The following is a 42,977-nucleotide window of genomic DNA, read 5'->3' as shown; positions in this document are numbered from 1 at the left end:
AACGCGCCTCGCGTGAAAAAAGAAAGGGGCGGTCTGCTTCCAAAATATTTCTTTTATCCAGTTAGCTTTCAGAAAACGCTCTTTGCTCGTTTTGGGGCCTCAAGCGGATGGCCGCTCGGCTCACGAGGTGGACGGCGTCTTGCAAGAGACCGCTTGGTTGCAGGGATGACTGCTCCGTGCGGCAACGGTCAAACCAGCTGGACAGCGCGGCGCGAAGCGGCAACCGGCAGGGATCACGTCCAGGCGCAGCGGGTAGCCTGGGATGGATGAAAGTTTTTCTTGCGGCTTTGTCGGGTCAGGGGAGAAGCCTTGATCAATTCCTGGGTATCGGATGGCGCGGCTGATTGTACAAATGGCGTCCACATCCGCGTATTCGGCTGTTACGCCGCCATACATCACCAGAACCCGGTCGCACATTTCAGCCACGCCCCCGAGGTCGCGTGAGTCACAAGAAAAATAATCAGCGGATCTGAGTTTCATGCGCAGGCCTGTCGGGCGGTTCCAAAATTCTGCGCCTGGATCATGACATCCAAGCGGTGGTCAGCTCATCGGCAATGATGATTTGCGGGTTGCAAGCCAGCGCCATGGCGATCATCGCGCGCTGGCGCATGCCGCCCAGAATATTGATGCGGATAATCATCCCCATGGTCGGCGGCGATGCCCACCAGATCAAGCAATTCCACCACGCGTTCCTGCAGGCGTTGGTCACGCGGGAAACCAGGCATGTGTTTGATGATCGCTTCCGCGATTTGGTCGCCGACAATCCGGACCGGGTTGAGCGCATTCATCGCGCCCTGGAACACGATCGAAATATCCTTCCAACGCACGGCGTTTATTTCCTCTTCGCTTAGTCCGTCAAATCATTGCCGTTGAAAGCTCCTTCCGTTCAAGATCTGCCTGCTGAAGGCGGCAGCATATGGCAAAACCAGCATGAGCGTGGTCTTCCGCATCCGCTTTCGCCGACCAGCCCGATCAACTCGCCCTCCTTCAAAGTGAAGCTGATATTTTCCACGGCGCGCGCAGGCGCTCTGCCATTTGTTATATAATTGATTGAAAGGTTTTGAACTTCAAGCGGTGTGTTCTTTTCGGATGATTTTGCGGGCCCCGCTTCTGTGACCACAGGCCTGCCGGCATTAAGTGATGGGTATCAGCCTCGGGTTTTAATATTTGCTCAAGACCCTGCCCAAGCGAGTCAGCCCAAGAGGCCCACCATACGATCCCGGAAGCCCGGCACAACCAGCGCCCACCACGCTCCTGTGGACATTGCTCCGCGCCTGAACGCATAGTTAACATCTGACCCCACGAAAGCGCGGTCGGGTCTACCAGTCCCAAAAGTGAAAGCGTGCTTTCCGCCAATACCGCTGAAGAGACGACCAAGACCGCCTGGACCACTAAATCCCGACAGCACCAACGGCAGGATGTGATGACGAATAATATGTCCCTTTGCTTGACCCGATGGCGCGGGCGCGTAAAACAAATTTGCGTGATTTTACCGCCAGGGTCTGGGAGCGCACCATGCGGGCGGTGGTGGTCAATACAACAAACCGATCACCAAAATAATATTGAAGATGGAGGGCCTGGTCAATGCGATCACGACCATCACAGGCGGCAGGTCAGGGATAACCAGCATGATGTCGGTGAAGCGCATAAGCAGGGTCTCTGTCCGCGTCCGCCATAAAACGCGGCTACGACCCCGGAACACGCCGCCGATCACCAGGGAAATGAACGCGGCAAAAAGCCGATGGTCAGTGAGACACGCGCCCCGAAGATAAAGTTGGTCAATACATCCTGACCGGCATCGTCAGTCCCCAGCCAGTGTGCGGCGCTGGGCGGATTATAAATATCCGCTGTCGTGACATCTTGCGTTGAGCTTGGATCGTAAGGGGATAGGATCGGCGCGAATACAGCCACAAAAATAACGATCACAAGCATGATGAGACCGACCAGCCCCATGGCGTTGCTGCGAAAAACGCCAGAATTCCTGGAAACGCGGTATGGTGGAATTTTTTATAATTTGCGCTTCCATTAATTACTCCATCTTCACGCGCGGATCGAGATAGGAATACGCCAGGTCTGCGAGCAGGTTGGCGATAATGACAGATACCGCGATCAGGAGGAATGCACCTTGCGGGCGGGAAGTCCCTGCGGTTCAATGCTTCCACGATGGTCATGCCCAGCCCGGGCCAGGAAAGACGGTCTCGATCTGGATCACCCGCCCACTGTAAAACCAAGGTTGATGGCAGATGATCGTCACCAGCGGCAGCATCGCGTTCTTTATGGCGTGATCTTTAATATTTGGAAAACGTTTAACCCTTGGCTTTGCAGTAAGAGTATAATCTTCTGAAGCACATCCAGAAGACTTGAACGCATGATCAACATGTACTCGCCCATATACACCATCGTATAGGTCAAGGTCGGAGGAACATATGTGGCGCGATATCACCCCAGCGGGTCAAGAGCGGTGGAAGGAGGACATGCCCGGGGTCGACATGCCAGCGATCGGCATGCCGTGGTTGCTTCCCGAAATAAAGCAGATCACCCCCCAGCCAAATGTGGATGCTCCACGCGACAAGGCTTAGGTTAAGGATAAATAATCCAGCGAGGTGCGCGCCTTCCAGGCTGAGAACATGCCAAAGAAAATACCGATCATGATCGCAAGGATCTGCCCCCGCGCCGATCAGAGGACCGTATTCCATAGACGCTCGGAAAAGAATATCGCTTACAGGTCGGTTGGTGTGAAAGCTGATCATCAAGTCGCCCTGGATCAGGTTGCCCATGTAGATAAAGAACTGCGTATCAAGCGGATTCACCGCACAACTGCCGACCTTGGCCCGGGAGTTCAGCGATTCGAAGCAATTGACGATCGGGTTTGTCGAGTCCATACCGGACTCGAATTGCCTCAATATTTTCCTGGTTAGCCGCAGGTCTCGGATCCCAGCGCGCGCAGGTCGCCAGGCAGAATGCGAAAAGAAAAATTCAGGATAATGACAAACAGGATCGTGAATAATGCCTAGCTAATTTTGCTTAATAAATAACGCCAGCGTTTCAAAGGACATCTTTTTTCCGCACTCCAATTAGCAGGAGGTGCGGAAAAAAAATGGTATTTATTACTGGTTCGATCACCGCAAGCGATGTCACATCACTTAATTCGATCTTGGCGAAATCTGTCAACCAACCCGTAAAGCGGTCTGTGCGATAGGCTTGAACATTCTGTTCGTAGTAAGGGATGATATAAACCACATCATTGAATGCGACTTCCTGCATTTTCCAGACGAGTTCCTTGCGCTTATCAAGATCAAGTTCAACCGCCTGCTGGGCATAGAGCGCGTCAAACTCCGGGTTGGAATAACCGGTCTCGTTATAGCCTGTCGGGATCTCGCCCAGTGGTTTGCATTCAACAGCAGGTTCGGGTCTGGATCAGAACCCCAGCCCCACAGGATAATGTCATAGTCAAATACGGGGCAGCACTGGGATGTCAAAGCATCGGGATCCGTTGCGGCCAGTTCAGTCTTCACGCCAATTGCAGTCCACATTTCAGAGAGCAGTTCAGCCTGTCGAGGGGCGTCAATGCTATCGCTCGGCCAGTTTATCCGGAAATTAAGCGGTTGAGAACCATCCGGCATTTCGCGGACCCCGTCTCCGTCTGTATCCGCGTAACCGGCATCGTCCAGGATCTGATTCGCCTTGGCGACATCGAACGCATAATCTTTAATGGTGTCGTTATACCAAAAGCCCAATCCGTCAGGGATCAAGGTCAAGCCTGGGGTGCCGTACCCAAGCAGGACCACATCAATTAACTTTTGCTTGTCTGTCGCATGCGCCATGGCAAGGCGGACGTTGCGGTCCTGCAGAGCCGGGTGACCGGTGCAAAGACCGCCCGCATCGGTGGGGCAATTTTCAGGGGTGGCCTGATTGAGGATAATATCTGAAACACCCGGCGCGAATGGAGCGCCGTTGATCACTGTGACGGTGGCTTCCTCTTTTAATGTTTCCACGGCAGTCGCGGGCATTTCAGTGATCATGTCCACCTGTCCGCTTTTAATAGCCTGGACAAGGACATCCTGACTTTCAAACGTTTGGAATATTACTTCATCCACTTTCGGCGGGGTCTGGAAATGTTCCTTATTGGCCGCAAGGTGAACAAATTCATTTTGTTTGTATTCGACCATTTTGAAAGGACCGCTGCCGATCATTTCGAAATTCTCAAATTCGACAGCCGCGGCGCCTTCGGCATGATCCTTCCAAATGTGTTCAGGGAGGATATACATGAAGACCAATTGGCTTTCAATGTTTGGAATTGCCTCGGAGAGGGTCAACACAAGCGTGGAATCATCCGGCGCTTCCACGCTTTCAATATAGGCTGTGTACGAATTCATATAGGGGAAATCGTCATGCGTCTTGTACAGTTCGTAGGAGAACTTAATATCTTTAGAGGTCAAAGGCTGTCCATCATGGAACTTGACCCCTTGATGGATCTTATATGTGTAAACCAGACCATCCTGGGAGTGTTCGACGCTGTCGGCAAGTCCCAATGAAAAGGTGCCATCAAGGTTTAGCTTATACATGGCATCGTACACCAGGGCAAAGATCGTATATGCTTCAGTAAGAACCGCGGAACCGGGGTTGACCGTATCCGGACTGCCCGCCCAACCGATCCTCGCAGCTGTTGGCTGCCCGCCCGAGCCTCCACAGGCGGAAAGGATCAATGCCGCCAGTAAAAATACATACAGCACCTTTTTTTTCATGTTTTCTCCTCCGTTTGATAATTAATCATATTCCCAAAAACAATATGCGCCATGACAGAAATCATCTGCCATGGCGCAGTTGGTCGTTAATAAATAACGAAATCGCTCAGGGGAATATCCACTGGTCGGGAATTTTACTGTAAATTCCAGATTAGTGAAAGTAAATATCAGCCGTTAACCAAATGACATGCCGCCCAATGCTGAGGTGCCGCTTCACGCCATTCAGGGACATGGGTCTTGCATTTTTCAACAGCTACAGGGCAGCGCGGGTGGAAGCGGCAGCCTGACGGGGGATTGATCGGACTGGGCACATCCCCAACTAAAATGGTGCGTTTCCTTGCCCGTTCCTTGCGCGGGTCTGGGACCGGAACAGCAGAAAGCAATGCCTGTGTGTATGGATGGAGCGGTTTTTCATAGAGTTCATTTTTTTCGGCAATTTCAACAATTACGCCGAGATACATCACCGCCACGCGGTCACAAATATGGCGCACCATGCTCAGGTCGTGAGCGACAAAAAGATAGGTAAGCGAAAGTTGATCCTGTAATTTTTCAAGCAGATTAACAACCTGGGCTTGAATGGACACATCCAAGGCGGAGATCGGTTCATCGCAGACGATGAAGAGCGGGTCCGATGCAAGCGCGCGCGCGATGCCAATGCGCTGGCGCTGTCCGCCTGAAAACTCGTGTGGGAAGCGGTTGATATGCCGCGCATTCAAGCCGACCAATTCAAGCAGGTCTTTAACGCGCGCATCGCGTTCCTGTTGACTTTGTATTAGCTTGTGTACGCGTAAGGGCTCGCTGACAATGGCGTTCACAGTCCAGCGCGGATTGAGCGAAGCGTAGGGATCTTGAAAGATCATCTGCGCTTTACGGCGGATGTGCATGAGTTCACTACCTTTGGCATCATGCACGCTATGGGTGTCGATGATCGTTTTGCCGGATGTTGCTGGATATAAACCAAGCAGGGTGCGCCCGGCGGTCGTCTTGCCGCAGCCGCTCTCGCCTACAAGCCCCAGTGTTTCACCCTTTTGAATATCAAAGGAAATCCCATCCACAGCGCGGACTGCACCAACCACGCGCTCGATCACGATCCCTTTTGTTATGGGAAAGTGCTTGGTTAGATTCTCCACATGCACAAGTGTTTCGGTCATCGCAAGCCTCCCGTCTTGACATTCACCCAACAGGCCGCCTTATGCTTATTCTCGATCTCAACCAGTAAAGGATTTTCGTTGATACAGCGCTCCTGAACATATTCACAGCGCGGGGCGAATGGACATCCGCGCGGTTCAGACAATAAATTTGGCGGCACGCCTTGAATGGATTTTAAATTCTTTTCGCGGCGGCGGTCGGCACGCGGCAAGGCTTGAAGCAAAGCCAATGTATAGGGATGAAGCGGGCTGTCATAGAGATCGTCAACCTGAGCTTCTTCAACGATAAAGCCCGCATACATCACGATCACCCTGTCAGCCATCCCCGCAACGACGCCCAGATCGTGAGTGATCCAGATCATCGCCATGCCGACATCTTCCTTCAATCGTTTCACCAATTCGATGATCTGCGCCTGAATGGTTACATCCAGAGCCGTGGTCGGCTCATCGGCGATCAACAGGCTGGGAGTACACGCCAGCGCCATCGCGATCATCACACGCTGACGCATGCCGCCTGAAAACTGGTGGGGGTAATTCCCGAGACGGTTTGCCGCATCTGGAATGCCCACCATCTCCAGTAGTTTGATGGCACGTTGGCGGGATTGCTCCGCATCCATCGGTGTATGCGTTCTTAATGTTTCTGTGATTTGACGCCCAACCGTCAAAACGGGATTAAGACTGGTCATTGGGTCTTGAAAGATCATGGCGATCTCTTTACCGCGGATGTCTTCCATCTCGTTCTCGCTTAACTGCAGCAGGTCTCTGTCTCGATAGTTAACAACTCCGCTGACAATTTCACCGGGCGGCGTCGAAATGAGTTTCAGTATCGACATCATGGTCACAGATTTCCCGCAGCCGCTCTCGCCGACCACAGCCAGGGTTTCACCCTCTTTCAGCGAAAACGAAACCCCATTGACGGCGTAGACAGTTCCCTCGGGCGTGTGGAAGCGGGTCCGCAGGTCTTTTACATCCAGAAAAGTATGTGTCGTATCCATCAGTTACACCGTTCGACTGCGGGGATCAAGCGCATCACGCAGCCCGTCGCCGAGAAAGTTGATGCTCAGGGTGATCAGCACGATCAACATACCAGGGAAGAACCACAGCCAGTATGCCGATTCAATATAGCGATAGGCATTTTCGAGCATATTGCCCCATGTGGCTGTGGGAGCGCGGACGCCCATGCCCAGAAAGCTGACATACGCTTCCAAGGAAATCGCGCCAGCTACACCCAGCGTAGCGGAGACCACGATCGGGGCAATGCTATTCGGCAGGATATGCTTGAAAATAATTTCCCAATTGGGAGTGCCGGTTGCCCGCGCCGCCAGAATAAATTCGCGTTCCTTGATGGATAGGAATTCCGCGCGGACGATGCGCGCCAGATAGGGCCAGCTTGTCAGCCCGATGATAAATATAATGACGATCACACTTCCGCTCAACTCACGTCCAAGAATATTTATATTTGATATTTTCCCTGAAAAAAATTTTGACATGACGATCAGCAATAGCAGTTGCGGCATGTTCAGCATGGCTTCTGTGAAGCGCATGAGCACCGCATCGATCTTTCCGCCGAAATAACCGGCAAGCGCCCCGATCAAAATTCCTATCGCCACTTCAACAATCGCCGCTGTGATCCCGATCAAAATGGAGATCTGCCCGCCGTATACTGTGCGCGCAAAAATATCACGCCCAACGGTATCCGTGCCAAAAAAATGCTGTGCGCTGGGCGGCTGTAAACGTTCTTTTGTGTTTGTAAAATTTGAATATTTTTCAGTAACAAAAAATGCTCCGCCAAAAGAATACAGTGTCAGCAGGATCAAAACGATGCCGCCAAATATCGCCATTTTATGGCGGCGGAATCGGCGCCAGGTGAGATTGCCAAGCGATAAAGGCGGCGCTTCAATTTCTACAACGCTTATTGCTGAAGATTGTTTTGGAAAGTCCACTGGGGTTGTCATGGCGCTCCAGGATTTTTCTAATCAAACCGAATGCGCGGGTCAAGCCACGCATAAACAATATCTGTAAGGATCTGAAAGAACACCACTGACACGGCGATCAACATGAGAATTCCCATTACCACGGGTGTATCTCCGCGATCAATGCCGTCAATAAATAATCTGCCCATCCCGGGCCAGGCGAAGATGCGTTCTGTGACTACCGCGCCACCGAGTAATAACGGCAGGTCAAGCCCTACAATGGTGACGATGGGCAGGGATGCATTCTTGAGTGCGTGAATATAAGTGATTTCCCGTTTCGGCAATCCCTTGGATCGAGCGGTGCGGATGTAATCCTGTCCCAGGACCTCCAACATGGTGCTGCGAATATAGCGGCTGTACGCGGCAAAGCTGATAAAAGCGATGCTAAAGACCGGCAGGATCATGTGGATAAAGATCTGTTCCGGCGTCTTGCCGATCTTCGGGTCGAACATTCCAACGGTTGGGAGATGCGGCAACCCCCAGCGTTGAAAATTGATCGAAAAAATATACATGGTTGTCAGTGCAACAAAAAAGATGGGCATTGAATACCCAAAAAATAAAATGGCTGTAAGAATATTATCGAAAGTTGAATATTGCTGTAAAGCGGAATAGATCCCCACGAGTAAAGCGCCGAGCACAATGACCACCTCGGCTGTAAGCATAAGGATCAATGTATTCGGCAAACGTTCCATGATCACGGTGATGACCGGTCTGCCCGTTTGTACGATCGAAGTCCCAAAGTCGCCGCGCAGAACTCCGAGACGTTTTCCCTGAGTCTCTGCACTGCCATCCCCGTCCAGGTCCACCTTTGTCCAATTGTTTCCAACGAGCCAGTACAGGTATTGGATATAGATCGGTTTGTCCAATCCCAATTGACGCGTAAGCCGCGCGCGATCTTCCGGTTTGGTCGGCATTCGTCCGCCCATGGTGGCGAGCGGATCTGTCGCATTTTGCATCAACACGAACAGGATCAGGCTGATGATAAGCAATAAGGGTATGGCTTGCAGTAGGCGGCGGACAATGTATCTTGTCATGGGAACACCTTCAAATCAAAAGGAAGGGGTTCTGCGTAGTTATTCGATAATCCCGCAGAACCCCTTTGGAATTTTACTTGATCAATCTATTACTTGAGGTCCCATTCCATAATATTATAGAATGCGGTTGCGCCGGAGACTTTAACATTGGTCAAGCGGGAGCTGATGGCCCAAATGTCTGGATCCCAATAGATACCGATCCAGTAGGCTTGATCAAAGATCAACTTTGATATCTCGTGGAAGGTCTGCTCACGGGCGGCGGCATCCACCTGGGCGCTTTCCTTGGTGAAGAGAGCTTCCAAGTCGGCATCGCAGACAGCCTGCCAGTTACTGCCATCGGGGGCGTCGTCGGTGGGAATGTTACTGCACATCCACTCAGAGGTGTGCGGATCTGGGAAGTTGGCAGTGGTGGAATATTCCATCAAGTCAAGTTCACCCTTCGCAGCAGGACCGCCTTCGGCGTAGCCATCGAAGAAGTTTTCAGCATTGATCAATTCCGTGCCGATACCAACCTCAAGAAGCTGCTGTTGGAAGACTGCCTGGATTTCCTTGCGGATCTCGCGGGTGGTGGTTCCGTAGGTCAGGACGAGTTCAACGCCGTCCTTGTCACGGGTTCCATCGCCGTTGCTGTCTGTCCAGCCGGCGGCATCGAGCAATTCGTTCGCCTTGGCAGGATCATACGGATAGGGAGCAATGGCCGGGTCAACAAAGGGCATGTTATCCCAATATGTGGCGGCGACTCCGGTGCGACCGAGCAGCAGATCGGTCACAAGGGACTGGCGGTCAATGGCATAAGCGATCGCCTGGCGCACGCCCTGTTCCTTCAAGGCAGGGTGGCGGTTCTCGTGCAGGCTCACGTAAAGGCCTTCGTTATATCCAGAAAAAGCGGTGAACATTTGAACGCCGGCTTCTTCAAGGGAGGGAATGTCTGAGTACGCGATGAATGTGCCCAAATCGCCTTCGCCAGATTTCAGAGCGGCGATCTGTGAAGCATCATCAGGAACGAAACGGATGAAGATCTCGTCCAGTTTGGGGCGTCCGAGCCAGTAGCTTTCGTTGGCAACGAAGCGGGCGAATGAACCAGCTTCCCATTCAGCAAAATTGAACGGACCGCAGCCAACCATCGGAGCGCGGTTGTATTCGGCCGCGTTCAGGTTGCCGTCTGCTTCAAAGACAGGCTGAAGAACATGCTTGGGGATGATACCCTTCCACAAAGTCGCCGCCCAGGGAGCAAAGACATCCTTGAAGGTAACGACAACGGTCTGCGGGTCGGCGGCGACAACACTTTCCATCTCGTCATACGGGCTCTGGGACGAAACTGTGTTGTTCGGGTCCATATACATTTCGTATGTGAAGACAAAGTCATCAGCGGTGATCGGCTCGCCATCAGACCAGACAAGATCATCCCGCAGTGTGAAGGTTAAGACTTTGCCGTCCGCTGAAATCCCGCCATTCTCTGCAGTAGGCATTTCTTTGACGAGCACGGGCACAGGGTTATTTTGATCGTCATAGTTCCACGCGTAGCAGCTCCAGATCTGATACGTGATCCCTGTGAACCACTGATTGGTGTACAGCGGATTCAGGTTATCAAACTCCTGCGTAAAAATGAACGTTGCGACTTTTTTATCAGCCGCTGCAGCTGGCGCTTCGGTCGCGGCGGCAGGTTCTTGTCCTGCAGGTGCTTCCGTTGCGGCAGTTCCGCCACCACATGCCGAGAGAACCAGCATGAGAGCGGCCACCAGGAACAATACAGACTTCAGGTGTTTCATTGTTTTCTTCTCCTTTTTTGATTTGGCTGGCGTATGGACGTCTTGCCTCATACGTTACTCATTAAGTAATTGCAGTTCTGGAATCTTGGCCTTACGCGTATTTACATCGAATGAACAGCCGCTGGTCAATACATGGATACGAACACCGCTCACCGCGACCGCCCCGCCGTTTTCGATTTCCGCCACATTCGTAGATTCTATCTCGCTCCCATCCACGATCGTGACTGCGCCCGTGCCTGCTACTGTTATGGATGATTCATCTTCCACGATGGCAGCGGTATTCTCATCAATACCAACACCCAACAAGCCCGGATGTGCCGCGATCAAATACAATAATCTGCCAAGCCGGTCACGCTGACGGAAATGCTGATCAAAAACGATCTTCTCTGTCAGCCCCAAGCCTGGAGCGAACTGAGCCATTCCTTCGCGCGGAGTTGCTCCGCCTTTCCCGTATGCGATCATCACTTTCGGCATAACCGCCGCGCCGGCGCTTGTTCCGCTGACGATCACGCCGCGCTGATACGCTTCCAAAATTGCAGTTTCCAGCGGAGTTCCACCGATTGCAGACGGCAAGCGCATCTGAGCTCCACCTGAGATGAAAATGCCGCTCGCAGATTGAACTGCTCTGAGCAGGTTATCATCGAAAGACTCTGCTCGGGAACGAAATTCCAAGCTGTGAGCAGAACGAGCGCCTAATTCTAAAAATATGGCGGCATAGTCCCTGCCAGTATTCCTCAAAACCGAAGGCTGTGGAAAAATAACAATTTCCGCATTCTCTCCGCCGGCGCGCCTGACAAACTCCTGCAGCACGACAGGTTTTTTATGATTTTCATTCCCGCCGATCGGCATCAAGGTAGTCATGACTGGGCTCTCAAAAAAGCGACCAGATGATCGGCTGTAACAAGGATATGATTTTTCATGGCTTGTTCAGAGTCGGCGGCATTATGCGATTCCAGCGCGGCGATAATGGCTCTGTGTTCAGCAACATCTACAGGGTCGCGTTCAGGGAGAGGGTGGACTGCGGTCGCCGCAAAGTTAGCGATCAGCATCGTTGGGAAAGTTGCCCACATTTGGTTTAATGTGCGGATCAAATATTCATGCCTGCTTGCCAGATATATTTGCTGATGCAGTTTTCTGTTTAACTCCCGATATTTTGAAACAAATTCCGGCGCACCATATTTTTCCACTTCCACCTGCAGCTCTTTGATAACAGCCAATTCTTTTGGTGTAATGATCCCGGCCGCGATGGAAGCTGCGCGGCTTTCCAAAAAGGCGCGATGGGAATAAAGGTCAAGAATATCGTCTATCGAAAAAACAACCACCCGCGCCCCGCGGTACGGCACATGTTCAATCAACCCCTCCGCGGCAAGTTCTTTAAGCGCCTCGCGCACAGGCATTTGGCTGACCCCCAGGTCCTGCGCAATGCGCTCCTGACGCAGCCATTCGCCGGGTTTATAATGCCCATTAAGAATCGCTGCGCGCATTTGTTCTGCGACAATATTACGCAATTGCTTGTGCGACGGAGTATCTGTAAGCAAGGGTTCTTCTTTTCCTAATAAATTAGATATAATATCTAATTAGAGAATATCATGTTTTACAAGGCATCGTCAATAGGGTTACAATATTTTAAGGTGAAAAAGGCGGCATCATTATGGATAATCCCATCAAATTGACGGAAAAATACGAGCGGAACGGCTGGCCGTCTCTAAAGAGACCTGACATCAAACCGCCTGTGGGATGGAATCTCTCGCTTCTCACCTCCCTTGAGCGGATTCGGTCTCACACGCTTTCATCTCAGGGTGAGATCGCCTGCATCAAAGACGGAGAGACACTTTCCGATGTTTTCAGTATGTCTGCGGATGGCGGCTGGCTTTCACGGGTCACAACCAATCGGCCGCTGGCGGCGTATTGGGATGACGAGATCCCTGAATGGTCGCCCGACGGCAATTGGCTGACCTTTGGAATCGACGGGCATGTCCACATGGTTCCGCGCACGGGCGGGCTGCCCAAAAAGATAACAGACTTCACAACCTCTGCAAGCGGCGCGCGCTGGATGCCCGACTCGCATGGCTTGATCGTTACTGTTGAACGGAACGATACTGATCAATTACTTCTCACCGACCGAGACGGTTGCTGGCCGCGCGCGCTAACCACAGATACCATCGGCGATCATTGGGACGCGCGTCCTTCACCTGATGGAGAGTTTATTGTTTTCAGCTTGCGCCGCTTCGATGATCTAAATAGACTCGACATTATTTTGCTCGAGATCGCCACTGGAAAACAAACTACTTTATATGGGAAACCTTCCACGCGCGCACTGTCTCCGAAATGGTCGCCGGACGGAAAATGGATAACGTTCATCTCGCAGGAGACGGGAAGAGAAGAGTTGTATCTCATCAAGCCTGATGGCGAAGGGCTGCATCAACTCACAAAAACAGGGCGGGATATTTTTCAATACGAATGGTCGCCCTCCGGGAAACAGATGCTCGTGGTGGTGAACCGAAACGGCTCGTTCGAGTTAATGCTTCTCGAAACAGAAACAGGCGCAATGGTCGAATTAAGAAGCGAGACCGGTATTCACTCGAATCCAAACTGGGCTCGCGATGAATCCTTTATCACGTTTGAATTTGAAGGTCCAGCCCTTCCTCCCGATCTGTATCGCATGGAACTTTCCAGTAAAAAAGTTACACAGTTAACTTTCTCTACTCCGCCGGCGCTTCAAAATAATAAAATGGTTGTTCCAGAAATTGTTTCGTACAAGAGTTTTGACGGCTTGGAGATTCCCGCATTTTTATACCGCCCTGAAAAATCGAACGGCGCGGCGATCTTATATCCGCACGGCGGGCCAAAAGATCAGTATGGATTTGGGTGGGATGAACTTGCGCAATATTACGCAGCGAAGGGTTATACATATCTTGCGCCGAATTATCGCGGCTCAACAGGGTACGGACAGGACTTCGAACGCGCCAATTACAATGATTGGGGTATCGGCGATACGCAGGATTGTCTGCACGGCGCAAAATATTTACGAACATTTAAAGATATCCAGCCTGACAGAATTGCGATCAGCGGCGGAAGCTATGGCGGGTACATGACGATCAACGCGCTCGCGCGTGACCCCGAATATCTTTTTGCGTGCGGCGTTGCCAAATATGGTGATGCAAACCTGGTCAGCTCCTGGGCGCAGTGTGAGAAGCGGCTGCGCCTGTATACTGAAGTTTTCCTGGGTCATCCTTCAGATAATCCTGGTGTTTACAAAATGGGCTCCCCGTTGCATGATGTAAAGAATATTCAGAAACCTGTCTTAGTTTTGCATGGCTTGTTGGATACGGTCGTTCCACCTGAAGCCAGTGAAGAATGGATCGAAGCGCTGCGCCGTGAGGATAAGGTTTTTGAATACAAAATCTACGGAAACGAACCGCATGGTTTTTTACGCCGTGAAAATCTTTATGATGCGTATGAGCGGATGGAAAGATTCCTGGATTGGTATTTACTACCGAGGTAATTGAAATGGATCTGAAAATTCAAAAAGAAGCCCCCGAGCATTATCAGGCGATCCACGATATCCTGATCTCCTGCTTCAAGAGCGACGCCGAAGCAAAACTTGTTTCAGCTCTGCGAGAGAATAACAAAGCTGTCATAGAGTTGGTTGCGCTGCATGAAGGCGAGGTCGTTGGACACGTTATGTTCTCTCCCGTAACCACCTCCCCTCCTGCGAATGCTTTGGGGATTGGACTTGCCCCATTAGCCGTAAAGCCTGCATTTCAAAGGCAGGGTATTGGCAGAAAATTAGTTCAAGAAGGATTACTCCTGTGCAAGGAAATGAATTTTGACTATGTGGTTTTACTGGGGGATCCAAAATATTATCAACGCTTTGGATTTATAAAAGCCAGCGATCTTGGAATAAAAAATGAATATGGGGTGGACGAGCCGTTCATGCTGATCCAATTCAATAAGGTGCCATTGCCTAATAGCTTGGTTCGGTATTGTGATGAGTTTTCTTTGTTTTTAGTATAAGGAGGTAAAAATGAGTAGTAATTTATTGACTACACGAAATATAGATTTCTTTAATTTCGACGCGATGACATGGGATGCTGTCGCGGAACTACCACGGGATGCTCCTCTTGTTCTGCCGCTCGGCTCAGGTTACGACCTAAACCTGCTTGCTGACCAATTGGGAAACCCGCCACGCGTTGGTATTTTGCCAGCCATACCATTTGGCTGGCGCGGGAGTGGAATCGAGGTGCCTGATGCCATCATGATCCAAGTTATCATGAATTTGCTTGACAGCCTAAGAGATGACGGCTTTTCAAGGGTCTATTGTCTTGGGCCGCAAGGAATTGATCCGCAAGCATCAAATATCAACTCCCATTCCGCATCATTTCTACGCTTGCCGAATGTAACGGCATACTCGTCGGCTGTACATCTTCCGCCTGATAGTGAGCGTGAAAAGGTAATCCTTATCCCGATTGGGCACACAGAACAGCATGGATACCACCTCCCCCTTTCAGTAGACACCATTATTATTGACACAATAGCCCAAGATACCACCATCAGAGTGCCTACACGCAGTTTCTCATTACCCGTCACACCTTATGGTGTTAGTACACACCGCGCCTCGTTCGCCGCGACGCTTAATGTCGGCGGACGCGCATTCGAAGATTTTTGGGGCGCAGTGATCGACGTGCTCGCCGCGCGAGGATTCAATCGCTTTTACTTTATGAGCGGACATGGAGGGAATTCCTCCTTTTTAGTAAACGTTGTAAAGTACGCCGGAGAACGCCATCGCCGAATTTTTTGCGCAACCGCTTTCCTGCACACCTCGGGCGCCATCGGGTCGGTCGCGCTGGAGAAATATCGAACTTCGCCGATAGGCGGCATGGGACATGCTTGCGAACTTGAGACATCCTATTTACTTCATTTGCGTCCCGATCTTTGCCGAATGGAGCGAGTAGTGGACGAAATGGATTTTATCTCCACACCAGATTATTATATGGATTGGATCGAAGGCGGTTCTTTAGTTGCCAACCCGCCCTGGGACGACGACACAAAAACGGGAGCATACGGCGCGGGCAGTCATGCAACCGCAGAAAAAGGCCGCCTCTGGCTGGAGGCGGCTATTGAAGAAAAGATAGATCATATTGAACAAATTCACGAGCAGCATGAGCGCCGCGAAAAGAGAAGAAATGAAGGCTACGGGCTGTGGGGTAAGTTCACTTAACTACGAAACTATACTTCACACCGCAAAATGATGTGCGGCCAACACGCAATGTCCAGACTGTGGAATAGGTATCCGGCTTGCTAGGCGCGGTAAGTAAAAACTGAACGGTGATCTCACTTCCTGTTGCAACAGTTTTTGGCAGATCCTGGATCGGTTTGCCGTCATTACGCAAACCGCTCTTGTATCTAAAATCCACGCTATCGCTCAACCAGGCCCGTGTGCCGTTATTGAACAATGTAATTGCCACATAAAAACTTTTACCCTGTTCAACAGCAAATCCCATTGGCGGAGTTCTGCCTCTAATAGCACAAGTCCATTCACGGCCGGTATAAATGCTCCCCCCCGGGACACCCCCATCTCCTTCACTGCCAGGTATTTGAAGGATGACCGCGGGTGTTGTGGTAAAAGTCGGCAGAGGAGTCAGTGTGGGTAAAGCATATAAGAATGTCGGTAATGTGGGCGCAGAAATCAATGTTCCGGTCGGAAACGGGGTCAGGGTTTGGGTTAGAGTCGGCGGAGAAAAAATAGCGGTCTGCGTACCAGCGGCGGCGGCTGTCTGCGCGATGGGCGTTCCCAACGATTCAGGCCCCACAGGCTGCGGCACCTGGGTGGAAGCGCCAAACGCAGGCACCGCGCAGGCAAGCAAAGACAAGCTGGCAAAAAATAAAACTATTTTTCGACTGACTCGCGATCCCAACATATGATCATCCTCATTTTCTCTCATCCATGATTCTATCAGTAAACCGGGGATGATAAATAACTGAAACGATTGTAATATGCATCAAATTCCTTTATGCCTGATAAACTCCTCGCCCATCCCCATCAAATCATCATGATCATCCGGGATTGGCAGACTGGCCAGCAGGTCCTGTGTCTTTTCGCGCAAAACCTGACGGGCGGGCGGTTCGCCGGCTTCCTGCCATTTCTCCATGCTGTAGCGCGGATAGACCTTGCTGACATAATATCCCGTTTTGTAATTCTTCAAGGTGGACGGTTGACTCAAGAAGCTTTTACCTGGCCCCACTTTATTGATCTCGCTCAATGCCGAGTTGACATCGTCAAGCTGAAATCCATTTGCGAATCTCAAAGCCTGGTCAATGATCTCGTGGACGTGAACAATGGTGGTTGGCGAGATGGACTTCGAGCCAAGAGAATCTCCGATGAACGGGGCCAGATGTCCGCTTGAGAGAAGAAGCGCGAGGGTGTTCATCCAATAGGTATCGGCGGCGATCAAGTCCATACCCCAGCCTGTTCCACTTCCTGATGTTGAGCAATGCGGGATGCCGTAATGCTTCATCATTTCGGAGCAGGCCACGCTGATGAGGACGCTTTGCGGGTCGTAGAAATTGAGCATGGTGCGCATGTCAAAATAAACAGGTAACATGCCGAGCAGGATCGGCGCGCCTTTCTTGATGGTCTGGCTGATGACAAGTCCCGCGAGTAGTTCAGCCATGAGCAGCGTGAGGGTTCCCGCCGGCGTGAGTGGAGTGGACGCACCTGCCATGCTGTAATTCGAGAAGATGACTGGCAGGCCGCGCTCAATGGAAATCTTCATTTTATCCACTGTGCCGGCATTCATACAAAGCGGACTGACAGGGTTGAAATATGGAATGATGAACGGCTTTGTACCGAGATCACCATGCAGCTTTTCATACATTTCCATCACATCTGGAAATTTATGTTCATCGGAAACGAGCAGGACTAAAGGCTTGGTTGTATTTGAAATATGCTCAAGCGAACCGACCAGGTCGCTCTGATCTTCAGGGACATCGCGAACAATACCGACAGTGGAGATCACATCATACAACGGCAAAGCCGAACCAAGCCGTACCAGGTCGCGGAAGTTTTCACGCTTGAATAAATGCAGTTTTTCATCTACGGGGTTTTGATAGAACAAGGCGGTCACGCCCACGCCAAAACTCAGGCGATTTTCCCCAACTTCAATTTATGTTCGCCACGGCGATCATAGATGTCAATTGTCTTCGGCGCGGACTTGATCGCATCCTCGACAATTTCGGACGTAAATTTGATGACGCGATCTTGAGATTTTAATCCAAGTTTATGTTCGAGCAATTGAAGGATTTCAGGTGAATCAACCCTAACACCAGTCTCACTTAGCACGCGGAGGGTATTGCGGTGTGCTTCCTGAATTTGTTCCTCGGTCATTAAAGTTAAGTGCGGACGGACGTTGTTCATAAGGTTATGTCTCCAGCCCTAATTTTACAGTAAAAAAGTGACAGTCATTTTAAAAACGACTGTCACTTCGTACAAGTTATTTCTGCTTTTCCCAGATTTGACGATCTTCTGGTTTCTCGGCATCCAGGTAGAGCGGGTCAACCTCCTTGAATATCTTATGCCCATGCGAGGTCCATAACTCGGCTGCAAGTTTACGGCCGTCACAATCAACACCTTGAGAAGAGAAGTACTGGCAGATGCGAGTCACGTCCCGTAAAAAGATGGTCCACGAAGCGGGGTTTGCCTCGGGCAATACCACCTGCGGGAAATCGATCAAGGTAATATCACCCATCCAATATAAGATATTGTAGGCGGACAAATCGCCGTGAATGCGATGATAGGTAAGCATCAGGTCAATGTTTCGCACCACGCGATCATAAAGAGATCTTGCTTCATCCAACTCCAACGCGACGGTGCTAAGCGCGGGAGCAGAGGTGTCTATGTCGCCCACATAACCCATCAGGATGGCGTTCTTCTCCATCGCATACGGCTTGGGGACGTCCACACCAGCCTCGTAAAGAAGCTCAAGAGTCTTGAATTCATAAGCGATCCAAGACTGATGCCGAAGACCTTCCCCATAACCGGAACGCTTGGCGATGGCGTGGACATCGCCGCTTTTGACGAGAGCATTGCCATCCTCACCAAGGTCAACACGGCCAACGCGGTATTGCTGATCGTTCTTTAGATTGCGGAGGGAGCGCGGACGATAAACCTTCGCAGCCACCAACGGCGCATCCACTTCGACCCCGGACCTGCATTGGTACACTGACGCTTCCTTGCCGCCTTTGACTCTGCGCAAGACATCCGAGATCCACTTGTGTTCATAGAAGTCACCGAGCGAGTCGAGCAGCCACCATTCCTCAAACCTCGCGGCTTTATAGGTGAATTTGAAACTGCTCTTCGAATCGTCCTGTGCCTGGACAAACTTCTGGACGGATAAAGGCACTTTCTTCGGGTTGCGCAGCGGATGTTTCTCTTTGCGCACGCCGGGGCGGACATAGTTATTTAATTGTTCGTTATCATCCAATTCATTGAAGAATTCGATTGCATCATTTGTATTCATTGCTGTTATTTACCTTGATAATAAAAAACCACAGGAAACGACCTCCTGCGGCAATGGGATCAAAAACCGCAGGGCGAGACGCACCTGCGGTTGGCTAGTAAACTAAAACGACTTAACTCGTTACTATAACAACCCTTCAGAAGGCGCGCTCAAAACAAGTACGGTGGATAATGTGCTGACTTTCATGTTTACGTGCCTCCTTTCGAAATAAGATGATGTAGTGATGGGATTTTATAGCAAGACCCATGTAACGTCAAGTAATTTTGTTAGCGGGATTGTGCAATAAGTCGGATAATGAAGAGAGGTGCGGATCGCAAGTGAACGGCAAGAAGAAAAATGAGTTGAATGAATTTTAGAAAGTTGACAAACGCAATAAGTCGGGAAGGTGAGCGCAACAAGTCGAAAGATCGTGAGGGAGACTGGGGAGACAATCAAGAGAAAGTGAGGAAGAACGAAATAAATGGAAATGAAAAAATGAACAACAGGCAAGCGGAAGCAAACCTTGCGGGCATCGAAAGGTGCGGAGATCGAACAGCACAACGATCAGGGCTCAGGGCGAGAGAGCAGAACGGGAAGGTTGTTTGAGCGCATGCTGCGTGGCTTCAAAGATGAGACGACAAAGATTGAAAGCCAGGGAAAGCGTGTCGCTGATCGTCATCGATTTTGCAGTGTTGCTCAATCCGAAGCAAGGAGAGCGTTTGAGATGTCTGCGAGCCTGAGTGGCATTGCGGCACTCGGCATACGACTGCCTGCCCATGCGCAGATGCCAGAGATCGGAATCGACCTGAGTATCGCGCGCGAGCCGGATGGAACCATCCGGCAGGGACAGCGAAGTGCTGAGAGAAAAACCAAGGCTTGAAGTCTGTTCGGGATCGGCAAAAGGACAGGCGGTTCGGGATACATGCGGCTCGGCACCCGGGATATCGGGATCGGGCTGATGTGTGCACTTGCGATGACAGACCCATTTGGTGGAGTGACGCTGATAATCATGACCATTGCTGGTCATGCGATAGCCGTGCGGACAGAGGGGAACTCCGTTTTGATCATAGCCGCGCTTGAGGCATGTGAGCGCGAGCTCATCTCCCTCGGCGTGGCGGATGCGGATGGTGCGCAAGGCGTGGAGATCCTCATGAACATATTGAAGGATCTCATCAAACCCCTCCCCCGCATCCCCGAGGAACTCGCCGATCTTGAGAGAGGGAAAACGCTTGCGCAGATCCTGTAGACCAGGGATAGTCAATAGATGGTCATTGCGATTGGCCGGAGTGCAGGGACCTGTCAGCGGCCAGACCAGAAAGAGCCGGTCGTCGATAATGTTGAAGGCTTTGGATTTGTATCCGAAGTGATGTTTCCCGCGCGGGGCAGAGGGTTCCTTTTTTTCTTTGGAAGCATTCGGATTGGTTCTGCCGGGCTGATTTGTGCCGGAGTAATACACGTAAGCCGATTGCGGGTCACGCCAGGTCGCGAAACGACAATGCTCAAAACAGGCGGGTGTGTCACAGGCGCAACCATCCTTGCCCGCCAGTCGCGCAGGACATTCGCGCTTTCCCCCCGACTGTGAACAGGTTGGCACTTGATGGCGGCAGATCATCCTTGAACGGGAGGAGATCAATTGACAATCGGTGGAGACCGAAACTCCCTGGTCCTGCGGGTCGCCCGGAAAGGTGCTCTGAGTGGGGATCAGTTGATAGGCCATCAAGCCTTGCACCAGACTATCCTGAATGTTCGTCAGCCAACCCAGATCCGTTTGGCCAAAGGCCCACGGAAAAGTGGACGCACGGCAGGTCAGACTGCTCAAATCCCAGGCGGCGGCAATACTCCCCACCGCGTGTCACGGAATGCAGTTCCTGGACCAACCTTTCCCAATCCCAACTTTGATAATGCGCCAGGAACATCCCCAATCCCAGACTGAGCGGGTCAAAGGGCGGCGGACCATACTGGCTTTGAAAGCGCTGTGCAAAGTACGACCTCCACGGACTGAAATCGAACAGCCGCAGCAACAGATCAAACTCATCCAGTCCCGACAGATCCTCATCGGCTGCTTCAAGCCATTGATAATATGATCGGCATGCACGACCGGTCCAGTTGGATGCTTCTCCAATCGCTGGCAGTTGCAGTGGCAACATCCTTCGAATGTTGCCCCAGCTAAAGGTCTCCACAAACCCCGCCAGTTCCAATCTCCGTTCCGCCGCGGGCTGTGCGCGTCCTTCATTCAGCTGCGCTCGGCTTTGTCTTTCTAGTTTCCCAAATGGACTGTCTTCGATCTCGATCAACTTCTTCCCGGGTGTACCCGGGATCCAATTGCTCTTCATCACCGCCCCCGTACTTTACGCTGCCATTCCCGATTTTGACGCAGGGCCTGCCGATAGTTCTCTCGCTCCCCTCGTTCACAGATACTTCGCAATTGGATCGACAACGCGGGTAGTCTCAACAGCGCCAGTGCTTCATTATGCAACTGCCGGATCCGTTCCCGCGAGAGTCCCCACTCCCGTCCGATCTTTGCAAAATTTTGCTGCGCTTCCCCGTTCAACCCATAATGCAGTTCGATCACCGCTCGCAGTCGCTCCGACAGTTCCTCCAGTTCTTCCCCAAGTGCCTCCCTGACCTGCTCCTGATACCTCCTCTCGATCAGCGCTTCCAGGCTGTCTCCCGCACGCCTGCTCTCCAGCCAGCCTTCCGCTTTCTGTGACCCCACCACCGCCTGCCACACTGCATTGCGAATCGCCACACACGCGTAGCTTGAGAAGCGCACTCCCCGTCCACTGTCATAATGCAGGATCGCTTTCCACAACCCGATCTTCCCTTCCTGGAACAGATCCATGTATTCCGCTTTCCCCCTTCCCTGACGCACCACTGTACTGTTTTATAACATCGTGACTCTCCCTGTTCGAGAACATCGTGCGCCCTACCCATATCTGGTGGTGTATCCTGATAATAAAGGAAGGCCGCCATGGAAGAAGAATGGATAGTGGATCGCAGCAAATTAAGGGGATATGGTTTGAACACCCAAATTGGAGTCGGGAAAAATTGCAAAAGAGTGGGGCGATCGGAAGCCTGGGTAAGGAAGTGGCTAAAGCGAATTCGCCAAGCACCGTTGGAGGATCGCGAAGTTCTGATTGGACGCTCGCGAGTACCCCATAAACTTCCACCTTCAATACCCGAAGAAGTGGTGAACAAGATTCTCGATATTCGCGATCACCCGCCACAACAATTAGGGCGTATTCCGGGTCCCCTGACGATCATGTATTACTTGAGCAAAGAACAATCGTTGATAGATAAGGGTGCGAAACTGCCGGTCCCAGTACGGTATGGAGAATTCTTGATAAACACCATAAGATCCTCGCCCTTCCGCCCATTGCGAGCCAGAGGAGCGACCCCGTAATGGGAATGGATTTTCATGATGTCAGTACTGTCCCGAGCGAAGGCAAGCAGCAACATGTGGTCGAAATCCTCAATCTGGTCGATCATGGTTCGTCAGCCGTCGTTGCTTCAGAGCCAGCCAGTGACTACAACGCTGAAACAGCGCTCCGCAAAGTTGCCGATATTTTGCAGGACACAGGTTGTCCAGATCGCATTCGCCTTGACCGCGATACGCGCTGGGTGGGGAGTTGGACTGCCAGGATTTTCCCTCGCCGATGCTGCGTTTTCTGCAATGTTTGGGAATGAGCCACGGGTTTGTCCACCTCGACATCCTGAAAAAATCCGTTTGTGGAGCGCTATCATCGCAACTTCAAATACGAATGCCAGCTAGTTCAGAATCCCACGGATCTGCCCAATACCTTAAGTTAACAAGCACTATGTCCAGTTTTACAATTTTGAAAGACCAAACCAAGCCATCACCTGTGGCAATCAGCCACCCATTTAACTATCTAACCCTGTGCAAACCGTTAACCCAGATCGTTGGTTGATGGCGTTGACTGGCAAAACCTACAAACGAAAGTTGATCCGAAAGGATGTTTCCAATGGGCAATCAGGCCTATTACGTTCAGAAAAGTCGTCGCGGGCAAATCGTTGTGATCTGGGTGGATGCACAAAAACGGACATTGAGTGTGTACAAGGATAAAGTGGTTATCAAAACGTTGCCGATCAAAGGACTGCAAAACTGCACAATGAGATTCCAGGAGTATCTTGAACTTATGTGCAGGAAGCCATCTCAGCCTGCGTAAGGCTCAGCATCGGACTGTCAGATATGGGTAGGGCGCACGGTGTTCTCGAACAGGAGAGCGATGTTATAAAACAGTACACACCACCATCAACCAGATCAACCCCTTGTTTTCCCGCAACAGGCTTTCCATGCATTCCGCGCATCCCGCTTGTGCGCATCCGTATCTCGCTGCCCCGCTCGATTGGCAATACGTTACAATCGTCATCACGACATCTCCTTTTGGATATTGGAATTTGGTCATTCTCATTATCCGCTTTGGAGATGTCGTTGTCTATTATTTCCCTTGAGTTGAGTTCCTTCTTTTTTTGAGTTGAGTTCCCCTCGTCCGACTTATTGCACTATCCCTTAGCGGAATGCGGGCTTTGGGCTGCTTTTTGAAAGATGCGGACTGAAGTCCGCATTCCATTTTTTACTTTTTTCTCGCGCGCAACAGGACCGTGAGATACAACACGATGCCGAAATTGAAGAATGACGCACCGCGAATATCTGGCACGGAGCCGATGAAGGCATCTTTGGGCCAGATCAAAGCCAGCCAGTCTGCAAGCTGGGGGATGATGGTTTTGTCGTATAGAATGATCGCCAGCGCCCCGACGAATGCGCCGGTCACATTGCCTGCCCCGCCGAGAATGACCATCGTCAGGATCATGCTTGAGACGTGAAAGGCCATCAGGTCGGGTTCCACAAAGGAAAGCGTAATTGCATATAGCGCGCCGGCAATGCCAGCCAACGCGGAACTTAACATCAACGAGATCGTGCGCGAGCGCGCCACATTCACACCGACAGATAATGCGGCGAGTTCGTCTTCGCTTAACGCGATCCATGCGCGGCCGGTGCGGGATGCGATCAGCCGATGACTCATCCACGCGGCGAGAGTCACAATGCCGAGGACGAGATAATATTTCTGGGTCTGGCTGAGCAGGCTAAGGTTAAAGAAATGAGGCGCGCTGACCCCACCGATCCCGCCCATGCCACCGGTAAAATCCAAATTGATGATCACCTGTCGAACCAGCAATCCAAGCGCAAGAGTTGCAACCGCAAAAAAGTCACTGCGTAGTCGTTGGGACAAGAAGCCTTTTAGCAAGCCGAGAAACGCGCCTGCACTTGTCCCAATAATCAACACCAGAACAATATCAAATTTGGAAGTGAACAACGCGGTGATATATGCGGCGAGACCAAAGCTCGCAGCAAAGCCAAGATCGAGCATGCCTGTAATACCAAGCGCGAGATTCAAACCCAGCGTGAGCAAAATAAAAATCACAGCGAGGCGCAGGATGATCTGTCCGCTTTGCAAAACGAGGGGAGCAACTGCAAGGACGATCAGCAGGAGGATAAACCAACGCTTCACACCTGCGCCTTGAACTGGTGCCGTCAAAATAATAAAATCGCGGACCGTGGTTGACTCTGCCTCCCCTTCCCCGCCGAAGCCAGTTGGTTTCCAGGCAAAGAGAATGACAAGCAAGGCAAGCAGCAAGGCGGGAGTCCATTGCGCGGCGAGGTAGTAATCACTCAACGAAGAGACCACGCCAATTAATAAGCCGCTGACCAATGCGCCGAGTGGATTGCCAATGCCGCCAAGCAGCGCGGCCATGAATGCGAAGAGTCCGCTCTGCGCGCCGTGACTTCCAAATGGACGGGAATAATACAGCGCGAAGATAAATCCCGCCGCGCCGGCGAATGCGCCGCCCAAGGCAAATGCGCGTCGAATGGTTTGGTTGACATTGATGCCGATCACCTCTGCCATTTGGTGACTCTGGGATAAAGCGCGGATGGCTTTGCCTGTGCGCGTCTTTAACATAAACCAGGTCGCGAATGCCACCAAGGCAAATGCCATCAGAATCACAAAGACATCACTAAAGCGGATGATGATATTGAACGGCAAACCCAGCGTTTTTACAAGATTGATCTCAGGCAATAAAGAAGGGATTCCATCGGTGGGAACTTCAGGCAAACCTGGAACACTGCGATGTTCCCCAACAATCCATGAGCCTTGAAACGTACGCCAGACCAGCGCACCTTGGAAGAGAATAAATGAAAGACCGAGCGTGGCGATCAACGGCGCGAGGCGCGAATGCCCACGGAAGGGAGCGAAGGCGAGTCGTTCCACACCAACGCTTAGTAATGCGCCGAGTCCCATTGCGGCGAGGAGTACGAAGGCAAGTCCGCAGGCGATCTGTAGTGGCAGCCAATTTTGTTTGATGCCGATGATGTTAATGATTGAAGTTACGAGCGCGGTACATAGAGCAAAGACATCGCCATGCGCAAGGTTCAACGTGCGGACTGTGCTGTAGATCAAGGTCACGCCGATGGCGTTGAGAGCCAGGACAGCGCCATTTGATAACCCGAAGATCAGGATTTGAACAAAGGTTTCAAATAGATTCGGCGTATTCGGTTTCGGAGCATTTGTTGATTGGGAAGTTTGCGGAGCTTGCTTCGCGGCTGACCAGGTCACTTCGTAATCACCGTTACAGTTCGGTTGACGGTCATGCCAGTGAATTTCAAGCCGACCTGATGAGCTGGACTCTGTTTCAAATAAAGCTGAGATGGTTACATCCTCACCGAGTATTGACTCAACTGCGTTGTCTGCGATCTTTGGCTGATCTGCAATTGGAATTTGTCCATACGCGATGGCAGTACATGGGATGCCATTTGAGCCAGTGAAGTTGTAGATCAAACCAGCAAGGGAAGAATTCTGGATCGTGAGAAATATCTTGAACGACTTACCATCAGCAGTGGAACCTGTCCCCTGCCATTGGCCGTCGAGTGGAGAGGAGGGCACGGAAGTTATGGTTGCAACTACCTCTGTTTTTACAGGAGTGCAGGACGTTAGGAAAAGGAATACCAATAAGATAAAGGGATATTTTTTCATGAGAAATAATTTTTCTCTCTATCGTAAATTTTATCGTCGGATGTCGTTGCGAGCCGCCGATCTTGTTTGTAGGTGGCGAAGCAATCTCCTCCTGCATCAGAGATTGCTCACCGCACTAGCGCACGGCGCAAGTGTCGGGCGAAAACCACACCTGCCCTGGCGGGCGGTGCCAGGGAGAGCGCCCTCGCAAAGACATACCTTCCATCAGCACCCACAGGGCAGTGAACTGGTGGAGTCCAGAGGATCATCTCACGTGTTTATCGAAGAATCTCAAGGACCGCGCCATGAATTCAAACCACGGTTCGCCGATAAAGGAATGACCCTCATCCTCCTGGGAAAATATCTGCGCATCTTTATTCGCTGCGATGAAACCATCATACATTTTTGTGGACCATTCAGGCGGCGTGCCGGCAAATGTCAGACCGTCTTTTGTGCCGTAGTTGATCTGCACTGGCGCGCTGACGTTGTCCAAATGATACAGCGGAGAAACGGCTTTCAGGATCTCAGGATCAGCCACAGAGTTAAAGTAGGAAGCGATCAAATCGGGGGGAAGATCCAGGGGCAGGATGTCTGAAGAGTTACAGCCAAATTCAAGTTCACCCGCGAACACATCGCCAAGACAACCTGGTCCCCAACGGCCAATAATGTCAGAAAAATCCGCACTGACCGAGGAATAAATGACGGCTGCTTTGACGCGCGAGTCGATGGTAAGGACTTTGAGAGTCACGCCGCCGCCCATGCTGTGCCCCCACATGCCAATGCGTTCAGGGTCTGCCTGCGGAATGGAAGGAATGGCGTTCATCAAATTGATGACATCAATTGCAAGCCCTGAATAAAACAAACTCTCTCCAGTTTCAGAATCACCCCAACTGCGGTAATCAGAGGAGAGAGTCAGATAGCCGCGGCGATTTAAAAACTCCGCGGCGCGGTCTGTTCCGTCACCGGAATTGTAAACCGTGCGCGAAAAGAATCCATGATTCATCATAATAACCGGATAAGGGGCATCACCGCTCTTTGGGATCTGCATGATTCCAGTAATGGTCAGCCCGTCGCTTGGATATTCAATTAAATAACGGGTGAAATTTTCGGTCTCAAGCAGTGTTTCGCGAAGTACGATCTTCCCGCTTTGAAATTTATGGCTGCGCAAGCCGTCAATGGTATACGGCTGGATCGCCTTTTCGGTCGTGCGCGTGGCGGTTGGAATTGGCGTGATAGTAGGCGTTAAAGTTGCGGGGGTGATCATCACATTGGGCGCAGGCAGGGTGGCAGTCGGCAGGATGGAAGCAGGCGTGCAAGCCGCAAGAAAAATCAAGAGGAACAGGCAAATGCGCTGATTCACAAGCTCGGCGCTTTCCATTTTTTGATCGCATCCGCAAATGGGGGGAGTATTTTCTTCGCGCGGAATGGATACCAGCCGATCTCGCCGCGCACGGCCTGTTCCTTTAATTCAGTCGAACCCCAGATCAAGGATGCTCCAAGTGCGCCAATCAGAGCGGATGTCCAGTTATTTAGCATGAATAATGAACCGAGAATGCACAATGCGCCGGAGGTCATCACGTACGGCCACCATAAATAACCAAAATATCTTTCCCCGCGAATCACCCAGATAAAACCCAATCCGATAATGAAAAGCGTGGCGATGCCAAGTAGAAATCCAAATGAATTCATTTTGCGCTCTCTTTCATGGATACGAGTTCCGCGGTGGAATATGCGCTGCCACGCGGGTCACGCTTGAGCCAGTCAATCTTTGTGGCATTGGGATATTCAGCCAGGATTTTCGCGTGGCGTGGATTGTTCGGATTCGCGGGAGCATGTCCGTGCTTGATGCGTTTTTGCTGGCGATAAAACTCAAACGAGTCCCAGAGCAAAGTCACACCGAGAATGCCGCACATCGCAGATAAAGGCAGGCTTGAGACAAAGAAAGATGCGACCTCAAACCCGAGTCCCAATGCAAGGGCGATCAAGGCCGGTATCCACAAATTGACCGTTTCACGCTCGATCTTCCTTACAGTGACATGCCCCAGCCAGACGCCGAGGAATGTCGCAAACGCGGAAGCAAATCCTAATAAATTAATTGCCATTTCGACTCCCATGAAAATATTTTTCTATTATAACGGGCGCGCAATACGCTTTCATTTTTAAGTAAACTCTTATTGAAACCTACAAAATCTACCTGTACTAATTTGTGAATAAACATACAATAATCCAACCGAGGAGAGCAACCCAGGAGAAACTGTATGCACATTGCGATCGTCGGTGGGGGGATTACCGGGTTGAGTGCCGCGTGGGAATTACAACAACGCGGAATCAAATTTACCCTGCTGGAAGCCTCAGATCACTGGGGCGGAAAAGTCGTATCAGCGAAAATCAATTTAAATAACAATGCGAAGTTTTTGGTCGAAGGCGGGCCAGACACCCTTATCACACGCAAGCCCGAGGCGTGGAATTTGGCGAACGAGTTGGGAATGCAGGATCAGATGGTCAACCCTGGTTCTGAAACCAGCGGGACTTACGTGCTGGATCACGCTGCTCTTTACCCGATCCCTGTTTCGGCTGCGCGATTCATTTCCACTCCCCTGCTGACCGTGCGCGGAAAACTGCGAATGCTGGCGGAGCCATTTCAACCCGCCCGGCGAGACTATGAAGACGAGTCGCTTGCAGATTTTGTGCGCCGCAGACTGGGGCGGGAAGCACTGGAGAAATTCATAGGTCCAGTGCTGGGCGGAATTTACAATACAGACCCGGAGACTCAAAGCATCATGGTCTCCTCACCGGTCATGCGGGAGATGGAAAGAGAAGGCGGCGGATTGGTTGCGGGCGCAGTCCTGCGGGCATTCCGCGGAAGGAAAAAAAGCGGGCAAAAAATTCCGCGCTTTGTTTCATTCAAAAACGGGTTACAAGCATTGACTGATGAATTGGCCCGTCAACTTAAAGGGGATTTGCGTTTGAATGCGCGGGTTGAAAGAATCGCGCAGAACAACAATGGGTATCAAATATTTGCGGCGGATGGAACCACGGTCCACGCGGACGGCGTCATTCTGGCAGTACTGGCGAATCAAGCATCCGCGCTGGTCAATGATATTTCCCCAGAAGCCAGCCGACAGTTAAGCGCGATCCGCCACCAAAACATTGGCACGCTTTCACTCGTGTATCGCGAGTCAGATATCCCCAGGCAACCCGTCATGAGCGGGGTAATGATCCCGCGCCATGAAAAAAGAATGATCGACGCGATCACCTTCACGTCACGCAAGATGCCGGAACGGTCAACGGAGGGATACGCTGTGCTCAGGATATTCATCGGGGGCGGCATGCCTGAGATGGTGGAATATGGCGATGAAAAGCTGATCGAGGCAGTCAAAAGTGAACTCGCGGAATTGCTCGGTATCCGCGCCGCGCCGCAGACCTGGACAGCGTTCCGCTGGCAAAATGGATTTCCGCAGGCGGATGTAGGGCATTTGAAACGTGTGGATGAAATTGAAAAAAACCTGCCACCAAATCTTGCGCTGGCCGGCAGTTCATACCGCGGCATCGCCGTGCCTGATTGCATTCGTCAGGGACGAGAGGCGGCGGAGAAATTATTTTTTTACACCAAGGAGCATAAAAAATGAAAGTTGTTCGTTACCTAAACAATGCACGTCTGGCATTCTTTTCCATCGCGTATGGATTAAGTGGCGCATTGATCGGGGGGACATTAAATCGAATCATGATCGCAGAACTGGGGTTACCCGCATCGCTGGTGGCCTTCTTCTTTGCCGTTCCGCTTTTGATCTCCCCTGCGCGCGTCTGGCTTGGCTACCGCTCAGATGGCTTTCCTGTTTTCGGCAAACGCCGCGAACCGTATATCATCTTCGGCGCTTTGGTCATCGGGCTGGGAATCTTCGCAGCTTCGAACGTGGCGGCGCATCCCTCAAAGAACATGGCGCTTCTAGTATTAAGCGGCACACTTTCGTTCATGCTGTACGGGCTTGGACGCAACCTGGCGCATAATACATATCAGGCATTGGTCTCAGACCGCTACACAGGCACAATCCGCACACGCGCCATCACTTTCTACGAAGTGGCAACCCTGCTTGGCTCTGTCATGGGAGCGGGCTTCATCGGCAAGGCGCTGGAAAGCTATGAACCCGCAAAATTGATCAGCGTGTCCACAGGCGTTGCGGTTGTCATTTTTATTCTCGCCGCCTTCGCAGCGATCGGACAGGAATCCCGCGATCAGGCGCTTCAAATTGCGACTGAAAGCGCCCGAAAAGTTCCATTCCAAACAGTGCTGAAGGAAGTTGTCTTTGCGGACCCGCAAGTACGCATCCTCTTTACACTGGTCATCTTTACCTTTATCGGAACCCTTGCGCAGGATGCCCTGCTTGAGCCTTATGGCGCGCTTGTACTTGGGATGAGCGTCGGCGATACCACCCGCCTGACCATGTACTGGGGATTGGGAGTGCTCGCTTCGATGCTGACCTGCGGCTTGTTCCTGATCAAGTGGCTGGGATATATGAAGTTGATGCGGACGGGCATCGTCGCGAGTATTCTGGTCTTCGTTGGATTAATCGCGACAGGTTTTATGGGGAACGCGGGCATCTTTAAGAGTTTGGTTTTCGTGATGGGGCTTGGCACCGGGCTGGCCGGCGCGGGCATGTTGAGCGCCATCATCTCATTCACCACACCGATCCGCGCGGGATTGTTAATGGGAGTCTGGGGCGTGGCGAATATGGTCGGGCACGCGGCTGGCAATCTGACCGGCGGCATCCTGGTCGATAGCGTCCGCTATGCGACAGGCAATGCCTTCTTTGCGTATTCATCCCTGTTTGCGATGGAGGCGGTCATGCTTGCCGTTGCCTTATATCTCTCGACAAAATTAAACGCGAATGTGTCACACGCATACACCGAAGAAGTGAATATCCTGGCGGCAGCCGCTTCTGCGGATTAAGCAAATCTCCCCGATCAAAAAATCTCCGAGCGGTCAAAACGCACGGAGATTTTTATTTCAACAGACCCAGACCATTAATAGTCGCGGACTTCATCCTGCAGCCCTTGCTCAAAAATATCTTCGGTCTTTTTAAGCAATTCGGCGGCGACATCTTCATCCACAACGGCTTCTCCGCAATTGGGGCAGACCTGCGCGGGAACATTCCGCATGAGCAGGCGAAATTCATCCCGCTCGAAGGGAATGGATGTGGAGCCGTAGATCAATTCAGCTTGTCTGCAAATTAAGCAAATCATAAAGACCTTTTAACCACAACACTTGCGGCGCGCGCCAATGCGGTGAGTGTCACGAAGTTGCACAAAGGAAGATCTGTTTTACCTTCGGCTTCTGCCGTCTTTTTTCCATTTGTTTGGGTCGGGGACGTAGACTGTGACCACAGTGATGGTTTCAGTTTCTGGGTTCTCGGAGGTGACCACATGAAATGGGCGCTTGCCCTGAAAGCCCATGATCAGACGGCTTGGCTCGGGCATTTCGGCAGAATAGTCCTCGATCACATCCGCAGCCTCCAATGCCTTGCGGACCTTGGCTGGGGATATTTCACGCTCGAACATGCGCTGGACTGCGTGGGCACGGTAGAGAATTTTAAGCACGGGTTGATTATACATTGGAGAACATGCCCCGTATTCCGCATCATGTAATCATAAAAAGAATCATTTCAACCAGAACAATACACCACGAACATATCTCCCAGTCCGCGGTTGATAATCTCGCATTAAAGTATATTTTTCTGGCTGCGAAGATCATCAAAAGGTCACGATATGGGATGATGAAGTTCTCGCCGGATAAAAACTGCTTATCCTGAGAAGATCGTGTTGAATATTCCGGTGTTGGATCCAGCAGGTTTTATGAGACCGATTTACCATTCCCACTATTCTGATTGGTAAGAATTGCAGTGTCATTGTGGAACCGAAAATGCTATACTGTAAAAAATATTTTCAAACCTTTGCCGATTGAAATAAATGGTGAGTATTTTATTTTGACATACAATTCAGGTTGTATATAATGAATTGGGAAGGTGTTGAGCTTTCCGTCCACAATTCATGATTGAATGCGTGCACCGTGCGCGACCTGTCGTGTGCACAGGTCACACAGGAGAATAATTCATTGGATTTTACTACCCTGGCGATTGTGTTATTCATTTCCAATCTCCTTCAAATCACCGCACTGATCGTTCAGATGAAACTGGCAACCCGTTACAGTGGCACGGGTTGGTGGACGCTGGGTATTGGATTCATCGCGCTGGGGTTTCTCGCGATGTTCCTGCGAGCCTTGCCTGGATTGACTGCGATTGGCGTCTTTGCCAACAATTTGTTTTTTGTGGGTGGGCATATTCTGTTCTACACGGGTGTCCTGCGTTTTTTTGAGCTCCGCGAACGCAGCCGGGGACTGGTGGTCTTCCTGGCCGCCTATGTTGTAGTGGACTTCTTCTTCGTCTTTATCTATGATCACATTGTTTGGCGTGGATCAATTTTATATCTTACCATTGCTGGTTTGTCGTTCCTGACCGCCTCATCGCTCTGGAAGTATAGGCCACGCTTGCTGGAAGCCTCGTCCAATTTTTTGGCGGCGGCGTTCATCCTGCATGGGGTGGTGTTTGTGATCGGGTTTATGTTGGTACTCCTTGCTCCGCCCGCCACCAACAGCCCGACAGCCAGCAATCCCGCCCAGGTTCTTGGGATCCTTGATGGTTTGATCGCCACTACCTTGTGGACTTTCGGATTTATTTTGATGGTCACCCAGCGGCTTAACGCCGACGAGCGCCAGACGCGCAAGGAGTTGGAATTGATTTTCTATGCCAGCCCCGATGCGGTGATCCTGTCGCGTATGGAAGACGGTTACCTGGTCGAAGTGAATGATGGTTTCGCGACTCTGAGTGGTTTCAGCCGCGAGGAGGCGCTTGGCAATTACTCAATGGATGGTCTCCACTTCTGGAAATCCCAGGCCGACCGACAGCGGATGCTGGACGAGCTGAGCCTGAACGGTACATGCAAGGACCTGGAGTTTGAATTCCGTCGCAAAGACGGCAGTGAGTTGACCGCTGTCTTATCGGCGCGCCTGGTCATGGTGCGCGGCCAGCCTCATATACTGAGCGTGGTGCATGATGTGACCGAGCGCAAATTACTCGAGATACGCCTGCAGAAACAGGCCTCCACAGATGTCTTGACTGGGGCTGCCAACCGCCGCTTCTTTATCGAGTCCGCAGGTTATGAACTCCAGCAAGCGCAGTATCTGAACCGGCCACTATCGGTGGCATTGATCGATCTGGACCATTTTAAACAGGTCAACGATAACTTTGGGCACACAGAAGGTGACCATGTACTGGTGGAATTTACGCGGTTGTGCCAACAGAATATCCGCGATGGCGATATTTTGGCGCGTTTCGGTGGTGATGAATTCGCGCTCTTACTGCCCAGCTCCGATGTGACACAGGCAGTCGCTGTTGCCGAACGTATTCAACTTGCATTGGTTACTTCGATCCTTACCACGGGAAATACGCCCCTTGAGATTACGATCAGTGTGGGTATTGCCGAGATGCGCAGGAAGCCCGAAACACTCGATGAAATTCTGGCCCGCGCCGACCAGGCGCTGTACCGCGTTAAGGCGTCTGGTCGCAATCGTGTGGAAATCTATCAGGAAGCAGTCCCGAATTTATAATTACTGCGGAAGCAGCGTATTCGGGTACGGAGCTCAACATCTCCTTAAGTTGATGTGTTATTTCCAAAGCCCGGAGACTTTGGATTCCAGATGGGAAAGAATGCTAAAATGTCTCCACATGAATACTCCCCTCAGAATCTCCGAAGACCATTTTCAACGACTCACACGGCTGCTGGAGCTTGAAGCCGAAGCGGAAAAACAGGAGACGATCCGCTCGCTTGAGAAGCTCTCGCCCGCCGAGGCGGAGGCATCCGGCAACAGCCTGATCAATCTCGTCATCCGCGAAGAAGATTCGGGAATGGGCGGGCGCACCTTGTTAACATTCAGCAAGCGCAACGAAAATTTACATCTGCCTTACACCCGCATCGGGAACGGCAGCCCTGTCATTCTTTCAGAAGAGGGATTGCATACGAAAGACGCTCCCAGCTGGCGTGGAATTGTCAGCCGCGCGCACAAGGACATGGTCCAAGTCGCGTTCACACAGGAGCCCGAATGGGATTCGGACAGACCCAGCTTCAGGCTGGACCGTTCGACGGATGAAATTTCAAGGCAAAGACAAAGACTGGCGTTGGAAACAGCTCGAGGCGCGAAAGGGACGCGGCTCTCCATCCTGCGTGATGTGCTGCTGGGAAAGCAAAATCCTGTTTTCAACAAACTTGAATTTCCAGTTCCATTCAACAAGAAATTAAATGATTCGCAAAATCAGGCGGTTGCATTTGCGTTGAGCGCGGAAGATATAGCCATCATCCACGGGCCGCCTGGGACGGGCAAGACCACGACACTGATCGAGCTGATGCGCCAGATCGTGCGCAACGGGCAAAGTGTGCTGGCTGTGGCGGCGAGTAATCTGGCAGTGGATAATATGCTCGAGCGTCTGATCGACGCGGGCGAGAATGTGATCCGGCTTGGGCATCCTGCGCGTGTGACACCCGCCCTGCGTACCCACACGCTGGATGAACTGGCCGAGATCCACCCTGATATGAAACTCGCGCGCAAGCTGACCCGCGACGCGCATTCATTGCGCAAGCAGGCGTCGAAATTTTTTCGGGTCAAGCCTGACCCCAACCTGCGGCATTCGCTGCGAGAAGAAGCCAAACAATTACTGAATGAAGCGCGTCAGATCGAAGATGCGGTGACTGAAAGAATTATCAGCAACGCACGGATCGTTTGCGCGACCGCAACGGGTCTCGACTCTGATTTTTTTATGCGGCGCAAATTTGACTGGTGCATCATGGATGAAGCCAGTCAGAGCGTAGAGCCTTCGGCGTGGATCCCCATCCAATACGCAAATCGTCTGGTGCTGGCGGGCGATCATTTTCAACTTCCGCCCACGGTCATTTCGCCCGAAGCCATGCGCGGCGGTTTCGACATCAGCATGATGGAACGCCTGTTGAATATCAACAGCGGCCTGAGCCGATTGTTGAATGTGCAATATCGAATGCATCAGGACATCATGAAATTTTCTTCGGATGTCTTCTACGAAGGCAGCTTACAAGCCGATGAATCGGTTCGCGCCGCTGGCTAACTGATTCGCCTCAAATTAGATCTTCCCTGTTGACAGATTACCCGATCCACTTCATAGACACCGCAGGCGCAAGCTATGACGAGGAACAGGAACCCGACGGCGACAGCAAGCTGAATCCGCTTGAAGCGGAGTTGGTCATCAAGAAAGTTCATGAATTGCTCGAATGTGGATTAGCCGCTGAACAGATCGCCATCATCTCCCCCTACTCGGCGCAGGTGAAGCTGCTGCGGGAAAAGTTAAGACACATGGACATTGAAATAGACAGCGTGGACGGTTTTCAAGGCCGCGAAAAAGAAGCGGTGATCGTCAGCCTTGTGCGCTCCAATCGCGATGGCGAAGTCGGTTTCCTGGCGGACACACGCCGCATGAACGTAGCCCTGACCCGCGCAAGGCGCAAACTCATCGTCATCGGTGACAGTGCCACGATCACAAGTCACGGCTTCTATCAGCGCATGGTGGAGTATTTTGAATCCATTGGAGCCTATCATTCGGTGTGGGAAGAATAGCCCCCCTCTGCGCCTTTGGCCACCTCCCCCAAATCAAGACCAGATTTGGGGGAGGCTATATTTTAGGAGCTTTCTGTACAATACAGTGTTTGTTCAACTTACAATAAATGGTGCAAGAAAGCCTCCCCATTTTGGGACAAAGTACCCGAGCGCACTTTGCGAGTGGTAGGTTGGAGGGGTAGGGTTTGAATCGCGCAACTCCGCGTGCTATGATGGGATTATAGGAAGGAGTTTGCCATGGAAAAGAAAGATGGTCTCACTAAAATTCTGGCGATCTTCGGAACGGTGCTGATCTGGTTCCCGGTTCTGGCGCCGTTCCTCGCGAGCATGGGGCTTTTTGTCCGCAGCGGTATGGTCCGCTTTGACTATCTGATGCCCGCGGAACTATTTCTGTCCGCGCTGCTGGGCGGGGTAATTCTCTTATGGGCGGCGGTGCGCGCCCACTCCCGCCAAAAATTGATCGGCTGGGGACTGACACTGGCTGCCATATTGTTATTTGGCGGGCAGGCGATCGCTGTCATCACCGGGCTGGCATCGGGACGAACCGAACCGACTCCCTTGTTGATGGCACTCGTCCTGACCCCGATCATGATCTACGCGCTGCTGCTCGCGGTCATAGGGATCGGCGGCGCGCAGTTGGTACGCGATCTATTCAAGCAGCCTGCGCCAGGTAATATTCATTGAAAAAACAATTCTCCTTGCGTCCCCAGGTACGCGCCATAGGCGGCGTTCCCACAGCCGATCAATAAACCGATCAGGCATAAAGCCACACCCGCCAGGGCGAATCCGCGTTTGGACGACTGCAGGGCGGAATAGCCGAAGATCAACCCGAGAACTGACATGGGAAGCCCGCAAATGGGCGGGGTAAGGAAGTTGCACAGGTTGAAGACTCCCAAGACCACGGAAATAATCGCAAGTATCGAGAGATTGGAGTTTTCAGGAATTGGGACGCCGCCGTTTTGAACCAGCGGCTTCGGACGCTGCAAATAGGCAACAACCACCGGACCAAGAATTGCTGTAATGACCGAGGTGCAAACCGCCCCCGCAAGACCCACAAGCGCGGAAATCATCTCTTCAGACATTGTGCGAAGTCTCCTTTTATATGATTTTCGATCAAGATAATGAACGCTTTTTGAATCCAGTATATATCGTTTAGATCCAAATAAAAAGTCCCCGCCATTTTAGGCAGGGACTTTTCCATTACTACTTCAATCTTGAAAGAATAAAAGGATCACGGGCCGGTGATCTTGATCATATCCGCGGACACGGTGAACGTCGTTTTATCGGGTCCGGTAATGCAGGCGGGTCCGCCGGAAGCGGTGCTGGGTTTCTTGGGGTCGTTGATGAACGCGAAGGCCGAATAGCAGCCATAAGGAAGTTCGTTCACGACCGACACCGACTGATTGGGCGCGATCACATAAGACACGTATCCGCACTGACCGAAGGGATTCATCGCCAGAGATAAAGAGATCGTGATCGAAGCCTTGGTGCTGTTGCGGAGCATGAAGTTCGTGCCGACCTTGCCGGCATCCGCGCCCTGGGGGTTGCCGAACAACGGTCCATTGCATGGGTCGCCAGTGACCGCCGTGGTGGGGGAAGGGATTTCGATGGTCGGGACAAGCGTGGGGGTTTCGGTGGGCGGCAGGGGTGTTTCAGTCGGTAGAGGCGTATTGGTGGGCGTGGGCATGGCGGCCTGAGTCTCAGCGCTCATGGTGCTTGCCATGACAGCCGCGCTCGCCTGGATCTGTTCCGGGCTGACGGTGGGCACCGCTTCGGCGCCGCAGGCTGTCAGCAATAGAGCCAGAACGATGATTACGAATAGATTAGACTTCAATTTTTTCTCCATTATTTTTTTATCAAACAGAATTAATTCGGACTATTATACAGGAATCGTGAAAAAGAACGAACTGCCCGCGCCGGCTTTACTCTCGAACCAGGTTTCGCCGTCGTGCAGGTCAATGATATGCTCGACGATCTTTAATCCCAGTCCAAAGCCAAGGCGTGGATCGTTCTTATCAGCGAGAATGGTTTCAAAGGGTTCAAAAACCAGCTCCTGATCCTCATCGGAGATCCCAATGCCAGTATCGCGGACCTCAAAAAGAATATTTCCATCTTCAAGCCCAACGCGGACAGTGACATACCCCTGCTCGGTAAACTTGACCGCATTATGGATCAAGTTCAAGAGCGCCTGCGAGAGCCGCGCCGCGTCCGCATCAATGGACGGCAGATCTTCCTCGATCTCTTCCTCCAATGTAACACGCCCGTCCTTTTGCTCGACCAGTTGATCGGCAATAGTCATGACACTATCCAGCACCGCGTACACATCAACTTCATCCAGAGATAATTCCATCCTGCCTGTGACCGTCTCGGCATAATCCTGAAAATCCGCGACTTGCGCGACAAGCGGCGCCAATACCGCCCTGACATTCTCCACCGGGTTATTTTTCTGGTCGAGAAAATCCTCCAACTCTTCAACGCGGTACAGCTCGTTCAAATACTTTTGCACGTCCACCAGACCGGAACGCATGGTATTGGACATTTTGTAAAGGAATTCGTTCTGGTTATTTTCGGCAGCCATTTTATGCTCCTTTGATGCGGTTTTCTGCGCGCTTTGCGATCAGCGTCCCGAGTTATATTCCGATAAAGTTTACAGGTTATTCCTGAAAGCCTGTTTTGTACAATTCAAAATACATGCCCTGATTCGCAAGTAATTCTGAATGAGTGCCCTGCTCAACAATCTTTCCGTCGTGGATGACCACGATCCTGTCGGCACTGGTGATGGTCGAAAGGCGATGCGCGATCACAAAGGAAGTACGCCCCTTCAACAATTTCGTCAACGCGGCCTGGATGATCTGCTCGGTCTGGATATCCACCGAAGAGGTCGCTTCATCCAGGATCAAGATGCGCGGGTCGGCCAGCAAAGCGCGCGCGAACGAGATCAACTGTCTCTGCCCCACACTCAGTAATACACCGCCTTCTTCAACGGATGTATCGTAGCCGTTCTTTAATCCAATAATGAAGTCATGCGCGCCAACAGCCTGCGCGGCAGCAATGACTTCCTGCTCGGTTGCCTTCAAACGCCCGAACAAAATATTATCCCTGACCGAACCGTTGAACAGGAACGGATCCTGCAGGACCATGCCCATCTGCCTGCGCAGGGAACGCTGGGTCACCGTCCGCAAGTCAATGCCGTCTACACGCACACAGCCCGCAGTCGGGTCATGGAAGCGCGTCAAGAGCTTGACAATGGTCGTCTTGCCCGCGCCAGTCTCGCCTACAAACGCGATCGTCTCGCCCGCTTTGACATCCAGGTCAATTTGGTCGAGCACCAAAGTCGGGTCGTCGGAATAGTGGAAGGAGACATTCTCAAACCTGACCCCGCCGTCAATGGCAGGCAGGGCTTTGGCATGTTCCGCATCGCGCACCTCGATCTCTGTATCCAGCAGCGCGAGGATTCTCTCTCCGCCCGCCATCGTGGATTGCAGCGTATCAAAACGGCGGCTCAGGTCGCGGATGGGTTCAAAATAGCGGTCAATATACAGGACAAAACCGACCAGCACACCGGCCGTGATCGACTCGCCCAGCACAGCCGTCCCGCCGATCCAGACCACGGCGGCGGTTGCCAGCGCGCCGAGGACATCCACAACAGGCAGGAATGATGCCGCCACCTTCGCGGCGTGAATGGCGGTCTGCAAATGATAGCGGTTTGTGTAATCGCGGAACAGTCCGTAATTCCGTTCCTGACGGCTAAAGGCTTGCACTACACGCACCCCGTTGATATTTTCAGCCAGTACAGAATTCACCCACGAAACAGCCGCCCGCACCCTGCGATACGCGAAGCGGGCTGTGCGGCGATAGATGTAAGTCGCAAGGATCATCAAGGGAATGGTGATAAATGTCAGCAGAGAGAGCTTTACATTCAAGGCCAGCATGGCGATGATGATGCCAACGATCATGAACAGGTCGCGCGCGATCGCCAGCACCGCCCAGGTAATGAACTCGCGCAAGGTTTCCACATCGTTGATGACGCGTGTGATGACACGCCCGACCGAGTAACGGCTGTAAAAACTAAGCGACAGATTCTGCAAATGCTCAAAAAGCTGTTTGCGCATGTCGTAAATAACCGACTGCCCCACCTGCGCCATGACATTCACGCGGATATAAATAAAGGCCCAGCGCACGATTGCCGCGCCGAGGTAGATCAAAACCGTATTTCTCAGAATACCCAGGTTTCCAGCGACCAACCCGTCATCAATGGCCACCTTGACAAGATACGGACCGATCACTGAAGAGATCGTCGCGCCAAGCATTAAGACTGATGAAAGGATCATCTTCCATGCGTATGGAGCAAGATACCCGAAAAGCCTTTTGGCAACTTGCGGGTCAAGCGCCTTATCATACAGTTCTTCCGACTGGGTCACGTACGCGGGAGGAACGATCGTGGATTCGGTCATGCTGCTCCTCGCGGGTTATTCATAAGATTTAATTCTTCGGTCAAATGTTCGCTGCGCATGAGTTCAAGATCATGGATCTCTTTATACAATCCGCCTTCACTCAACAATTCATTATGTGTTCCGCGTTGAACGATGCGCCCCTGGTCCATCACGATGATCATATCCGCGCGGCGAACGGTGCTCAGACGGTGCGCGATGACAAATGTGGTGCGGCCTGCCATCAAGTTATCGAGCGCTTCCTGAATTAGTTTTTCTGTCTGCGTATCCACACTGGAGAGCGAATCATCCAATATCAAAATTCTCGGGTCCATCAACAAAGCGCGCGCGATCGCCACGCGTTGACGCTGCCCGCCGGAAAGGGTCACTCCGCGCTCACCCACCATGGTCTGATACCCTTCCGGAAAGCCGCTAATGAATTCATGCGCCTGCGCGGCAATGGATGCGGCGATGATCTCTTCCTCTGTCGCATCGGGGCGGCCGTAAGCAATATTCTCCCGAATGGTATCTGAGAAGAGTAATGAAGTTTGCAAAACAATGCCGATCTGCCGCCGCAGGGATACCAGGTCCACTTTACGTACATCCACGCCGTCCACCAGCATGTCCCCGTCCGTCACATCATAAAAGCGCGGAATGAGATTCACCAGCGATGTTTTTCCGGAGCCTGTCGGACCGATCAAGGCGACCAGGCGGTTCGGTTCAACCTTCAGGTTGATATCGTCCAGCGAAGATTTTTTTTCATCCTGATATTTCAAGGCGATATTTCTAAACTCCACTTCGCCGCGCAATGTAGAAAGCCGAACCGCATTGGCGGGCGTCTCGATCTCGGACCTTGTATCCAATATTTCAAGCACACGCTGCGCGCCCGCGCCCGCCTCTCCAGCCGCGTTGACCAGCCAGGTCAATTGCTGGGCCGGCGCCGCAAGCATCAACACATAAGCATTGAACGCGACCAGTTCACCGACGCTCATGGTCCCATTTAATACCATGCGTCCGCCAAACCACAGGATGAGGATGGTACACAGCGTTACCAGAAAGTCGGTGCTTGGCATCACCTTCGACCACGCGCCGATGACAGTCAGGCGGGCGTTGTAATACGCGCGATTGGATTCGTCGAAACGGCTGATCTCATGCTCTTCGCGCGCAAAGGCACGGATGACCTGTGCGCCAGTGACATTTTCCTGCAAACGAGCAGACAGGTCACCCAGCACGGTATCCACTTTGAAGAACAAAACGGTCACAAGGTCGCCGAACACAAAGGTCATCCAGACCAGGGGGAAGATCGGGAGAATGGCGATCAATGTCAATTGCCAGTTACTGGCAAACATGATCCACAACGCCCCGAAAAGAATGAAAATAAGCTGGGTCAACTCGACGATGGAACTGCCGATGAAGTTTTGAACGGCGCGCACATCCTCGATACAGCGCGAGATCAACTGTCCCGTTTGAGCGTGGTCGTGATAGGCGAATGATAAATTTTGTATGTGGTCGTAGAGTTTGTTGCGCAGGTCATAGCCAACACGCGCGCCGATCCATTCGGAGACATACCGCTGAAGCGCCGACAATGCCGCGGTAACAAGACCGAGCATCAGCAAGATCAGAGCGGAGCGCACCAAAAACCCAACTTCGCGCAACGCCAATCCCTGATCGATCACATCGCGAATAATACGCGGAACATATAAACTCAAGGCGGTCAGTACAGCCAGGTTGAAGGCAGAAAAAAGAATCTGCGGCAGGTAAGGTTTAATGAAGGAACGAAGGCGGAGTATATGCATTTTGGCTCGGGACAATGAGGATACCACGAAGAAAGAAGATGAAACAGTGATTTTCGTCAGTTGAATCAATCAACGTTCTCATCTATACTACCTCCATAACCTGTTCAAAGGAGCAAAAATGACTGAAGTGCGCAAGAAGATCACACTGCCTTATTTGTTCAAAAAAGTTGCCGACCGCGAGCCGATCACCTGGCTGACTTGTTATGATTATCCGACCGCCTATTTGCAGGACCAGGCGGGGATAGAAATGATCCTGGTCGGCGATAGTTTGGGCATGACCATGCTCGGCTTCGACTCGACGCTGCCGGTAAAAATGGATGACATGATCCGCCACGCCCAGGCTGTCAGACGCGGCGCGACAACTGCTTTTGTCGTGGGCGACATGCCATACATGACGTATCAAACCTCTGTGGAAGATGCGATCCGCAACGCGGGCAGGTTTATGGCTGAAGCTGGCTGCGACGCGATCAAGCTTGAGGGCGGCGCGGCGATGGCCGACCGCATCAAAGGCATCGTGGACGCGGGCATTCCCGCCATCGGGCATCTTGGATTAACACCGCAGTCCGTCTCCGCTCTGGGCGGGTTCCGCTTACAGGGAAAATCCGCTTCAATGGCAAAGAAGATCCTCGACGATGCGATCGCCTTGCGTGACGCCGGCGCATTCTGTATCCTGCTTGAACTTGTCCCTGACCGCCTGTGTAAACTAATTACAGAAACCGTGAAAGACTGCATCATCATGTCGCTCGGTTCTGGTCCAGACGCGCACGGACAATTATTGATCTATCATGACATGTTTGGGCTGTACCCCAAGTTCAAACCTAAAATGGCAAAAGTCTACGGCAACGCCGGCGAGGTGATACTC

The 42,977-nt window shown here is 51.8% G+C and carries 44 protein-coding genes and 1 pseudogene; 14 read left to right on the top strand and 31 right to left on the bottom strand.

All coding sequences use genetic code 11. The features are described from left to right. Positions 1 to 120 precede the first annotated feature (120 nt). Both IPL17_RS21410 and IPL17_RS21405 read right to left on the bottom strand, forming a co-directional pair. Positions 121 to 480 (bottom strand): hypothetical protein, encoded by a 360-nt coding sequence (locus IPL17_RS21410; RefSeq protein ID WP_345309124.1) that lies wholly within the window; start codon positions 478 to 480, stop codon positions 121 to 123. 65 nt (positions 481 to 545) lie between these two features. Continuing rightward, on the bottom strand, positions 546 to 827 hold the full coding sequence (locus IPL17_RS21405; RefSeq protein ID WP_345309123.1) for a hypothetical protein: 282 nt from the start codon (positions 825 to 827) through the stop codon (positions 546 to 548). Between the two features lie 36 nt (positions 828 to 863). On the opposite strand from IPL17_RS21405, the gene IPL17_RS21400 reads away from it, so the two are divergent. Continuing rightward, a complete protein-coding gene (locus IPL17_RS21400; RefSeq protein ID WP_345309122.1) occupies positions 864 to 1,046 on the top strand; it encodes a hypothetical protein in 183 nt (60 codons plus the stop codon). A 345-nt stretch (positions 1,047 to 1,391) separates the two neighbouring features. On the opposite strand, the gene IPL17_RS21395 is transcribed toward IPL17_RS21400, so the two are convergent. From IPL17_RS21395 to IPL17_RS21340, 12 genes are all read right to left on the bottom strand, one after another. Further along, the gene (locus IPL17_RS21395; protein ID WP_345309121.1) at positions 1,392 to 1,535 is read right to left on the bottom strand and encodes a hypothetical protein; all 144 of its coding nucleotides are present in this window, start codon (positions 1,533 to 1,535) and stop codon (positions 1,392 to 1,394) included. After that, complete coding sequence (locus IPL17_RS21390; protein WP_345309120.1) at positions 1,532 to 1,702, bottom strand: hypothetical protein; 171 nt, start codon at positions 1,700 to 1,702, stop codon at positions 1,532 to 1,534. Before IPL17_RS21390 ends, IPL17_RS21395 begins: the two co-directional genes overlap by 4 nt. Positions 1,703 to 1,710: 8 nt before the next feature. Next, positions 1,711 to 2,004 (bottom strand): hypothetical protein, encoded by a 294-nt coding sequence (locus tag IPL17_RS21385; RefSeq protein WP_345309125.1) that lies wholly within the window; start codon positions 2,002 to 2,004, stop codon positions 1,711 to 1,713. Between the two features lie 404 nt (positions 2,005 to 2,408). After that, complete coding sequence (locus IPL17_RS21380; protein WP_345309119.1) at positions 2,409 to 2,882, bottom strand: hypothetical protein; 474 nt, start codon at positions 2,880 to 2,882, stop codon at positions 2,409 to 2,411. A gap of 285 nt (positions 2,883 to 3,167) precedes the next feature. Next, positions 3,168 to 4,745, bottom strand: a complete 1,578-nt coding sequence (locus tag IPL17_RS21375; protein ID WP_345309118.1) for an ABC transporter substrate-binding protein — start codon at positions 4,743 to 4,745, stop codon at positions 3,168 to 3,170. A gap of 167 nt (positions 4,746 to 4,912) precedes the next feature. After that, the gene (locus IPL17_RS21370; RefSeq protein ID WP_345309117.1) at positions 4,913 to 5,896 is read right to left on the bottom strand and encodes an ABC transporter ATP-binding protein; all 984 of its coding nucleotides are present in this window, start codon (positions 5,894 to 5,896) and stop codon (positions 4,913 to 4,915) included. Next, positions 5,893 to 6,888 (bottom strand): ABC transporter ATP-binding protein, encoded by a 996-nt coding sequence (locus IPL17_RS21365; protein WP_345309116.1) that lies wholly within the window; start codon positions 6,886 to 6,888, stop codon positions 5,893 to 5,895. Before IPL17_RS21365 ends, IPL17_RS21370 begins: the two co-directional genes overlap by 4 nt. A gap of 3 nt (positions 6,889 to 6,891) precedes the next feature. After that, positions 6,892 to 7,848 (bottom strand): ABC transporter permease, encoded by a 957-nt coding sequence (locus tag IPL17_RS21360; protein WP_345309115.1) that lies wholly within the window; start codon positions 7,846 to 7,848, stop codon positions 6,892 to 6,894. 17 nt (positions 7,849 to 7,865) lie between these two features. Next, the gene (locus IPL17_RS21355) at positions 7,866 to 8,900 is read right to left on the bottom strand and encodes an ABC transporter permease (RefSeq protein WP_345309114.1); all 1,035 of its coding nucleotides are present in this window, start codon (positions 8,898 to 8,900) and stop codon (positions 7,866 to 7,868) included. Positions 8,901 to 8,989: 89 nt separating this feature from the next. After that, entirely contained in the window at positions 8,990 to 10,669 is a 1,680-nt protein-coding gene (locus tag IPL17_RS21350) for a peptide ABC transporter substrate-binding protein (protein ID WP_345309113.1), read from the bottom strand. A gap of 54 nt (positions 10,670 to 10,723) precedes the next feature. Continuing rightward, complete coding sequence (locus tag IPL17_RS21345; protein WP_345309112.1) at positions 10,724 to 11,530, bottom strand: cyanophycinase; 807 nt, start codon at positions 11,528 to 11,530, stop codon at positions 10,724 to 10,726. Next, positions 11,527 to 12,207 (bottom strand): GntR family transcriptional regulator, encoded by a 681-nt coding sequence (locus IPL17_RS21340; protein WP_345309111.1) that lies wholly within the window; start codon positions 12,205 to 12,207, stop codon positions 11,527 to 11,529. The genes IPL17_RS21345 and IPL17_RS21340 overlap by 4 nt, the downstream gene beginning before the upstream one ends. Positions 12,208 to 12,320: 113 nt before the next feature. Between IPL17_RS21340 and IPL17_RS21335 the strand changes: the two genes are divergently transcribed. Genes IPL17_RS21335 through IPL17_RS21325 form a run of 3 tightly spaced genes read left to right on the top strand, consistent with a single transcriptional unit; the run spans position 12,321 to position 15,890 of the window. After that, positions 12,321 to 14,174 carry a S9 family peptidase gene (locus IPL17_RS21335; protein ID WP_345309110.1) on the top strand — a complete coding sequence of 618 codons (1,854 nt, stop codon included), beginning with the start codon at positions 12,321 to 12,323 and terminating at the stop codon, positions 14,172 to 14,174. 5 nt (positions 14,175 to 14,179) lie between these two features. Beyond that, positions 14,180 to 14,686: an N-acetyltransferase gene (locus tag IPL17_RS21330; RefSeq protein ID WP_345309109.1), complete on the top strand. Its 507-nt coding sequence runs from the start codon at positions 14,180 to 14,182 to the stop codon at positions 14,684 to 14,686. 10 nt (positions 14,687 to 14,696) lie between these two features. Then, the gene (locus IPL17_RS21325) at positions 14,697 to 15,890 is read left to right on the top strand and encodes a creatininase family protein (protein WP_345309108.1); all 1,194 of its coding nucleotides are present in this window, start codon (positions 14,697 to 14,699) and stop codon (positions 15,888 to 15,890) included. Here the strand turns inward: IPL17_RS21325 and IPL17_RS21320 are convergent. The 6 genes and pseudogenes from IPL17_RS21320 to IPL17_RS21295 form a co-directional block, all read right to left on the bottom strand. Continuing rightward, entirely contained in the window at positions 15,883 to 16,590 is a 708-nt protein-coding gene (locus IPL17_RS21320; protein WP_345309107.1) for an NBR1-Ig-like domain-containing protein, read from the bottom strand. The genes IPL17_RS21325 and IPL17_RS21320 overlap by 8 nt on opposite strands. 81 nt (positions 16,591 to 16,671) lie before the next feature. Beyond that, positions 16,672 to 18,056: pseudogene (locus IPL17_RS21315) on the bottom strand (trimethylamine methyltransferase family protein). A 106-nt stretch (positions 18,057 to 18,162) separates the two neighbouring features. Beyond that, a complete protein-coding gene (locus tag IPL17_RS21310) occupies positions 18,163 to 19,188 on the bottom strand; it encodes an RIO1 family regulatory kinase/ATPase (protein WP_345309106.1) in 1,026 nt (341 codons plus the stop codon). A gap of 550 nt (positions 19,189 to 19,738) precedes the next feature. Continuing rightward, positions 19,739 to 20,887, bottom strand: coding sequence for a hypothetical protein (locus IPL17_RS21305; protein ID WP_345309105.1), 1,149 nt, complete (start codon positions 20,885 to 20,887; stop codon positions 19,739 to 19,741). Between the two features lie 13 nt (positions 20,888 to 20,900). Further along, entirely contained in the window at positions 20,901 to 21,500 is a 600-nt protein-coding gene (locus tag IPL17_RS21300) for a hypothetical protein (RefSeq protein ID WP_345309104.1), read from the bottom strand. Then, complete coding sequence (locus IPL17_RS21295) at positions 21,500 to 22,039, bottom strand: sigma-70 family RNA polymerase sigma factor (protein WP_345309103.1); 540 nt, start codon at positions 22,037 to 22,039, stop codon at positions 21,500 to 21,502. Before IPL17_RS21295 ends, IPL17_RS21300 begins: the two co-directional genes overlap by 1 nt. Before the next feature lie 99 nt (positions 22,040 to 22,138). Here IPL17_RS21295 and IPL17_RS21290 point away from each other — a divergent pair, with 99 nt between their 5' ends. The 3 genes from IPL17_RS21290 to IPL17_RS21280 all read left to right on the top strand — a co-directional run bounded on the left by IPL17_RS21290 (position 22,139) and on the right by IPL17_RS21280 (position 23,640). Then, a complete protein-coding gene (locus IPL17_RS21290) occupies positions 22,139 to 22,570 on the top strand; it encodes a hypothetical protein (RefSeq protein ID WP_345309102.1) in 432 nt (143 codons plus the stop codon). 5 nt (positions 22,571 to 22,575) lie between these two features. Beyond that, the gene (locus IPL17_RS21285; RefSeq protein WP_345309101.1) at positions 22,576 to 22,854 is read left to right on the top strand and encodes a hypothetical protein; all 279 of its coding nucleotides are present in this window, start codon (positions 22,576 to 22,578) and stop codon (positions 22,852 to 22,854) included. Between the two features lie 603 nt (positions 22,855 to 23,457). After that, positions 23,458 to 23,640 (top strand): hypothetical protein, encoded by a 183-nt coding sequence (locus tag IPL17_RS21280; protein ID WP_345309100.1) that lies wholly within the window; start codon positions 23,458 to 23,460, stop codon positions 23,638 to 23,640. Positions 23,641 to 23,762: 122 nt separating this feature from the next. On the opposite strand, the gene IPL17_RS21275 is transcribed toward IPL17_RS21280, so the two are convergent. The 4 genes from IPL17_RS21275 to IPL17_RS21260 form a co-directional block, all read right to left on the bottom strand. Beyond that, on the bottom strand, positions 23,763 to 26,219 hold the full coding sequence (locus tag IPL17_RS21275; RefSeq protein WP_345309099.1) for a hypothetical protein: 2,457 nt from the start codon (positions 26,217 to 26,219) through the stop codon (positions 23,763 to 23,765). Positions 26,220 to 26,463: 244 nt separating this feature from the next. Next, positions 26,464 to 27,558 carry an alpha/beta fold hydrolase gene (locus IPL17_RS21270; RefSeq protein WP_345309098.1) on the bottom strand — a complete coding sequence of 365 codons (1,095 nt, stop codon included), beginning with the start codon at positions 27,556 to 27,558 and terminating at the stop codon, positions 26,464 to 26,466. Further along, positions 27,555 to 27,887 (bottom strand): DUF4491 family protein, encoded by a 333-nt coding sequence (locus tag IPL17_RS21265; RefSeq protein ID WP_345309097.1) that lies wholly within the window; start codon positions 27,885 to 27,887, stop codon positions 27,555 to 27,557. Before IPL17_RS21265 ends, IPL17_RS21270 begins: the two co-directional genes overlap by 4 nt. Beyond that, entirely contained in the window at positions 27,884 to 28,300 is a 417-nt protein-coding gene (locus tag IPL17_RS21260; RefSeq protein WP_345309096.1) for a DUF4491 family protein, read from the bottom strand. The genes IPL17_RS21265 and IPL17_RS21260 overlap by 4 nt, the downstream gene beginning before the upstream one ends. Before the next feature lie 156 nt (positions 28,301 to 28,456). On the opposite strand from IPL17_RS21260, the gene hemG reads away from it, so the two are divergent. Then, the gene (gene hemG, locus IPL17_RS21255) at positions 28,457 to 29,827 is read left to right on the top strand and encodes a protoporphyrinogen oxidase (RefSeq protein ID WP_345309095.1); all 1,371 of its coding nucleotides are present in this window, start codon (positions 28,457 to 28,459) and stop codon (positions 29,825 to 29,827) included. Beyond that, positions 29,824 to 31,146 (top strand): BCD family MFS transporter, encoded by a 1,323-nt coding sequence (locus IPL17_RS21250; protein ID WP_345309094.1) that lies wholly within the window; start codon positions 29,824 to 29,826, stop codon positions 31,144 to 31,146. Before hemG ends, IPL17_RS21250 begins: the two co-directional genes overlap by 4 nt. 74 nt (positions 31,147 to 31,220) lie before the next feature. Here the strand turns inward: IPL17_RS21250 and IPL17_RS21245 are convergent, their stop codons facing one another. Together IPL17_RS21245 and IPL17_RS21240 are read right to left on the bottom strand one after the other, a co-directional pair. Next, entirely contained in the window at positions 31,221 to 31,439 is a 219-nt protein-coding gene (locus IPL17_RS21245; RefSeq protein ID WP_345309093.1) for a type II toxin-antitoxin system MqsA family antitoxin, read from the bottom strand. A 78-nt stretch (positions 31,440 to 31,517) separates the two neighbouring features. Continuing rightward, the gene (locus IPL17_RS21240) at positions 31,518 to 31,808 is read right to left on the bottom strand and encodes a DUF4258 domain-containing protein (RefSeq protein ID WP_345309092.1); all 291 of its coding nucleotides are present in this window, start codon (positions 31,806 to 31,808) and stop codon (positions 31,518 to 31,520) included. 499 nt (positions 31,809 to 32,307) lie between these two features. Between IPL17_RS21240 and IPL17_RS21235 the strand changes: the two genes are divergently transcribed. The 4 genes from IPL17_RS21235 to IPL17_RS21220 all read left to right on the top strand — a co-directional run bounded on the left by IPL17_RS21235 (position 32,308) and on the right by IPL17_RS21220 (position 36,573). Continuing rightward, the gene (locus tag IPL17_RS21235) at positions 32,308 to 33,858 is read left to right on the top strand and encodes a sensor domain-containing diguanylate cyclase (RefSeq protein ID WP_345309091.1); all 1,551 of its coding nucleotides are present in this window, start codon (positions 32,308 to 32,310) and stop codon (positions 33,856 to 33,858) included. Between the two features lie 118 nt (positions 33,859 to 33,976). After that, complete coding sequence (locus IPL17_RS21230) at positions 33,977 to 35,383, top strand: AAA domain-containing protein (protein ID WP_345309090.1); 1,407 nt, start codon at positions 33,977 to 33,979, stop codon at positions 35,381 to 35,383. A gap of 29 nt (positions 35,384 to 35,412) precedes the next feature. Then, entirely contained in the window at positions 35,413 to 35,889 is a 477-nt protein-coding gene (locus IPL17_RS21225; RefSeq protein WP_345309089.1) for a C-terminal helicase domain-containing protein, read from the top strand. 237 nt (positions 35,890 to 36,126) lie between these two features. Then, positions 36,127 to 36,573 (top strand): hypothetical protein, encoded by a 447-nt coding sequence (locus tag IPL17_RS21220; protein ID WP_345309088.1) that lies wholly within the window; start codon positions 36,127 to 36,129, stop codon positions 36,571 to 36,573. On the opposite strand, the gene IPL17_RS21215 is transcribed toward IPL17_RS21220, so the two are convergent. The 5 genes from IPL17_RS21215 to IPL17_RS21195 form a co-directional block, all read right to left on the bottom strand. Then, a complete protein-coding gene (locus IPL17_RS21215) occupies positions 36,567 to 36,971 on the bottom strand; it encodes a hypothetical protein (protein WP_345309087.1) in 405 nt (134 codons plus the stop codon). The genes IPL17_RS21220 and IPL17_RS21215 overlap by 7 nt on opposite strands. Positions 36,972 to 37,120: 149 nt before the next feature. Then, positions 37,121 to 37,723 (bottom strand): hypothetical protein, encoded by a 603-nt coding sequence (locus tag IPL17_RS21210; RefSeq protein WP_345309086.1) that lies wholly within the window; start codon positions 37,721 to 37,723, stop codon positions 37,121 to 37,123. Positions 37,724 to 37,768: 45 nt separating this feature from the next. Continuing rightward, a complete protein-coding gene (locus IPL17_RS21205; RefSeq protein WP_345309085.1) occupies positions 37,769 to 38,467 on the bottom strand; it encodes a HAMP domain-containing sensor histidine kinase in 699 nt (232 codons plus the stop codon). Between the two features lie 76 nt (positions 38,468 to 38,543). Further along, positions 38,544 to 40,343, bottom strand: coding sequence for an ABC transporter ATP-binding protein (locus tag IPL17_RS21200; RefSeq protein ID WP_345309084.1), 1,800 nt, complete (start codon positions 40,341 to 40,343; stop codon positions 38,544 to 38,546). Continuing rightward, positions 40,340 to 42,115 carry an ABC transporter ATP-binding protein gene (locus IPL17_RS21195; RefSeq protein WP_345309083.1) on the bottom strand — a complete coding sequence of 592 codons (1,776 nt, stop codon included), beginning with the start codon at positions 42,113 to 42,115 and terminating at the stop codon, positions 40,340 to 40,342. Before IPL17_RS21195 ends, IPL17_RS21200 begins: the two co-directional genes overlap by 4 nt. Before the next feature lie 118 nt (positions 42,116 to 42,233). On the opposite strand from IPL17_RS21195, the gene panB reads away from it, so the two are divergent. After that, the coding region (gene panB, locus IPL17_RS21190) for a 3-methyl-2-oxobutanoate hydroxymethyltransferase (protein ID WP_345309082.1) at positions 42,234 to 42,977 on the top strand (744 nt) is incomplete at its 3' end.

The sequence above is a fragment of the Candidatus Villigracilis saccharophilus genome (assembly GCF_016711665.1).
Note: the sequence above shows the minus strand (reverse complement) of the source record. Positions and strands in the feature narration are given on the sequence as shown.

Bases quoted from the DNA above. Each gene is read 5' to 3' on its own strand.
- IPL17_RS21195 (WP_345309083.1), bottom strand. From the start codon at position 42,115: ATGCATATACTCCGCCTTCGTTCCTTCATTAAACCTTACCTGCCGCAG.
- IPL17_RS21345 (WP_345309112.1), bottom strand. From the start codon at position 11,530: ATGACTACCTTGATGCCGATCGGCGGGAATGAAAATCATAAAAAACCT.
- IPL17_RS21325 (WP_345309108.1), top strand. From the start codon at position 14,697: ATGAGTAGTAATTTATTGACTACACGAAATATAGATTTCTTTAATTTC.
- IPL17_RS21335 (WP_345309110.1), top strand. From the start codon at position 12,321: ATGGATAATCCCATCAAATTGACGGAAAAATACGAGCGGAACGGCTGG.
- IPL17_RS21285 (WP_345309101.1), top strand. From the start codon at position 22,576: ATGGATTTTCATGATGTCAGTACTGTCCCGAGCGAAGGCAAGCAGCAA.
- hemG (WP_345309095.1), top strand. From the start codon at position 28,457: ATGCACATTGCGATCGTCGGTGGGGGGATTACCGGGTTGAGTGCCGCG.
- IPL17_RS21265 (WP_345309097.1), bottom strand. From the start codon at position 27,887: ATGAATTCATTTGGATTTCTACTTGGCATCGCCACGCTTTTCATTATC.
- IPL17_RS21250 (WP_345309094.1), top strand. From the start codon at position 29,824: ATGAAAGTTGTTCGTTACCTAAACAATGCACGTCTGGCATTCTTTTCC.
- IPL17_RS21330 (WP_345309109.1), top strand. From the start codon at position 14,180: ATGGATCTGAAAATTCAAAAAGAAGCCCCCGAGCATTATCAGGCGATC.
- IPL17_RS21365 (WP_345309116.1), bottom strand. From the start codon at position 6,888: ATGGATACGACACATACTTTTCTGGATGTAAAAGACCTGCGGACCCGC.
- IPL17_RS21215 (WP_345309087.1), bottom strand. From the start codon at position 36,971: ATGTCTGAAGAGATGATTTCCGCGCTTGTGGGTCTTGCGGGGGCGGTT.
- IPL17_RS21380 (WP_345309119.1), bottom strand. From the start codon at position 2,882: ATGGACTCGACAAACCCGATCGTCAATTGCTTCGAATCGCTGAACTCC.
- IPL17_RS21290 (WP_345309102.1), top strand. From the start codon at position 22,139: ATGGAAGAAGAATGGATAGTGGATCGCAGCAAATTAAGGGGATATGGT.
- IPL17_RS21310 (WP_345309106.1), bottom strand. From the start codon at position 19,188: ATGAATACAAATGATGCAATCGAATTCTTCAATGAATTGGATGATAAC.
- IPL17_RS21355 (WP_345309114.1), bottom strand. From the start codon at position 8,900: ATGACAAGATACATTGTCCGCCGCCTACTGCAAGCCATACCCTTATTG.
- IPL17_RS21205 (WP_345309085.1), bottom strand. From the start codon at position 38,467: ATGGCTGCCGAAAATAACCAGAACGAATTCCTTTACAAAATGTCCAAT.
- IPL17_RS21275 (WP_345309099.1), bottom strand. From the start codon at position 26,219: ATGAAAAAATATCCCTTTATCTTATTGGTATTCCTTTTCCTAACGTCC.
- IPL17_RS21240 (WP_345309092.1), bottom strand. From the start codon at position 31,808: ATGTATAATCAACCCGTGCTTAAAATTCTCTACCGTGCCCACGCAGTC.
- IPL17_RS21375 (WP_345309118.1), bottom strand. From the start codon at position 4,745: ATGAAAAAAAAGGTGCTGTATGTATTTTTACTGGCGGCATTGATCCTT.
- IPL17_RS21260 (WP_345309096.1), bottom strand. From the start codon at position 28,300: ATGGCAATTAATTTATTAGGATTTGCTTCCGCGTTTGCGACATTCCTC.
- IPL17_RS21220 (WP_345309088.1), top strand. From the start codon at position 36,127: ATGGAAAAGAAAGATGGTCTCACTAAAATTCTGGCGATCTTCGGAACG.
- IPL17_RS21320 (WP_345309107.1), bottom strand. From the start codon at position 16,590: ATGTTGGGATCGCGAGTCAGTCGAAAAATAGTTTTATTTTTTGCCAGC.
- IPL17_RS21200 (WP_345309084.1), bottom strand. From the start codon at position 40,343: ATGACCGAATCCACGATCGTTCCTCCCGCGTACGTGACCCAGTCGGAA.
- IPL17_RS21245 (WP_345309093.1), bottom strand. From the start codon at position 31,439: ATGATTTGCTTAATTTGCAGACAAGCTGAATTGATCTACGGCTCCACA.
- IPL17_RS21360 (WP_345309115.1), bottom strand. From the start codon at position 7,848: ATGACAACCCCAGTGGACTTTCCAAAACAATCTTCAGCAATAAGCGTT.
- IPL17_RS21350 (WP_345309113.1), bottom strand. From the start codon at position 10,669: ATGAAACACCTGAAGTCTGTATTGTTCCTGGTGGCCGCTCTCATGCTG.
- IPL17_RS21230 (WP_345309090.1), top strand. From the start codon at position 33,977: ATGAATACTCCCCTCAGAATCTCCGAAGACCATTTTCAACGACTCACA.
- IPL17_RS21300 (WP_345309104.1), bottom strand. From the start codon at position 21,500: ATGAAGAGCAATTGGATCCCGGGTACACCCGGGAAGAAGTTGATCGAG.
- IPL17_RS21370 (WP_345309117.1), bottom strand. From the start codon at position 5,896: ATGACCGAAACACTTGTGCATGTGGAGAATCTAACCAAGCACTTTCCC.
- IPL17_RS21410 (WP_345309124.1), bottom strand. From the start codon at position 480: ATGAAACTCAGATCCGCTGATTATTTTTCTTGTGACTCACGCGACCTC.